The following is a 55,824-nucleotide window of genomic DNA, read 5'->3' as shown; positions in this document are numbered from 1 at the left end:
CGATATAAAGCACCTGTGAAAACAAACAATGTTGCTCCGCCTTTATACCAAAAATATTGATCTGTTTCCTTTTTCAATGTTTCTCCCAGTACGATTTGGCTAAAAAGACTTTTTTCTTCTGTTGTTAACAGCTCGTCATGAAGACGTTTCATAAAATATGTATATTCATTGGTTGTAGACTTTGTCATTTTTTGCGTCAGTAATGATTGTATACGCCACCCTAATAAGTTCTTTTTTTTCATTTTTTCTTCTAACGCCTTTTTATGCTCTGGGTCATTTTTCATGATATTAAAAATCTCATTCATTAGAGATTTGTATTGTTCTTCGGATACACCGCTCATTTTCTTGAATGCATCCCGCCGACGATTAGATACATAAGCGGACCACAAAATCATCGGCGTCAGCGGCATGAGTTCACCATGTTCTGTAAGACCTACTTGTTTCATCTGATCATTGATCTTTTCTAAGCCCAGCCGGTCAATCAAATAATCCGTACAAGCATTCGAACTGAATTGCATCATCCCTTTGGCAACATCTAATAAAGCCGCATGCTCAGAAAAATCATTGACCTCCAGCCAGTACGCGTGCGCACCACCGTCTGTTCTATCAATATAAAAACGCTCTATATCAGACAATGCCACTTTTTCCTCTAGCTTAATGGCGCCGCTCGATACAGCTTTAACAAAATGAAATAAAACAACTAATTTCACCGTACTTGCAAGCGGTGTTTTTTGATCAGCATTCCATTCTAACACCACATCATCATTTTCAATGATTGTCACTGAAACGTCCTTTTTGTTTTTTGCGACAAATGTCAAAAGATCTTCCTTCGTTTTCTTCATATCTCTTTTATACAACAAGACTTGAACCACCACGTAAAGTATAACCACACCTATGACAACTAGACCGACTTTGAGTAACATGTTTCTCCTTTCCAAATAACAGAGGATTTACATATTCAATATAACAAATATTTCAAATAAAGGCACAAAAAAGGCAGAGACTCGTGAATCCTCCGCTTCTTGATATCCTTATTCATGGGGCAGATGCAGCTTCATTCCTACATGCGTGGCTTCAAACCCTAATTTCTCATAAAAACGTCGTGCTTCTGGCCTCTGTTTATCTGTTGTCAGTTGAATCATTTGACAGCCGCGGTCGCTTGCGCGTTGAATGGCCCACTTGATAAGCAGTGAACCGACTCCTTTTCCTCTATGACTCGAAGCCGTACGAACTCCTTCAATGGATGCTCTCCATCCCCCTTGATGTGTAAGAAATGGCGTCATGGTTAACTGAAGAACACCAACTGCTTCTTCCTGATCACACGCAACAATGAGTTCAATATTTGGATCAGCATCGATTGAATGAAAGGCTTTGATATAGCTTTCTAATAATGGGTGAGTGTAACGCTCTCTCTTTTGACCTAACTTATCATCTGAAAGCATGAAGACGATTTTGTCGAGGTCTTCTTGCACGGCTTCTCTAAATGTCAATTGATTTAAATTCAATGAAAGCACCTCCTATGATGGATGGAAAATTGTTTTCACTTACCAAAATACCATTCTCATATAAGATTTGTTCAGCTGCTTTTTCATCAAAGTACTTCATATCATGAAAACTGATCAAGCCCTCTTCACGAACCATTCCTCTTGTAAGATGGCATAGTAAAACTCATCCCACCACTCATTTCCTTGTGGTATACATTTTTTAAAATCCCCCTCTCTCCTCATCCCCATTTTCTCCATCACTCTCCAAGATGGCACATTTTCAGGCTGACAAGTGGCAATGATTCGATGTAAATTCATTGTGTGAAAACCATGATGCAGAACGGCATAAGCCGCTTCTGATGCATAGCCTTTGTTTTGATAGGCAGGATTGAAGACCCAGCCAATTTCATATGTGTGCTCACCAAAGTATGGATGGAACACGATATGCCCGATGCATATCTGATCTACTTTTAATAGAACAGCAAAATTCTTAGCTGTTTTAAGACGATTATTTTTAACAAATTCCTGCGCATTTTCTTTAGAAAAAACACCTTCCGGAATATACTTCATTACCGCCGGATCAGATGTATATGCATAAACATCATGCCAATCATCCTCAGAAAATGATCGAATGATACACCTTTCTGTTGTTAGATTCATATGACACCCTCCATAGACTTCGTTTTTTAAACAGAAACCTTGCTATGATCCTATTTTATATGTTTCCAAACAGAAAAAAACACAAATAAAAAAGCACCAGCAGGATGCTGATGCTTTTTTTATAAGGGTTGTCTGTAACAAACCTTTGTAAAACGTCCATACAATATAAAATTGATTAACGTTTTGAGAACTGAGGTGCGCGACGTGCGCCTTTAAGACCGTATTTCTTACGCTCTTTCATACGTGGGTCACGAGTAAGAAGTCCAGCACGTTTAAGTGATGTACGGTACTCAGGATCTACTTCTAGAAGAGCACGAGAAATACCGTGACGAATTGCTCCAGCTTGACCAGAGAATCCACCACCGTGAACATTTACAAGAACATCGTAGCTGTTAGCTGTTTCTGTGATGTTCAAAGGCTGTTTCACGTCTTCGATTAAAGCAGCGAATGGAATGTATTCAGTAATTTCACGATTATTAACGACGATACGGCCTTCACCTGGAACTAAGCGAACGCGCGCTACAGAACTTTTACGACGACCTGTACCGTAATATTGAACCTGTGCCAAATTGTTAACCTCCCTTATAATTAACCGCGAAGTTCGTAAACTTCAGGTTGTTGTGCTTGATGTGGATGCTCAGAACCACGGTACACATTTAATTTTTTGAACATTTGACGACCTAGTGGACCCTTTGGAAGCATACCTTTGATAGCAAGCTCCAACATTTTTTCAGGGTAGTTTGTACGCATCTCAAGAGCAGTTCTTTGTTTCAAACCACCTGGGTGCATAGTGTGACGGTAGTAAATTTTGTCCGTCAATTTCTTACCAGTTAATTCGATTTTCTCAGCATTGATAATGATCACATGATCACCTGTATCAACGTGTGGTGTATAAGTTGGTTTGTGCTTACCGCGCAAAAGTGATGCTACTTCAGTAGAAAGACGACCTAGAGTCTTGCCTGCCGCATCAACAACTAGCCATTTGCGCTCAATTGTGCTTGCGTTCGCCATTGGTGTTGTACGCATGAGTTTCCCTCCTAAATAAATCAATGAATTTTCCTTGAATCAAATGCTACGTTCTATTTCAAAACACAGATAAGTCTTCCGGGGCTTATTTGTGGGGTTGAAATACATACCATATGATATCTTATAACTTTCTGCTTCCTGTGTCAAGAACATGTTACACCTGGTTTAGTTGTCATAGAAAACTTCCCATAAATACAGTCCGTGACTAGGCGCAGTCTTGCCTGCCGCTTCGCGATTTCGGGCGGCAAGCATGGCTTTTATCTCCTCAGGGTGAAATTTACCAGAACCGATTTCAAGCAATGTTCCAGCGATAATCCGCACCATGTTGTATAAAAAACCATTCCCTCTCACACGCATTTCAAGCCCGTCTGAGACGTTTTTCCACTCGAGGGCATAAATATCCCTCACCTTGTCCTGAACCTCTGTATTGGCCGCACAAAAGCTTGTAAAGTCATGTGTCCCAATCAAGTGCTCAGCGGCTTCTCTCATTTTATCGATATCCAGCCGGTAAGGATAGTGGCAGGCATACTGTCTCGTGAACACATTTTGGTGTGTTTCTGTTGAGACCTTATAACGGTACTCCTTCGAAACAACACCAAATCTGGCATGAAACGAATCATCGACCTCCTCAGCCTTTAGAACACGGATATCATCCGGCAGCAGGCTGTTGAGGGCAAAAGGCCATCTCTCCATCGGGATCGAGAGCGGGGTCTCAAAATGGATGACCTGTCCCTTTGCATGAACACCGCTGTCTGTTCGGCCGGAAGCTACAATCGGAATCAGTTCATCCTGTTTGTGCATTCTTGCAAGGGCAGACTCGATCTCCGTCTGTACGGTTCGCTGCCCTGGCTGCACCTGATAGCCTTTAAAATGTGTCCCATCGTAGGTTACAGTACATTTGACCTTCATCTAGGAATCACCTAATTTCTAAGCAGCACAAGGAGCGCTGTTAACAGGATGAATAGAAGCAGCGTGAACGTGTCCTTCATACCCCAGACAAGCTGACGGTATTTCGTCCGTCCTTCTCCCCCGCGGTAGCCTCTCGCTTCCATCGCGGTCGCCAGTTCTTCTGCACGCTTAAACGCACTGACGAAAAGAGGAACAAGCAAAGGAACGATGGCTTTCATGCGATCCTTTAGAGGTCCGCTTGTAAAATCAACGCCTCGTGCCATTTGAGCCTTCATGATTTTGTCCGTCTCTTCTAGTAAAGTCGGAATAAACCGAAGAGAGATGGACATCATGAGAGCAAGCTCATGAACGGGCAGTTTGATTTTACGGAATGGGTGCAGCAGCTTCTCCATTCCGTCTGTCACTTCTATAGGCGTTGTGGTTAACGTAAGAAGTGTCGTCATCATTATGAGATAGACAAAACGGAGTGAAATGAAGATCCCCTGCTTTAAACCTTCTTCATAAATATTCAGGAAACCAAAGTGGAATAGCAAGGCGCCATCCTTTGTCATGAAAATATGCAGAATAAAGGTAAACAGGACAATCCATAGGATCGGCTTCATTCCCTTGAGAATAAAGTATAGCGGCACCTGAGAAACCATCACCACAAGAATGGTAAAGACACCTAAAAGCCCGTAAGTGATGTAATTATTAGCAAAAAAGACAATAAAGACAAAAAAGAAAATTGATAACAGCTTTGTCCTTGGATCAAGACGATGGACAAAGGATGAACCTGGCACATATTTGCCGATAATCATACTATCCATCATGATGTCGTGTCCTCCTGATAAAGAGCTGTTAAGGCTTCTGCCATTTCATCCATGGTCAGAAGCGGCCTTGGAAACGTAATACCAAGCTTTTCTTCTACAGTCTGCTGGAATTTAATCGTTTCCGGGAGGTCGAGACCAAATGAAGACATATCTGTACGATTGGCAAACAACTCTCTCGGCGTGCCTGTCGCCTTCACTGTCCCTTTATGCATCACAATCATTTGATCCGCATAATGAGCGGCATCCTCCATACTGTGTGTGACCAGGATCGTGGTGAGGTTTGCCTTTTGATGAAGGTCATAGAACATGTCCATGATTTCCTTCCGCCCGCGTGGATCCAGCCCAGCAGTCGGCTCATCAAGCACAAGCACTTCTGGCTCCATCGCTAAAACGCCTGCAATCGCCACACGTCTCATTTGACCGCCGCTTAGTTCAAAGGGAGACCGAGATAATAGGGATTCAGGAAGACCCACCAGTTTCAGCATCTCCTTCGCCTTCGCTTCTGCCTTCTCTTGAGGAACACCGAAGTTCATCGGGCCAAAGCAGATATCCTTGAGGATGGTTTCCTCAAAGAGCTGATGCTCAGGAAACTGAAATACGATGCCTACCTTTTTCCGGAGGGGTTTCATATCCTTCTGCTTTTTATTGGCTTGTAAAACTGTCTCTCCAAGCGCAATGCTCCCCTTCGTTGGTTTGAGCAATCCATTTAAATGCTGCAGCAATGTAGACTTGCCAGAGCCCGTATGACCAATGACAGCGACATAGCTGCCCTCTTTGATGGAAGCATTGACATCATACAAAGCGAGACGCTCAAACGGCGTTTTCATTTGATAACGATGCTCTAATTCTTTGATCGTAATGTCCATAGCTCTTTCACCAATCCTTCTTGTGTCAAATGGGCATTTGCAAGCGGCACACCTTGCTGCTTCAGTTGCTTGCTCAAGCGATAGGAAAATGGCAGATCAAGTCCAATCTGAACCAGCTGTTCATCTAGTTCAAATACTTCCTCTGGCGTTCCCTCGGCAAATTTCTTCCCGCCATTCATCACAATGACGCGGTCTGCCTTGGCAGCCTCGTCTAAATCATGTGTGATGGAAATGACTGTGACTGTTCCTTGTTCCTTCAGTAGTCTAACAGTCTCTAACACTTCTTCACGGCCAATCGGATCAAGCATTGATGTTGCTTCATCCAAGATCATGATGTCAGGGCTTGCGGCAAGCACACCTGCAATAGCGACTCTCTGCTTCTGCCCGCCTGATAGATGGTGCGGCTCTTGATCAAGAAACTCCTGCATATTGACCTGTTTGACAGCCCAATCTACACGTTCTATCATCAATTCCCGCTCAACCCCGTTATTTTCTAAACCAAAAGCCACATCATCACGAACCGTTGAGCCCACAAATTGGTTATCTGGGTTTTGAAAGACCATTCCGACCTTTTTGCGAATATCCCAAACACTTTCTTCTTTGAGCTCAATCTCTCCAACCTTGACCGTACCAGCATCCGGTAAAATGAGCCCATTCAGCACACGGGCAAGTGTGGATTTACCTGAACCGTTATGACCAACAATGGCGAGCCATTCATTTTGATTCACATGCAGTGACACTTGATCTAAAGCGGGCTTGTCCGCATCCTTGTGATAACGAAATACAATGTCCTTTACGTCAATTAATGTCTTCCCCATCTCTACCGGACCTCCTCTCAGCTCAACCTCTTCTTTGCTTATTCCTAAAAAAAGCCGTAGTACCTAAAAAAGGGCATAGATCCAGTTATGAACTGTCCCGCCCTTTCTTAGATACACGATATGTGATTAAACTAATTCAATGACAGCCATTGGTGCGCCATCGCCGCGACGAGGTCCAAGCTTCATGATACGAGTGTATCCACCTTGGCGATCTTCGTAGCGAGTTGCAACGTCAGCGAATAATTTTTGAAGTGCATCTTGGTTTGTTTCAGCGTTAGCTACTTCATTACGAATGTAAGCTGCAGCTTGACGGCGAGCATGAAGATCTCCGCGTTTGCCAAGAGTGATCATTTTTTCAACTACAGAGCGAAGTTCTTTCGCACGTGTTTCAGTTGTTTCGATGCGTTCGTTGATGATCAAATCAGTCGTTAGGTCACGAAGCATTGCTTTACGTTGTGCACTAGTGCGTCCTAGCTTTCTGTATGCCATGTGATGTCCCCTCCTTAATTAGAGATGCTGTATGAATAAAAAACACACGAAAATCCTAGTTCACAATGAAACTAGTCAATCGTCTTTACGAAGACCCAGTCCAAGTTCTTCTAGTTTCGCTTTCACTTCTTCAAGAGATTTACGTCCAAGGTTACGAACTTTCATCATATCCTCTTCTGTCTTGTTAGCAAGCTCTTGAACAGTGTTAATACCCGCACGCTTCAAACAGTTGTAAGAACGAACAGAAAGATCAAGCTCTTCAATTGTCATTTCAAGCACTTTTTCTTTTTGGTCTTCTTCTTTCTCAACCATGATTTCAGCATGCTGAGCTTCGTCAGTTAACCCAACGAAAATATTCAGGTGTTCAGTTAAAATCTTAGAACCTAGAGCGATCGCTTCTTTCGGTCCTGTGCTTCCATCAGTCCATACATCTAGTGTTAATTTATCATAGTTTGTGATTTGCCCAACACGGGTGTTCTCCACTTGATAAGTCACACGAGATACAGGTGTATAGATTGAGTCGATCGGAATCACACCGATTGGCTGATCGTCTCTTTTGTTTGCATCAGCAGGATTATACCCGCGACCTCTTTGTGCAGTTAAGCGAACACGGAAGCTCGCATTCTTGCCAAGAGTTGCGATGTGAAGATCTGGATTTAAGATTTCAATATCGCTGTCGTGTGTAATATCAGCAGCTGTTACAGTACCTTCATCTTGTACATCAATTTCAAGCGTCTTCTCTTCTTCAGAGTAGATTTTGAGTGCAAGCTTTTTAATGTTTAAGATAATCGTTGTAACATCTTCAACCACGCCTTCGATCGTTGAGAATTCGTGTAAGACACCATCTATCTGGATCGATGTTACAGCTGCACCAGGAAGTGAGGATAAAAGGATACGACGAAGGGAGTTCCCTAAAGTGGTACCATATCCACGCTCAAGTGGCTCTACGACAAACTTGCCATACTTGGCATCGTCGCTGATTTCAACCGTTTCGATTTTTGGTTTTTCAATTTCGATCATCTAATAAAACCCTCCTTCAAAACGTCGAAACCTCGAATAGAATCATATGAGATTCCATCCGAAATTCCTCATTGTTTAGTCCCGTATGTGCTCAGGCAACGAGTCGTGTATTCGTCTCATAAATAACTGTATCATAACCCATTATTGACAGGGACACAAAATCTATACAAACAAATTACACGCGGCGACGTTTTGGTGGACGGCATCCGTTATGAGGAACTGGAGTTACGTCTCTAATTGCAGTAACTTCAAGACCAGCAGCTTGAAGCGCACGAATTGCAGCTTCACGACCAGAACCAGGACCTTTAACAGTTACTTCAAGTGTTTTAAGACCATGTTCGATAGAACCTTTAGCAGCAGTTTCAGCAGCCATTTGTGCAGCGAAAGGAGTAGATTTACGAGAACCTCTGAATCCTAATGCACCAGCACTTGACCAAGAAATTGCGTTTCCATGAACATCAGTAATCGTTACAATCGTGTTGTTGAAAGTGGAACGAATATGAGCGATTCCAGCTTCAATATTCTTTTTCACGCGACGTTTACGCGTATTTTGTTTACGAGCAGCAGCCATTCTTTAACTACCTCCTTTACTTATTTTTTCTTGTTAGCTACAGTACGACGCGGACCTTTACGAGTACGCGCGTTGTTTTTTGTGTTTTGTCCACGAACAGGAAGTCCTCTACGATGACGGATTCCGCGGTAGCTTCCGATTTCAATTAGACGCTTAATGTTAAGTGAAACTTCACGACGAAGGTCACCTTCTACTTTAAGTTTGTCAATGATATCACGGATTTTACCAAGTTCGTCTTCAGTTAGATCGCGAACGCGAGTGTCTTCAGAAACACCTGCTTCTTTAAGGACTTGTTGCGCAGTCGTACGACCAATTCCAAAAACATATGTTAAAGAAATGACAACACGCTTATCACGTGGAATATCTACACCAGCAATACGAGCCATGATTTGGGCACCTCCTTGTTATTAGCCTTGTTTTTGTTTATGTTTTGGGTTTTCACAGATCACCATTACTTTTCCTTTTCTGCGAATCACTTTACATTTTTCACAGATAGGTTTAACAGATGGTCTCACTTTCATGTGTTTCCAACCTCCTTCTTCCGGAGTTGCTTTATTTGTAACGGTACGTAATTCTACCACGAGTTAAGTCATATGGAGATAATTCTACCGTAACTTTGTCTCCAGGTAAAATGCGAATGAAGTGCATACGGATTTTTCCTGATACATGAGCCAAAACTGTATGACCATTCTCTAGTTCAACTTTGAACATTGCGTTTGGCAAAGTTTCTGCTACAGTACCTTCCACTTCAATTACATCGTCTTTCGCCATTCAAGTGTTCTCCCTTCTTCAAATCAGTAACTTGCTCTCTGACAAATGTACAAATGAGAATCTCTCAATTGTTCATCTATCACCCGACCTGTTTTGAATATACTGTTCTGAACTTCCGGAGATACGCAATCATAAAAGGTTATATGATTGATATTTTTTCTTAGGAGAATGAAATTTACGCTTTTCTCCGTCTGCGATTAGTACATGGCAGCCAACGAACATGCCGATGACACCTGTATACTGATCTTGTTCTTTCTTTGGACTATACAGACAACCTGCCCGATTTGGGCCTGAAAGGCTTCAGTGAAGACCTAAATCTTAGTCAGTATATCAAAACCTGTATCTGTAATCGCAATCGTATGCTCAAAATGAGCACACTTTTTCCCATCAACCGTTACAACCGTCCAGTTATCAGCCAATGTTTTCACATATCGGCTGCCTGCGTTCACCATCGGTTCGATGGCCAACACCATCCCAGGTTTTAGCCGCGGGCCTTTGTTGGGCGGACCATAATGAGGAATTTGAGGGTCCTCATGAAGATCCTGTCCGACCCCATGTCCAACATATTCTCTAACAACTGAAAAATTCTCATTTTCAACATACGTTTGTATGGCATGGGAAATGTTCGACAGACGTTCGCCTGGCTTTGCTTCCTGTAAGCCTTTATATAGAGATTCCTCTGTGACTTCCAGTAGTTTGCGGTCTTCATCACTGATTACCCCAACTGGATAAGTCCAAGCAGAGTCACCATGATAGCCATTTAACTTTGCGCCAATATCGATACTAATGATGTCACCATCACGTAAAACCCGTTTACCAGGAATACCGTGAACGAGTTCTTCATTCACCGAAACGCAAATGCTCCCGCGAAAACCATTATACCCTTTAAAAGATGGGATTGCACCCTGCTTTGTAATAAAACGTTCGGCAATTTGATCCAATTCTTTTGTCGAAATACCTGGTTTTATGTGTTTCTTCAGCTCTTCATGAGTCAGTGCGACAATACGTCCAGCTTCTCTCATAATCTCAAGCTCGCGAGGAGTTTTACAGATAATCATTTATTTAATCCTCCAAGCAGGTCCTTGATATCTGCATATACATCGTTAATGTGCTTCGCACCATCAATGTTTGCAAGATATCCTTTTTCTGAATAGAAGTTCAGTAAAGGTTCAGTCTGCTTTAAGTTCACTTCAAGTCTAGTCGAAACGGTTTCTGCATTATCATCTGCACGTTGATAAAGCTCGCCCCCACACTTGTCGCAAACATTTTCTTTCGCAGGTGGATTAAATACTAAATGATATGTTGCTCCGCAATTTTTGCAAATTCTTCGGCCAGTCAGACGCTCCATCAAAGCATCTTTATCGACTTTAATATTAATGACATAATCAATCGTTCTGCCAAGGTCCTTTAGAATTTCTTCTAAAGCTTCAGCCTGAGCGACTGTTCGCGGAAATCCGTCCAGAAGAAAACCTTGTTCACAATCATTTTTGCCAAGTCTTTCTCTAACAATACCGATTGTGACCTCATCAGGAACAAGCTCTCCTTTATCGATAAAGGATTTTGCTTCGAGCCCAAGTTGTGTCTCCTCTTTCATAGCAGCGCGGAACATATCTCCTGTTGAGATATGAGGGATCCCATAATCATCAACAATTCGTTCTGCCTGAGTGCCTTTACCAGCACCCGGAAGCCCCATTAAGACTAAGTTCATTTCGGATTTCCCCTTCCTTACTTAGAGAGGTTGGGCAGCTGCCCAGCCCTCTGTTTTATTTCATAAATCCACGGTAATTTCGTTTCACTAATTGGCTTTCAAGCTGTTTCATTGTTTCAAGTGCAACACCTACAACAATGAGAAGACTTGTGCCGCCAATTTGTGCAGCGGAAGGTAATCCAGCGAATTGAATGAAAAAGATAGGAAGTATTGAAATCACGGCTAAGAAAATGGCGCCCACAAACGTGAGTCGGTACAAAATGCTCGTAATTCTATCTTGAGTCATTTTCCCTGGACGAACTCCCGGGATATAGCCACCCTGCTTTTGCAGATTTTCAGCCATTTGTTCAGGATTGACTTGGACAAAGGCATAAAAATATGTGAAAGCAACAATCAGTGCTACATAAATCGTCATACCGATTGGCTTAGTATAGTCAAAGTTGTTGGTTATCCAAGTTGTCACATTATTGGTTCCGAAGAACGATGCGATCGTCTGCGGAGTAATAATGAAAGAAACGGCAAAGATGACTGGAATCACCCCTGCTGGATTCACTTTCAATGGAAGGTGCGTAGCTTGACTAGCAGACATTTGTGCACGACCAGTACCTTTTGAATATTGAATTGCAATCTTTCTCACTGCCATTTGAATGTAAATAACACCGATAACAATGACAAGAATGGCAATTACAATAAGGGCAATTTTAAGGATTTGCATGAACAGCTGTCCATCTCCACCTACAAATTGTTGAGCGTACACTTGTTTTAATGTTTGAGGGATACCAGCGATGATACCGGCAAAGATAATAATCGAAATACCGTTACCAACACCGTGAGCAGTAATCTGCTCGCCCAGCCACATTAAAAATGCTGTTCCCGCAGTGAGTACGACCGCAATTAAGAGATACGTTGATACACCAGGGTTTTCAATCAGCATGCCTCCTGCCATATTGTTGAATCCATATGACATTCCTAACGCCTGGATAAATCCTAGAACAATTGTAAAATACCTTGTGAATTGTGCTAATTTTCGGCGGCCAACCTCTCCTTGCTTTGACCACTCAGTAAACTTCGGAACAACATCCATCTGCAAGAGCTGAATGATGATCGAAGCAGTGATATACGGCATAATCCCCATTGCAAGAATGGAGAATTGGAAAAGTGCCCCGCCCCCAAACGTGTTGAGGATTCCGAAAACACTCATTTGATCCTGTGCCTGGAGAACTTCGGCGTTCACATTAGGCACAGGGATGAAAGCACCTATACGAAAGACGACTAACATTAAAAGTGTGAATATAATCTTATTCCGTATATCTTTCACGCGCATAAAATTGGAGATTGTCTTAAACAAGTTAGATCACCTCGGCTGTACCGCCAGCAGCTTCAATCGCTTCTTTCGCAGAAGCAGAGAATTTATTGGCTTTTACAGTTAATTTTTTTTCTAATTTACCGTTGCCAAGAATTTTTACTCCTGCTTTTAACTTGCTTATTGCACCAGTCTCTAGAAGAAGTTCAGGAGTTACTTCCGTTCCTTCGTCAAAACTGTTTAATCTGTCTAAGTTGATTACCGCGTAATCTTTACGGTTGATGTTTGTAAAACCACGTTTTGGAAGGCGTTGGAATAAAGGCATCTGACCACCTTCGAAACCAGGGCGTACACCGCCGCCAGAACGAGCGTTTTGACCTTTATGACCTTTACCAGAAGTTTTACCGTTACCTGATCCAATACCACGACCAACACGGTTGCGTACTTTACGTGAACCTTCTGAAGGCTTCAATTCATGAAGTTTCATTTGGGCACCTCCTTATCGATTAAAAATGTTTTATTGTTCTTTAACAGAAACTAAATGAGACACCTTGTTAATCATGCCGCGGATCGCTGCATTGTCTTCATGTACGACTGTTTGGTTTGTTTTCTTAAGACCAAGAGTACGAACAGTGACACGCTGATCTTCTGGGCGACCGATTACACTGCGTTTGAGGGTAATTTCTAATTTATTTGCCATTATTGTTCCCTCCTTATCCTAACAGGTCTTCTACAGATTTTCCACGAAGCTTCGCTACATCTTCAGCACGTTTAAGCTCACTTAAACCTTGAAGTGTTGCGCGGATCATGTTGATCGGTGTATTAGAACCTAGAGATTTAGAAAGGATATCAGCTAGACCAGCAAGCTCAAGTACCGCACGCACTGGGCCTCCAGCGATAACTCCTGTACCTTCTGAAGCAGGCTTCAATAGAACGTTTCCTGCACCGAATCGACCGATGATTTCATGTGGAATTGTAGTTCCAACCATTGGTACTTCAATTAAATTCTTTTTCGCATCTTCAACAGCTTTGCGGATCGCTTCTGGTACTTCTTGTGCTTTACCAGTTCCGAAACCTACATGACCGTTTTTGTCACCGACAACAACTAAAGCTGCAAAACGGAAACGACGTCCACCTTTAACAACTTTCGCTACGCGGTTAACCGTAACTAAGCGTTCTTCTAACTCTAATTTGCTTGGGTCAATACGACTCATTCGGATGTGTCCCTCCTTCTTTTATTAAAATTTAAGTCCAGCCTCACGAGCAGCTTCAGCTAGAGCTTTTACACGTCCATGATATAGGTATCCTCCGCGGTCAAATACCACGTTAGAGATTCCTTTTTCAACAGCACGTTTTGCAACAAGTTCGCCAACTTTCGTAGCAGCTGCAGTGTCAGAACTATTCTCGATCTTTAACTCTTTATCAAGAGTAGAAGCACTTACAAGTGTTACACCGTTAACATCATCAATTACTTGAGCGTAGATATTCTTGTTAGAACGGAAAACGTTAAGGCGAGGTCTTTCAGCAGTACCTGAAAGTTTCGCACGAACACGAGCATGTCTTTTAAGACGAGTAGCGTTTTTGCTAGTTTTCGTAATCATCCGAGTCACTCCTTTCTTCACTTTAAGCGATCTTACTTACCAGTTTTTCCTTCTTTACGGCGAACGAATTCACCTTCGTAACGAATTCCTTTACCTTTGTAAGGCTCTGGAGCACGGACAGCGCGGATGTTAGAAGCTAGAGCTCCTACACGCTCTTTATCGATACCTTTAACGATTACTTTCGTTTGAGATGGAACTTCTACTTCAACTCCAGCCTCAGGAACGATTTCAACTGGGTGAGAGTATCCAACGTTAAGAACAAGTTTGTTTCCAGATTTAGCTGCACGGTAACCGACACCGATAAGTTCTAAACCTCTTTCGAAACCTTTAGATACACCTTCAACCATGTTAGCAATCAAGCTACGTGTTGTACCATGTAATGCACGGTGTTCTTTATTTTCAGACGGACGGCTTACAGTTAAGACGTTGTCCTCAATTTTAATTTCCATATCAGGGTGAAATGCACGAGTTAGTTCACCTTTTGGTCCCTTTACTGTCACTGTGTTATCGTTGTTTGTCACAGTTACTCCTGAAGGGATCTCGATTAGTTTTTTACCTATACGAGACATACCAAGCACCTCCATTCATCTTAAACTTTTTTTACCATACGTAAGCAAGTACTTCTCCACCAGCTTGTTTAGCACGGGCTTCTTTGTCCGATAAAACACCTTGTGATGTTGAAATAATTGCGATTCCAAGTCCGTTAAGTACACGTGGTACTTCATTTGATTTCGCATATACGCGTAAACCAGGTTTACTGATTCTTTTAAGACCAGTGATAACACGTTCGTTGTTTTGGCCGTATTTAAGGAACAAACGGATAATTCCTTGTTTGCTGTCTTCGACGTACTCAACGTCACGGATAAAACCTTCACGCTTTAAGATTTCAGCAATTTCTCTTTTGATTTTTGAAGCCGGTACTTCTAGCTTCTCATGACGTACCATGTTCGCATTGCGAATACGAGTCAGCAAATCTGCAATCGGATCTGTCATAACCATTATTTAATAACCTCCTTCCCATTTATGGGGATTACCAGCTGGCTTTTTTAACGCCAGGAATTTGTCCTTTATATGCAAGTTCGCGGAAACAAATACGGCAAAGTTTAAACTTACGAATAACTGAATGTGGACGTCCACAACGTTCGCAGCGCGTATACTCTTGAACTTTAAACTTTTGTTTGCGTTGTTGTTTCGCAATCATAGACTTTTTAGCCACGATTTCGCCTCCCTTTCATTGATTATTTCTGGAACGGCATACCTACTTGAGTTAATAACTCACGTGCTTCTTCGTCCGTATTGGCAGTAGTAACGATAACGATATCCATACCGCGGACCTTTGTTACTTTATCGTAATCAATTTCTGGGAAGATTAACTGTTCTTTAATACCAAGCGTGTAGTTTCCACGACCGTCGAAAGATTTCTTAGAAATCCCGCGGAAGTCACGTACACGTGGTAAAGACACAGAAATAAGTTTATCAAGGAAATCATACATGCGCTCTCCGCGAAGTGTTACTTTCGCACCGATTGGCATTCCTTCACGTAGACGGAATCCAGCAATAGACTTCTTCGCACGAGTAACGACAGGTTTTTGACCAGCGATAAACGTTAATTCTTCAACAGCAGTATCGATTGCTTTAGCGTTTTGAACGGCGTCACCAACACCCATGTTGATCACGATTTTTTCGATTTTTGGCACTTGCATTACTGAAGTGTATTCAAACTTAGAAACTAATGCAGGTGTAATTTCTTTTACATACTTTTCTTTAAGGCGGTTCATGAGAAAGACCTCCCTTCCTTATTTACTATTTATCTAGAACTTGCCCAGATTTTTTCGCTACACGGACTTTCTTTCCGTCCTCAACTTTATACCCAACACGTGTCACTTCACCCGTTTTAGGATCAAGCGGCATTACGTTTGATACGTGGATCGGCGCTTCTTGTTCAGAAATCCCGCCTTGAGGGTTAGCTTGGGTTGGTTTAGAGTGTTTTTTCACAAGGTTAATACCTTCTACTAAAACACGTTCCTTTTTAGGGAAAGCAGCAAGGATGACACCTTGTTTACCTTTATCTTTACCAGAGATAACCACTACTTTATCGCCCTTTTTAACATGCATTTAATCGCACCTCCTTGAGTCGCGGATTGTATTCATTAAAGTACTTCTGGTGCTAGAGAAACAATTTTCATATAGTTGTTTTCACGAAGTTCACGTGCTACTGGTCCGAAGATACGAGTTCCACGTGGGCTCTTGTCGTCACGGATGATGACACAAGCATTTTCGTCGAAACTGATGTAAGATCCATCGTTTCTGCGAGCTCCGCTCTTAGTACGAACGATAACTGCTTTCACAACTTCACCTTTTTTGACAACGCCTCCAGGTGTTGCTTGTTTAACCGTACAAACAATGACATCACCGATGTTAGCCGTTTTACGTCCAGAGCCACCAAGAACTTTAATCGTTAGTACTTCGCGTGCGCCAGAGTTGTCAGCTACTTTTAAACGAGTCTCCTGTTGAATCATTAATGTTACCTCCTTTCGGAAAAAGAAATCCGAACTTTATTAGATAATAACGGCTTCTTCGACAACTTCAACTAGACGAAAGCGTTTAGTCGCAGATAAAGGACGAGTTTCCATGACCTTTACAATGTCTCCGATTTTTGCTTGGTTGTTTTCATCATGTGCTTTGAACTTTTTAGAGTATCTTACACGTTTGCCATAAAGTGAATGCTTTTTGTATGTTTCAACTACAACAGTGATGGTTTTATCCATTTTGTCAGAAACAACACGACCTTGATACACTTTACGTTGGTTACGTTCGCTCATGTTTGCGGGGCCTCCCCTCTAATTATTATTTATTAGCAGCGATTTCTCTTTGACGAATCACAGTTTTCATGCGTGCGATTGATTTACGCACTTCACGAATGCGAGCAGTATTTTCAAGCTGCCCAGTCGCTAATTGGAAACGAAGATTGAAAAGTTCTTCTTTAAGAGACTTTACTTTTTGTTCAATTTCAGCAGTGGTAAGGTCACGAATTTCATTAGCTTTCATTTGATTCACCACCAATTTCTTCACGTTTTACGAACTTCGTTTTAATTGGCAATTTGTGAGATGCAAGACGAAGAGCTTCACGAGCCACTTCTTCAGACACACCAGAAATTTCAAATAAAACTTTGCCCGGTTTTACTACAGCTACCCATCCTTCTGGAGCACCTTTACCGGAACCCATGCGGACCTCTAGAGGTTTAGCTGTGTATGGCTTAGAAGGGAAAATTTTAATCCAAACTTTACCGCCACGTTTCATGTAACGAGTCATAGCAATACGAGCAGCTTCGATTTGACGGTTTGTGATCCAAGAAGCTTCAAGAGCTTGGATACCGTACTCACCGAAATGTACTTCAGTACCGCCTTTTGCACGACCACGCATTTTTCCACGATGTTCTCTGCGATACTTCACGCGTTTTGGCAATAACATATTATTTTCCTCCTTCCGCAGTATTCTTCTTAGTTGGAAGGACTTCTCCACGATAGATCCATACTTTTACGCCAAGCTTACCATAAGTAGTATCAGCTTCAGCAGTAGCATAGTCGATGTCAGCACGAAGTGTGTGCAATGGAACAGTACCTTCACTGTAATATTCAGAACGAGCAATATCTGCACCGCCAAGACGACCAGAAACCATTGTTTTGATTCCTTGTGCTCCAGCACGCATTGTGCGTTGGATTGTTTGTTTTTGTGCACGACGGAATGAAATACGGTTTTCAAGTTGACGAGCGATGTTTTCAGCAACTAGCTGAGCATCAAGATCTGCTCTCTTGATTTCAAGAATGTTGATGTGTACACGTTTGCCAGTTAGGCTGTTAAGAGCTTTACGAAGTGCTTCAACTTCAGATCCGCCTTTACCAATTACCATACCTGGTTTAGCCGTGTGGATTGTGATATTTACGCGGTTTGCAGCACGTTCGATTTCTACTTTAGAAACAGACGCGTCAGACAAACGCTTGCTGATGAATTCACGGATTTTCAAGTCTTCATGTAAGAAGTCAGCGTAATCTTTTCCTGCGAACCATTTAGATTCCCAATCACGAATGACGCCAATACGAAGACCTACTGGATTTACCTTTTGACCCACGGATTATCCCTCCTTCTTTTCTGATACAACGATTGTAATGTGGCTAGTACGTTTGTTAATTGCGCTCGCACGACCCATAGCACGTGGACGGAATCTCTTAAGTGTTGGACCTTCGTCAACGAATGCTTGAGTAATCACTAGGCTGTTAGCGTCCAACTCGTAGTTGTGCTCAGCGTTTGCGATAGCAGATTTTAATACTTTTTCAATAATTGGTGAAGCAGCCTTAGGTGTAAGGTTTAAGATAGAAACTGCTTCTCCTACTTGCTTACCTCGGATCAGGTCCATTACTAGACGTGCTTTACGAGGAGCAATACGGACTGTTCTTGCGACAGCTTTAGCTTGCATTTAAAAGCCTCCTCTCATTAGCGTCTTGTTTTTTTATCGTCACTAGCATGACCTTTGTAAGTACGGCTTGGTGCGAATTCGCCCAATTTGTGACCTACCATATCTTCAGAAATGAAAACAGGTACATGTTTGCGTCCGTCATAGACAGCGATTGTGTGACCGATGAATTGTGGGAAAATTGTAGAACGACGAGACCAAGTTTTTACGACTTGCTTTTTGTCAGTTTCATTCAATTTCTCGACTTTAGCCATCAAATGATCATCAACAAATGGTCCTTTTTTTAAGCTGCGAGCCATTGTGGAACCTCCCTTCGTGATTGAACTACGGTCCTAAATGAACCGTAGACAACCCCGTTACTTGTTTTTACGACGACGTACAATGAATTTATCAGACTTGTTGGTTTTCTTACGAGTCTTGAATCCAAGAGTCGGTTTACCCCATGGAGACATTGGTGATTTACGTCCGATTGGAGCGCGTCCTTCACCACCACCGTGTGGGTGATCGTTAGGGTTCATTACAGAACCACGAACTGTTGGGCGTACGCCTTTCCAGCGAGAACGTCCAGCTTTACCGATGTTAATTAATTCGTGTTGCTCGTTTCCAACTTGACCGATAGTCGCACGGCAAGCAGAAAGAATCATGCGAACTTCTCCTGAGTTCAAACGTACAAGAACGTATTTACCTTCTTTACCTAGAACTTGAGCAGAAGTACCAGCAGAACGAACTAATTGTCCACCTTTACCTGGTTTTAATTCAATGTTATGCACAACTGTACCAACTGGGATGTTGATAAGTGGAAGAGCATTACCTGGTTTGATGTCAGCTTCTGGTCCAGAAGTAACTTCAGTACCAACTTGGATTCCTTTCGGAGCAAGAATGTAACGTTTCTCACCATCTGCATAGTTTACAAGAGCGATGTTCGCTGAACGGTTTGGATCATACTCGATTGTAGCAACGCGTCCAGGTATACCGTCTTTATCACGCTTAAAGTCGATGATACGGTATTGACGTTTGTGACCGCCACCTTGATGACGAACAGTCAATCTACCTTGGTTGTTACGTCCGCCTTTTTTGTGTAGCGGTGCAAGCAACGATTTTTCTGGTTTGTCAGTCGTGATTTCAGCAAAATCTGAAGTAGTCATGCCACGACGACCATTACTGGTTGGTTTATACTTTTTAATCGCCATTTTGAATTTCCCTCCTTCTTTTTAAGATTTACGCTTCAAAAATTTCGATTTCTTTGCTGTCAGCAGTTAATTTCACGATCGCTTTTCTGCGACGGCTAGTCATACCAGTGTAGCGTCCAACGCGTTTTGATTTTCCTTTGTAGTTTTGAACGTTGACTTTCTCAACTTTCACTCCAAAGATTTCTTCAACAGCGTCTTTCACTTCTGTTTTGTTAGCTCTGACATCAACTTCGAACGTGTACTTCTTCTCTGTCATTAGATCAGCAGAACGTTCAGTAATGATAGGGCGCTTTAGAACATCACGAGGATCTTTCATTATGCAAGTCCCTCCTCTACTTTTTCAACCGCTGCTTTAGTGATCAGAAGTTTGTCGTGGTTGACAACGTCAAGAACGTTGATACCGTTAGCTTCAACAACTGTTACTCCAGGGATGTTACGAGCAGATAAAGCAACTGTTTCGTTTGCATCCGCAGTGACGATCAACGCTTTCTTCTCAACAGATAATCCTTTAAGGATGCCTGCGAATTCTTTCGTTTTCACTGCATCAAGAGTCAGATCTTCAAGAACGATGATGTTGTTGTCGATTACTTTAGATGACAATACTGACTTGATAGCCAAGCGGCGAACTTTTTTAGGTAATTTATAAGAATAGCTGCGTGGTGTTGGACCGAATACGATACCGCCTCCGCGCCATTGTGGTGAACGGATAGAACCTTGACGAGCACGACCTGTACCCTTCTGTCTCCAAGGCTTACGACCTCCGCCACGTACTTCAGAACGAGTTTTTACTTTGTGAGTTCCTTGACGTAAGGAAGCTCTTTGCATAAGAATAGCATCGAATACTACGCTTTCGTTTGGCTCAATTCCAAACACAGAAGCGTTTAATTCGATTTCACCGTTAGTAGAACCGTTTTGGTTAAATAATGCTACTTTTGGCATGACTTGTTTCCTCCTTTCCTAAGAGAGTTATTTAGATTTAACTGCACTCTTTACAGTTACTAGAGATTTTTTAGCTCCTGGTACGTTTCCTTTGATCAATAGAAGATTGCGTTCTGCATCAACTTTAACGATCTCAAGGTTTTGGACAGTGATTTGCTCTCCGCCCATACGACCTGGAAGAAGTTTACCTTTGAATACACGGTTTGGATCAACAGGTCCCATTGAACCAGGACGACGGTGGTAACGTGAACCGTGAGTCATTGGTCCGCGTGATTGTCCGTGGCGTTTGATAGCCCCTTGGAATCCTTTACCTTTTGATGTTCCTGTTACATCTACGATATCTCCATTTGCGAAAATATCAACTTTGACTTCCTGACCAACTTCATACGCATCTAACTCCGCACCGCGTAATTCTTTTACGAAGCGCTTAGGAGCAGTTTCCGCTTTAGCAACGTGGCCTTTCTCTGGTTTGTTAGAAAGCTTTTCACGTTTGTCATCAAAACCGATTTGGATTGCTTCATAGCCATCCGTGTCAACAGTCTTCTTTTGAAGAACAACGTTAGCAGCAGCCTCAACAACAGTTACAGGGATAAGATCACCGTTTTCTGCGAATACTTGCGTCATACCAATTTTTCTACCTAAGATTCCTTTGGTCATTAGTCACACCTCCTATAATATGTGTTTTCTATTTGAATTAAAGTTTGATTTCGATATCTACACCAGATGGTAAATCTAAACGCATAAGTGCATCAACTGTTTGTGGAGTTGGATTCACGATGTCGATTAGACGTTTGTGAGTACGCATCTCGAATTGCTCACGAGAATCTTTGTACTTATGCACCGCACGAAGGATTGTGTAAACTGATTTTTCAGTTGGAAGCGGGATTGGACCAGATACACTAGCACCAGAACGCTTAGCCGTTTCAACAATCTTCTCAGCAGATTGATCAAGAATTCTATGATCATATGCTTTTAAACGAATACGAATTTTTTGTTTTGCCATTATTTTCCCTCCTTTTCGCCTACTTACGTTAGACAGTTCTCCGTGAGAAAAACCTGATCACCTCGCCATGGCAAAGCGGCCGGGTGTGTCAGCAACCTCTCACTTCATCGCAGTCAAAGACCAACATGCACTATTGTACCAAATTGGCCTGCGTGTTGCAATAATAAATCGGATAAATTTATGATTTGCACACTTTTCATATTATACAGGGATTCAGCCTATAAATCAAGCTTTCCCTGAAGATGATGTATAGCAGTCTTTCTGATGATACGTATAAATTCATCTGGCTCCTCGATATGCGGGGAATGGGCAGAGTCTTTAAAGGTAAACCATTCTTTGATGGGTGCTTTTAATTGATCAACATATGGTTTTGATACAGCAGCTGGAGTAATCATGTCGTGATCACCAATGAGAAAGTAGCACGGTATTAATATAGTAGAAACTCGGTATTGAATACTCTCATTCATTAACTGATCCCATAGCTTGTCTTGACTAAATTTCTGCCCTTTCACGAACTTCCATTTATCTTTCAGCCGATATTGCTTACTAAAAAGAAACCCTTTTAGCATTTGAAAAACCGGCTTCCATCTATGTGTGAGACCTACGCTTGCAAACTCTTTATATAGAGAGAACAAGGCATGAGCTGATGTCCGTTTCCAAGGAGGCGGCGTCAGTAATCGCAGACACCCAGTAAACAGCCGATTGCGATGGTATTTCTTCATAAGAAGCTCGTACGATACGATATCTTCCTTTAACACATCTACTACCTGACTAATCCCGTAATAAGCATGATAAAGATCTGGACGCTTATGTACTGCTTGTATGGCAATTAATGATCCCCACGAGTATCCTGCAATATACAATTTTGAGTGACCTAGATGTGATAGGAGCTTCTCAGTCAGTTCAATCGTGTCTTCTATAAATTGCTGAATGGTCATCGATGCATGGGGAAGATTCTCTTGATAGGATAGTCCTGCGCCACGCTGATCCCAATGGACAACTGTAAAGTCCTGATCAAGTTCCTCGTGAAAGGAATCAATATAACTGATTTGAGCTGAGCCGGGCCCGCCGTGTAAAAATAAGAGTACAGGCTTTGTTTCACTCGTCTCATCTTCTTTCATCATAATCCATTGGTCAATCCCGCCGATCAACCATTTTTTCAAATATGTCTTTGCCATTCCAGCGATCCTCTCGGTTCCATTTAGATTCTATAGCTTATAGTAGCCGTTCTGATCTGGAAAAGCAAAAAAAGAGACCCTTTTGCAAGGAGTCTCTTTTGTATGTTTAATTACTTAATGATAGTAGAAACGACGCCAGAACCTACAGTACGTCCACCCTCACGGATAGAGAAACGAGTTCCTTCTTCGATAGCGATAGTAGAGATAAGTTCAACTTCCATCTCAGTGTTATCGCCAGGCATTACCATTTCAGTACCTTCTGGAAGATGTACGATACCAGTTACGTCAGTTGTACGGAAGTAGAACTGCGGACGGTAGTTAGCGAAGAATGGAGTATGACGTCCACCCTCTTCTTTAGAAAGTACATAAACTTCAGCTTTGAAACGGCTGTGTGGAGTGATTGTACCTGGTTTAGCAAGTACTTGACCACGTTGGATATCTTCACGAGATACACCACGAAGTAGTGCACCGATGTTGTCACCAGCTTCAGCATAGTCAAGAAGTTTACGGAACATTTCAACACCTGTAACAGTTGTTTTACCGTTTTCTTCTTGAAGACCGATGATTTCAACTTCGTCACCGACTTTAACTTGTCCACGCTCAACACGACCAGTAGCAACTGTTCCACGACCAGTGATTGAGAATACGTCCTCAACTGGCATCATGAATGGCTTCTCAGTGTCACGCTCTGGAGTTGGGATGTACTCATCAACCGCATCCATAAGTTCAAAGATTTTTGCTTCGTAATCAGCATCTCCTTCAAGAGCTTTAAGAGCAGAACCTTTGATAACTGGTACATCGTCACCAGGGAAGTCATAGTCAGAAAGAAGGTCACGAACTTCCATTTCAACAAGTTCAAGTAACTCTTCATCGTCAACCATGTCACATTTGTTAAGGAATACTACGATGTAAGGTACACCTACGTTACGAGAAAGTAGGATGTGCTCACGTGTTTGTGGCATTGGACCGTCAGCAGCAGATACTACTAAGATCGCGCCGTCCATTTGAGCAGCACCAGTGATCATGTTTTTAACATAGTCAGCGTGTCCTGGGCAGTCTACGTGTGCATAGTGACGAGTTTCAGTTTCATACTCAACGTGTGCAGTTGAGATTGTGATTCCACGCTCGCGCTCTTCTGGAGCACCATCGATTTGGTCATAAGCCATAGCTGTACCTTTACCAGATTTCTTATGAAGAACTGTTGAGATAGCAGCAGTTAGAGTTGTTTTACCATGGTCAACGTGTCCAATTGTACCAATGTTAGCATGCGATTTGGAACGGTCGAATTTTTCTTTAGCCATTCTAAAAATCCTCCTTAAAGGTTCATTGTATTTGGTATAGAGTGATAGAAAGTGAAGAGTTACCTCTCACTTTCTGATCTTCAATAGTAGTTATACTTTAGTTTAAAGGCAAAATCAATTATTCACCTTTATTTTTTTTGATGATTTCTTCACTGATGCTCTTAGGCACTTCTTCGTAGTGATCCATGTGCATAGTGAAAGTACCGCGTCCTTGTGTGTTAGAACGGAGTGCAGTTGCATATCCGAACATTTCAGAAAGTGGAACCATAGCGCGAACAACTTGAGCGTTACCGCGAGCTTCCATACCTTCTACACGTCCACGACGAGATGTGATATCACCCATGATGTCTCCCATGTATTCTTCAGGGATAACAACTTCCACTTTCATCATTGGCTCAAGTAGAACTGGGTTACATTTGCTGACAGCATTTTTCAATGCCATAGATGCAGCAATTTTGAACGCCATTTCGTTCGAGTCAACATCGTGGTAAGATCCATCAAATAATTTTGCTTTGATGTCGATTAATGGGAATCCAGCTAATACACCATTTTCAAGTGAGTCTTCAAGACCTGCTTGAATTGCTGGGATGTATTCACGTGGAACAACCCCACCGACGATTGCATTTTCAAATTCAAAGCCTGCGCCTTCTTCGTTTGGTTCGAATTCGATCCAAACGTGTCCGAACTGACCGCGTCCACCAGACTGACGTACGAATTTACCTTCAACTTTTGCACCAGAACGGAATGTTTCACGGTACGCAACTTGAGGAGCACCTACGTTAGCTTCTACCTTGAACTCACGCTTCATACGGTCAACAATGATATCAAGGTGAAGCTCACCCATACCAGAGATGATCGTTTGACCAGTTTCAGGGTTTGTTTGTGTACGGAATGTTGGATCCTCTTCAGCTAGTTTAGCTAAAGCGATACCCATTTTATCTTGGTCAGCCTTTGATTTAGGCTCGATAGCTACATCGATAACTGGCTCTGGGAATTCCATAGACTCAAGGATAACAAGATCTTTCTCGTCACAAAGAGTGTCACCAGTAGATGTATCTTTAAGACCTACAGCTGCTGCGATATCCCCTGCGTATACAGTAGAGATTTCTTCACGGCTGTTTGCGTGCATTTGAAGGATACGTCCAACACGTTCACGCTTGTTCTTAGAAGAGTTCTTCACGTATGAACCAGAATCAAGTGTTCCAGAGTATACGCGGAAGAAAGTTAGTTTCCCAACATAAGGGTCAGTCATAACTTTAAATGCAAGAGCTGCGAATGGTGCGTCATCAGTAGACTCACGAACAACCTCTTCATTTGAATCTGGCAAGATACCTTTGATTGCAGCAACATCAGTTGGTGCAGGAAGGTAGTCAAGCACAGCGTCAAGTACAAGCTGAACACCTTTGTTTTTGAAAGCAGATCCAACAAGAACTGGGTAGAATTCAACATTCAACGTTCCTTTACGGATTGCAGCTTTCAATTCAGGAATTGTAATTTCTTCACCCTCAAGGTATTTTTCCATAAGCTCTTCATCAAGCTCAGCGACAGCTTCAATTAGGCTGCTGCGAAGCTCTTCAGCTTTGTCTTTATACTCAGCAGGGATTTCTTTAGCATCAGAGCGAGTTCCAAGGTCATCTTCGTAGAAGTATGCTACGTTTTCTACAAGGTCGATGATTCCTTCGAATTGATCTTCAGCGCCGATCGGCAATTGAATTGCATGAGCGTTCGCTTGAAGACGATCTCTTAATGTGCTTACAGAGTATAGGAAGTCCGCACCGGTTTTATCCATTTTGTTAACGAATACGATACGAGGTACTCCGTAAGTTGTTGCTTGGCGCCAAACTGTTTCAGTTTGTGGCTCTACACCTGATTGTGCATCAAGGACAGCAACCGCACCATCAAGTACACGTAAAGAACGTTCAACTTCAACAGTGAAGTCTACGTGTCCTGGTGTATCGATGATGTTTACACGGTAACCTTTCCATTGTGCTGTAGTAGCAGCAGAAGTGATTGTAATACCACGTTCTTGCTCCTGCTCCATCCAGTCCATTTGTGAAGCTCCTTCGTGAGTTTCACCAATTTTATGGATACGACCAGTGTAGTACAAGATACGCTCAGTCGTTGTCGTTTTACCGGCATCGATGTGAGCCATGATACCAATATTACGAGTTTTGTCTAAGGAGAACTCTCTTGCCATTGGGTAATTTCTCCTTCCTCATTAGGGAATAGTTTTTTTAGTTTGGTATAAATCCTACCAGCGGTAGTGAGCGAATGCTTTGTTCGCTTCTGCCATTTTGTGTGTGTCTTCACGTTTCTTAACAGCAGCACCAGTGTTATTAGCTGCGTCAAGGATTTCGTTAGCAAGACGCTCTTCCATCGTTTTTTCTCCACGAAGACGAGCATAGTTTACTAACCAGCGAAGACCTAAAGTAGTACGACGGTCTGGGCGAACTTCTACAGGAACTTGGTAGTTAGCTCCACCTACACGACGTGCTTTAACTTCAAGAACCGGCATGATGTTTTTCAAGGCTTGTTCGAAAACCTCCATCGCTTCATTACCAGTACGTTCTTTGATGATATCAAATGACTTGTAGAGGATTGTTTGTGACTTTCCTCTTTTACCGTCGATCATCATTTTGTTGATCAAACGAGATACAAGTTTAGAATTGTAAATTGGATCTGGCAATACGTCTCTTTTTGCTACAGGACCTTTACGTGGCATCTGAATAGCCTCCCTTCTCTTTTAAAAGGATTTCTATCTGTCTCTCATCTCAATATCATTGTCAGTTACCTGACTCCACTGATCTGATATCAACTTCTAAAAACCCTTATGTTTGTTTGTATTATTTGCTTTGTTTAGGGCGTTTTGTTCCGTATTTAGAACGTCCTTGCATACGACCGTCAACTCCGGCAGTATCAAGCGCACCACGAACGATGTGGTAACGTACACCCGGTAAGTCTTTTACACGTCCGCCACGGATAAGTACTACACTGTGCTCTTGTAGGTTATGTCCGATACCAGGAATGTAAGCTGTTACCTCAATCAGGTTAGACAAACGTACACGAGCATATTTACGTAGTGCTGAGTTTGGTTTTTTCGGTGTCATTGTACCGACACGAGTACAAACCCCGCGCTTCTGTGGAGATGTTACGTTAGTGTGCTCTTTTTTGAAACTGTTGTATCCTTTGTTAAGTGCAGGAGACTTTGAGTTTTCAACTTTACTCACGCGTCCTTTGCGTATTAGCTGATTAATTGTAGGCATGTTGTTATTCCTCCCTTCATTACTTTTTTTATAACCCACATACCCAGGTGGTTCATCAAAAGGCAAAAAACAATGCTTTTGCATTTTAAGCATGCAAAAACAAAACAAGTACGCTATAACATAATGGCAACAGCTGCTGCCCCAACTTCAATTCCGCAGGCCTTGCCGAGCTTTTTCATGGAATCTACCACTAAAATGTCTACACCCTTCTCTTGCGCTAGTTTCAATACACTAGCAGTTAAAGCAGGATCAGCATCTTTCGCTACGACGACTTCCTTTACTGAATCTCGTTTCAGAGCTTTTACTGTTTGCTTCGTACCAATAATAATGGATTGAGCCTGTGATACTTTATCATAAGACATCGAATATCCTCCAAAGTAACAGGTTTTATTTTGAGCACCTTGGTTATATTATCATCATGGCAGAAGGATGTCAATATGATATGACAGATTATCTTGACATCCTTCACCATTTTTTGATGATTTTATAGGAATCTCACGAGAAAGATTACTCTACAGGAACCATGTCGTCAGACGGCTGCACTTGCGAAACCGGCTTAACTTTACGGTAGTTCGGCATTCCCGTTCCAGCAGGAACAAGTTTACCAATGATAACATTCTCTTTCAAGCCAAGCAGTTCATCACGTTTTCCTTTGATCGCTGCATCTGTTAGGACACGAGTCGTTTCTTGGAAGGATGCCGCAGACAAGAATGAGTCTGTTTCAAGCGAAGCTTTTGTAATACCAAGAAGAACTGGACGGCCTGTTGCAGGACGTTTGCCTTCGAATAGTACTTTTTTGTTTGCTTCAGTGAATTGATGTACATCAAGAAGTGTGCCTGGTAATACGTCTGTATCCCCTGCATCAGCGACACGCACTTTACGAAGCATTTGGCGAACCATTACCTCTACGTGCTTATCTCCGATTTCTACCCCTTGCATACGGTATACTTTTTGTACTTCATGAAGCAGATATTCTTGAACAGCTGTCATGTCAGTCACTTTAAGAAGTTCTTTCGGATCGATTGAACCTTCTGTAAGCACTTGACCACGAGTGACTTTGTCACCTTCAACAACTTTTAGACGTGCATTGTAAGGAGCTGTGTAAGAGCGAGTTTCAACTTCGCCTTGAACCACAATTTCCTGCTGCTTGTCACGAACATCGTTAATTTCAGCAACGACACCGTCAATTTCAGAAATTGTCGCTTGCCCTTTCGGATTACGCGCTTCAAACAGCTCTTGGATACGAGGTAGACCTTGAGTGATATCGTCTCCTGCTACCCCACCGGTGTGGAACGTACGCATTGTAAGCTGAGTTCCTGGCTCACCGATTGATTGTGCAGCGATGATTCCAACTGCTTCACCGACTTCAACGTCAGTACCAGTTGCAAGGTTACGGCCGTAGCATCGTTTACATACACCATGAGGCGTGTTACATGTAAATGCAGAACGGATCCATACTTCCTCAATTCCTGCTTCAACTACTTCAAGTGCCTTATCTTCATCAATTAGTTCGTTTTCGGCTACAATGACTTCGCCTGTTTCAGGATGAACAATTGGTTTTCTTGCAAAACGTCCGATTAGACGTTCTTCAAGTTTCTCAATAATTTCATTTCCTTCTTTAATGGACTTCGCCAAGATTCCACGGTCTGTACCGCAATCTGTTTCACGGATGATGACATCCTGTGCAACGTCAACGAGACGACGCGTGAGGTAACCTGAGTCAGCTGTTTTAAGGGCTGTATCGGCAAGACCTTTACGCGCACCGTGAGTGGAAATAAAGTATTCCAATACGGTTAAACCTTCACGGAAACTAGATTTAATCGGAAGTTCAATGATACGTCCAGCCGGGTTGGCCATTAGACCACGCATACCAGCCAGCTGAGTGAAGTTAGATGCGTTACCACGCGCTCCAGAGTCACTCATCATGTAGATTGGGTTGACTTCATCAAGGGACTTCATCAGTTTACCTTGGATGACATCTTTAGAAGAACTCCAGATTGAAATAACTCTCTCATAACGCTCTTCTTCAGTAATCAAACCACGTCTGAATTGTTTCATGACGTTATCTACTTTTGCTTGTGCTTCTTCAAGAATTTGCTGCTTATCATCTAATACGACGATATCAGACACACCAACCGTAATACCGGCTTTAGTAGAGTATCTGAAACCAAGATTTTTCATGCGGTCAAGCATTTTAGATGTCTCAGTGATATGGAATCTCTTAAAGATTTCTGCAATGATTTTACCTAAAATACCTTTTTTGAACGGCGCATTGATTTCTTGTTTCTCGATCGCAGCTTTTACATCCTCACCTTTTTCAAGGAAGAAACGATCAGGCGTTTTTTCTTCAATATTGCTCTTTGTCGGCTCATTCATGTATGGGAATGATTCCGGTAAGATTTCGTTAAAGATCAGTTTTCCAACTGTTGTAATCAACAATTTAGAACGCTGTTCATCAGTGAATGTCACATTCTTCAACGAGCTAGCTGCAACAGCTACACGTGTATGAAGATGCACATAACCATTTTGATAAGCAAGAAGGGCTTCGTCAGTATCTTTGAAGACCATACCTTCTCCGATAGCACCTTTGCGCTCAAGTGTAAGGTAATAGTTACCAAGCACCATATCCTGAGATGGCGTAACAACTGGTTTTCCATCTTTCGGGTTCAAAATGTTTTGAGCAGCAAGCATTAAGATACGAGCTTCAGCTTGAGCTTCAGCAGATAATGGTACGTGAACCGCCATTTGGTCACCGTCAAAGTCAGCGTTGTAGGCTGTACATACAAGTGGATGCAGACGAATTGCGCGTCCTTCCACAAGTGTAGGTTCAAACGCTTGAATACCAAGTCTGTGAAGAGTCGGTGCGCGGTTTAGTAAGACTGGATGCTCACGAATAACTGATTCTAAAACATCCCATACTTCTGGCTGCACGCGCTCAATTTTACGCTTCGCACTCTTGATGTTGTGAGCTAATCCTTTTTCAACAAGCTCCTTCATCACGAATGGTTTGAATAATTCAAGAGCCATTTCTTTCGGAAGTCCACACTGATACATTTTCAAATGTGGTCCTACGACGATAACGGAACGTCCAGAATAGTCAACACGTTTACCAAGCAAGTTTTGACGGAAACGTCCTTGTTTCCCTTTCAGCATGTGAGAAAGAGATTTCAATGGTCTATTTCCTGGTCCTGTTACTGGTCGGCCTCTACGTCCATTATCAATCAAGGCATCGACAGCTTCTTGAAGCATACGCTTCTCGTTCTGAACGATGATGCTTGGTGCGCCAAGATCTAATAAACGCTTCAGACGATTGTTACGGTTGATGACACGACGATAAAGGTCGTTCAAGTCAGAAGTAGCAAAACGTCCACCATCAAGCTGAACCATTGGACGTAATTCTGGCGGAATCACCGGAAGTACATCAAGAATCATCCAAGATGGTTTGTTTCCTGAGTTACGGAAGGCTTCTAATACTTCAAGGCGTTTGATCGCACGTGTACGACGCTGTCCTTGAGCAGTTTTCAGTTCTTCTTTCAGTGTATCTACTTCTTTTACAAGATCGATATCTTGAAGAAGTTTGTTGATTGCTTCTGCACCCATAGCTGCTTGGAATGTATTACCGTATTTATCTAAATAAGCACGGAATTCTTTCTCAGAAAGAAGTTGTTTCTTCTCAAGCGGTGTGTTGCCCGGATCTGTCACGACGTAAGAAGCGAAGTAGATCACTTCTTCTAACGCACGTGGTGACATATCAAGAACAAGACCCATACGGCTTGGGATACCTTTGAAATACCAAATGTGGGAAACTGGGGCAGCCAGTTCGATATGCCCCATTCTCTCACGACGGACTTTTGCCCGTGTTACTTCTACACCACAACGGTCACATACAACACCCTTATACCGAACGCGTTTATACTTCCCACAATGACATTCCCAGTCTTTTTGTGGTCCGAAGATACGTTCACAAAAGAGACCATCTTTTTCAGGTTTCAGTGTACGATAGTTAATCGTTTCAGGCTTTTTCACTTCACCAAAAGACCAAGAACGGATTTTATCAGGTGATGCGAGACCGATGTTCATATACTCAAAATTGTTCACATCTAGCAAGGGGCCTACCTCCCTTTTAATCTTCGGGTTATACCCTAGTCACTTGCTCTAATCGTTTCTGCTATTCTTTTGTGACTGCGTCACGTTCAAGATCGACAGGTGCGAGGTCTGCAGCATCTTCGTCATTAGATAACGCTAATCCGTCTGCTTTCTTCGTTTCCTCATCGTCTTCTAAATCTCTCATTTCTATCTCTTCTTCATCGCCAGATAGGATTTTCACATCCATACCTAAACTTTGAAGTTCTTTGATTAACACTTTGAATGATTCAGGAACACCTGGTTCAGGTACGTTATCCCCTTTGACGATGGCTTCGTATGTTTTCACACGACCCACAACGTCATCTGATTTAACTGTTAAGATCTCTTGAAGTGTATATGCTGCACCGTAAGCTTCAAGTGCCCATACTTCCATCTCTCCGAAACGCTGACCACCAAACTGTGCTTTACCGCCAAGTGGCTGCTGCGTAACAAGTGAGTATGGTCCAGTTGAACGAGCGTGAAGTTTATCGTCAACCATGTGAGCCAGTTTGATCATGTACATGATTCCGACAGATACACGGTTGTCGAATGGTTCACCAGTTCGACCGTCATAAAGGACTGTTTTCGCATCACGGGACATACCTGCTTCTTCAAGCGTTTCCCAAACATCTTCCTCGCGCGCACCATCAAATACTGGTGATGCAATGTGGATGCCAAGGTAACGTGCAGCCATACCCATATGAAGCTCAAGTACCTGACCGATGTTCATACGAGATGGTACCCCTAGTGGGTTCAACATGATATCGATCGGTGTTCCGTCTGGAAGATACGGCATATCTTCTTCTGGAAGGATTTTAGAGATAACCCCTTTGTTACCATGTCGTCCGGCCATTTTGTCACCTTCAGAAATCTTACGCTTCTGAACGATGTATACGCGGACTAACTGGTTTACACCTGGAGGCAATTCATCTCCATCTTCACGGTTAAAGACTTTTACATCGTGGATAATTCCGCCGCCGCCGTGTGGAACACGTAGAGACGTATCACGCACTTCACGAGCCTTTTCACCGAAGATTGCATGTAATAGACGTTCTTCAGCTGTTAGTTCTGTTACACCTTTAGGCGTTACTTTCCCTACAAGAAGATCTCCGTCTTTTACTTCTGCACCAATACGGATGATTCCGCGCTCGTCAAGGTTGCGTAAAGCATCTTCCCCAACGTTTGGAATATCACGAGTGATTTCTTCTGGTCCAAGCTTTGTATCACGAGCTTCTGATTCATATTCTTCAATATGAATAGACGTGTAGACGTCATCTTTCACAAGGCGCTCACTCATGATGATCGCATCCTCGTAGTTGTAACCGTCCCAAGTCATGAATCCGACCATAACGTTACGTCCTAGAGCCAATTCACCTTTTTCCATAGAAGGTCCGTCTGCAAGGATTTCTCCTTTAACGACTTCATCTCCAACACTTACGATAGGACGCTGGTTGTAGCAAGTCCCTTGGTTAGAGCGGACAAATTTCAGCAAGCTGTATTTGTCTAGGTTTCCTTTGACTTGTTGTCCGTCAACGTCTTCATAACGGCGAACCCAAATATTTTTTGCTTCTACGCGTTCTACAACACCTGGGTAGCGGCAGATGACAGCAGCACCAGAGTCTTTACCTGATACGTACTCCATACCTGTACCAACAATCGGTGATTCTGGCTGCATCAAAGGCACAGCCTGACGCTGCATGTTCGCTCCCATTAGAGCACGGTTAGAGTCATCGTTTTCTAAGAATGGGATACATGCTGTCGCTGCAGAAACAACCTGCTTTGGCGAAACGTCCATGTAGTCAACGCGGTTTCGAGGAACAACTGTGTTTTCCCCTCTGAAACGAGCAATGATATTATCATCAATAAACGAACCATCTTCACCTAATATAGCGTTCGCTTGTGCTACTACGTAGTTATCCTCTTCATCAGCAGTTAAGTAATCGATTCTCGGTGTCACTTTACCAGTTTCAGGATCAACCCGGCGGTAAGGTGTTTCGATAAATCCGAAGCGATTCACTTTTGCGAATGAAGATAGAGAGTTGATCAAACCAATGTTTGGACCCTCTGGTGTTTCAATCGGACACATACGTCCATAGTGAGAGTAGTGAACGTCACGAACTTCCATTCCTGCACGCTCACGTGTCAAACCACCCGGTCCAAGCGCTGACAGACGACGTTTGTGCGTCAATTCAGCAAGCGGGTTTGTTTGATCCATGAACTGAGATAGCTGAGAACTACCAAAGAACTCTTTGATAGAAGCGATCACAGGACGAATGTTGATCAGCTGCTGAGGTGTGATTGTGTTTGTGTCTTGAATTGACATTCTTTCACGAACAACACGCTCCATTCTGCTTAAACCAATACGGAATTGGTTTTGCAGAAGTTCACCTACGGAACGCAGACGACGGTTACCAAGGTGGTCGATATCATCTGTGTCACCTACACCATGAAGAAGGTTGAAGAAGTAACTGATTGATGCAATGATGTCAGAAGGCGTGATGTTTTTCACAGCTTCCTCTACATATGCATTTCCAATCACGTTAATCACTTGCTCGCCTTCTTGATCAGACGGTGCATAAATCTTAATAGATTGAAGTTCTACTTCATCTTCTACTACGCCACCATTAGGATAAAGCTTTCTAAATCCGATGCCGTTTTCTAAGTATGGAAGAACTTTATCAAGAACTCTTCTGTCTAAAATTTGACCTTTTTCTGCTAGAATTTCACCTGTTTCAGGGTCAACTAACGTTTCAGCCAATTTTTGATTGAACAGTCTATTTTTAATATGAAGCTTCTTATTAATCTTGTAGCGTCCAACATTTGCTAGGTCATATCTCTTCGGATCGAAGAAGCGAGAGTCTAGCAAGCTTTTCGCATTTTCAACAGTTGGCGGCTCTCCAGGGCGGAGGCGCTCGTAGATTTCGAGAAGTGCTTTATCGGCATTCTCTGTATTGTCTTTTTCCAGCGTGTTGCGTAAGTATTCATTCTCGCCAATGAGGTCAAGAATCTCTTGATCAGAGCTGAAGCCGAGAGCACGCAAAAGAACCGTAACCGGCAACTTACGTGTGCGATCGATGCGTACATAGACTACATCCTTCGCATCAGTTTCGTATTCTAACCATGCGCCACGGTTTGGAATGACAGTCGCAGTAAAACCTTTTTTACCGTTTTTGTCTACTTTACCACTGAAATATACACTTGGAGAACGCACTAACTGAGAAACGATTACACGTTCCGCACCATTAATGATAAAAGTACCTGTGTCTGTCATGATTGGGAAATCACCCATGAACACGTCTTGGTCTTTTACTTCTCCAGTTTCTTTGTTAATTAAACGAACTTTTACTCTTAGTGGAGCAGAGTAAGTTACATCACGTTCTTTTGATTCTGCTACAGGATACTTAGGATCCCCTAGGCTGTAATCAATGAATTCAAGAGAAAGGTTACCAGTAAAATCCTCAATTGGGGATATATCTTGAAACATCTCTCTAAGACCCTCATCAAGAAACCACTGATAAGAAGAGGTTTGAATTTCAATGAGATTTGGTAATTCTAACACTTCGCTTATGCGTGCGTAGCTTCTGCGCTGGCGGTGTCGTCCATACTGAACTAGTTGACCTGTCAACTGATTCACCCCTCAAATCATGCGTATTATATGTGTAAAAAGTATTTCTGTCTTTCAAATGTCAGTAAAGAAATACTTTTACAAGACAAAAGAAAAAAGGGTTTCTAAAATAAGAAAACCACATCCAAAAACAAATACCGATTTTATTAGTTTTCCCAAGTATGCATAATTTATACAAAATAGTTGTTTTTTAAGCCTATCAAGCAAAATATACACATTGGCATTTTATAATGTTAACACAGCTAGGAAACTGCGTCAAACTTTTTTAGCTTTGATTATATAGTAGCCCTTTTTTTTCAATACAACCTCGACTTCTCCAAAGAGCTGCTCTAATTTTTCAATCGCAGATGGTCCACCTTGCTTTTTCTGAATAACCACCCACAACTCACCTTCCGGCAATAAATGATCAGCACTTTTTTCAAAGATCGCATGTACAACTTTCTTCCCTGCCCGTATTGGGGGATTGGTCAGTATAGAGGCAAAAGCAGCTGAGGAATGAACATTCGAGAACAAATCACTTTGATAGATGTGAACATTATCAATGCGATTATGTTTAGCGTTTTCCTTTGAAAGTTCGACTGCTCTTTCGTTCACATCAATCATATGAATGGTACGGCTAGTCATTTCGTTTGCTAACGATAAGCCGATCGGTCCATAACCGCAACCGACATCTAAGACATCGCCATCCAAGTCAGGTTCTTCGAAAGCTTCAATTAAAAGCCTTGAACCAAAGTCGACTTCTTTCTTAGAAAACACTCCACTGTCACTTGTAAAAGTAAAGGTACGGTTTCTCAAGGTGAAGTCCCATGTCTGTTTATTGCTTTTCACTGATGGCTTTTCCGTATAATAGTGGTCACTCATGGTGAATGGACCTCCTCTGGATTCAATCGTTTCAGGAGATTAGAAAAGAAAAAGCCCGCCAGTAAAAGCGAGCTTTCCCAAAAGATTAGGCGAAGATTACTTAACTTCTACAGAAGCGCCAACTTCTTCAAGCTTAGCTTTAAGTTCTTCAGCTTCTTCTTTAGCAATACCTTCTTTAAGTGGTTTTGGAGTGTTGTCAACAAGTTCTTTAGCTTCTTTCAAGCCAAGACCAGTGATTTCACGAACCACTTTGATAACTTTGATTTTTTGGTCTCCAGCACCAGCAAGCACTAGATCAAAATCAGTTTTTTCTTCAGCAGCAGCACCGCCACCAGCAGCTACAGCTACAGGAGCAGCAGCAGTTACGCCAAATTCTTCTTCGATTGCTTTTACTAAGTCGTTTAACTCAAGTACAGTTGCTTCTTTAACTGAAGCAATGATTTCTTCGATATTTAAAGCCATTTGTAATTCCTCCATTTTAAGTTTTTTTACGTAAACGTAAAGTACGCATTAAGCGCCTTGTTCTTCTTTTTGATCTGCAACTGCTTTAGTAGCAAGAGCAAGATTACGAACTGGAGCTTGAAGAACGCTAAGCAACATAGAAAGTAAGCCTTCGCGAGACGGAAGTTCCGCAAGAGCCTTCACTTCTTCTACAGTCGCTACGTTTCCTTCGATGACACCAGCTTTGATTTCTAAAGCTTCGTGGCTTTTCGCAAATTCGTTGATGATTTTCGCAGGTGCGATAACATCTTCGTTACTGAATGCGATAGCGTTTGGACCTGTTAAGAAATCGTTTAAACCCGTTAGTTCAACTTGTTCAACTGCACGGCGAGTCAAAGTGTTTTTGTAAACTTTGAATTCTACGCCAGCTTCACGAAGCTGTTTACGAAGTTCAGTCACTTCAGAAACTGAAAGACCGCGGTAATCTACAATGACAGTAGACATACTATCTTTAAATTTAGAAGTAATTTCATCAACGACAACTTTTTTAGTATCGATTGCATTGCTCATGGTTACACCTCCTGTACATTCTTTGTGTAACACTTATACCGATCAGGCCATCACGTTCCTAACGAACGGTTCTCCATATAAAAAGCCTCCATTAAGACATGGAGGCTGTATATACAAGCATACGTTAACGTAAGACTGTGACATATACACCTCGGCGGGTTAATTAAGCCATAAGGCCCCTGCTGTCTACGGTATAAATGGACATTATTCTATTTTACAACATTTTGATATTATCAAAATGGTTGTCATAAGTCAAGAATTATTTTGCAGAGAAAGAAGATGGATCCACTTTCACGCCAGGGCCCATAGTAGATGTAACAGAAACGTTTTTCACGTATACACCTTTAGCCGCTGCAGGTTTTGCTTTAAGGATTGTGTCATAGATTGTTGCAAAGTTCTCAACAAGCTTTTCGTCCTCGAAAGAAACCTTTCCGATTGGCGCGTGGATGTTACCAGCTTTATCAACGCGGTATTCTACTTTACCAGCTTTGATTTCATTGATTGCTTTTTCAACTTCGAACGTTACAGTTCCTGTTTTAGGGTTTGGCATAAGACCTTTTGGTCCAAGTACACGACCGATCTTACCAACTTCACCCATCATGTCAGGTGTCGCAACGATTACATCGAATTCGAACCAACCTTGTTGGATTTTAGTGATGTAATCAGAATCTCCAACGTAGTCTGCTCCAGCAGCTTCTGCTTCTTTTGCTTTTTCGCCTTTAGCGAACACAAGAACGCGTTGAGTTTTACCAGTTCCGTTAGGAAGTACAACTGCACCGCGGATTTGTTGATCGTTTTTACGAGGGTCTACGCCCAAACGAAAAGCAACTTCTACAGTCGCATCAAATTTCGCTGTATTTGCTTTTTTTGTAAGAGAAACAGCTTCAGCTACATCATACGCTTTAGTACGTTCGATCAGCTTAGCAGCTTCTACATACTTTTTACCTTTTTTAGCCATTATAAAAATCCTCCTTATGTGGTTTTAGCGGAATAACCTCCCACGAATAAGGGTTGCGAACTTGTCAAAACCAAACTCGCAACCCAACAAGACAAAAAATTAATCTTCGATGACAATACCCATACTGCGTGCAGTACCTTCAACCATGCGCATAGCTGATTCAACGCTAGCAGCGTTTAAGTCAGGCATTTTTGTTTCCGCGATTTCGCGTACTTTATCACGCTTAACAGTTGCCACTTTATTACGGTTAGGTTCACCAGAACCAGACTCAATACCAGCTGCTTTTTTAAGTAAAACTGCAGCAGGTGGAGTTTTAGTAATAAATGTAAATGAACGGTCTTCAAAAACCGAAATTTCAACAGGAATGATAAGACCAGCTTGGTCAGCTGTACGAGCGTTAAACTCCTTACAGAATCCCATGATATTAACACCGGCTTGACCTAGTGCAGGTCCAACTGGTGGAGCTGGGTTAGCTTTTCCAGCAGGAATTTGCAATTTAACAACTTTAACTACTTTTTTAGCCACGAGACACACCTCCTTAAAGTCCGTGATGTGGTAATAGGGGAATCCCCCTCCCACTCAACAACTTCATTCTTTATATGAATGACGAAATAACTAGCTAGCGATCTTGAGTGAACTCAAGACGTACCTTTGCTATATTACCACTTCTATACACTCATTTCAAGCTCTTTTGAATTACAATTTATCGATCTGCGTGAACTCAAGTTCAACAGGTGTTTCTCTACCAAACATATTAACGAATACTTTGACTTTGCTTTTATCGTAATCAATTTCTTCAATAGAGCCAGTGAAGTTAGCAAACGGCCCATCGATAACCTTAACTGTTTCTTTGAGCTCAAAGTCGATTTCTGTTTTGCGTTCTTCAAGACCCATTCTCTTCAGAATGGTTTCAGCTTCGCCTGGCAGCAGCGCAGTTGGCTTTGAGCCTGATCCAGCTGATCCAACGAATCCAGTGACACCCGGTGTATTACGAACAACATACCAAGAATCGTCAGTCATCACGATTTCCACTAGGACATAGCCAGGGAATACTTTCTTTTTGACGACTTTTTTCTTACCATTTTTAATATCTGTTTCTTCTTCTTCTGGTACGACGACGCGGAAGATTTTATCCTGCATGCCCATTGATTCAACACGCTTTTCCAAGTTCGCTTTTACTTTGTTTTCATAGCCAGAGTACGTATGCACAACATACCAATTCTTTTCCATTTTCGTTCAGGACTATTTAGTCCTTCCCTCCCCACATTTCATAATGTCTATTTGACGAATCTCGAGTACCGGTAAATATTTTCAAGCAATTGAAAAAACCCGTAAAACGGGTTTTTTGGCAAGTCATATTATGATCTATTATAGCACGTTCAGCAGACCATTATTCAAGTATTAATGAATTAATTCGATTAATTGTGAGATTCCTATATCAAGAAAAGAGAAAAAGATTGCAAAGAATACGACTGTTAAAATAACAGTGATTGTGTAGCGGACCATTTCGTTCTTCTTTGGCCAGCTGACCTTTTTCATTTCTTTTCCGACACTTTTTAAGAAACTGATAATACGCATGTAAAAGACCTCCACAGAATAAAGAACGCAAATCTTACTTCGTTTCTAAATGTGTTTTATGTGAATTACAAGTCTTGCAATATTTCTTAACTTCTAATCTTTCAGCTGCTGAAGCAACACTTTTCATTGTCGTATAATTGCGGCTTCCGCAGTCTTTACAGGCTAGAGTAATCTTTTTCCTCATATTTACACCTATTTTCTCGACATCATTTCATTAGTACCTTATCACAGTGTCGAAAAAGCTGTCAATATAGGTTTGATTAGAGACTAATCTCGCGAAGCTCTAAATATTTCTCTAATTTTCTCTTTACTCTTTGGAGTGCGTTATCAATTGATTTCACATGACGGTTTAAATCTTCAGAAATCTCTTGATAGGATCTACCATCAAGATAAAGCACAAGTACCTTTCTTTCCAGCTCGCTAAGCAGTTCACCCATCTTCATTTCGATATCATCAAATTCTTCTTTGCTAATGATTAAGTCTTCTGGGTTAAGCGCTTTAGCACCGGAAATGACATCCAATAATGTTCTGTCCGATTCTTCATCGTAGATCGGCTTGTCTAATGATACATAGGAATTTAACGGGATATCTTTTTGGCGAGTAGCTGTTTTAATTGCGGTGATAATTTGGCGGGTAATACATAATTCTGCAAAAGCCTTAAATGAAGTAAGCTTGTCCTCTCTGAAATCGCGGATAGACTTATAAAGTCCGATCATTCCCTCTTGGACAATGTCCTCTCGATCCGCTCCTATCAAGAAATAAGATCTTGCTTTCGCACGTACAAAATTGCGGTATTTCGTTATTAAATAATCTAGCGCATCACTATCTCCGACATGAACCCTTTCAATGACTTGTTCATCTTCCAACTGGCAAAATTGCTCTCTGATGGACTTACCCTTGCTGTTGTTTAGATTCACTTCGATCCCCCCGACCGCACCTAGATAGAAATATTATACATTAATGGTTGAAATATCGTCAAGCTATTCCAGATTCCCGCGCCGCCATTTTTCAAACGTTTTCAATACATCTTCTGACAATTCAATCTTAGATGCTGGTTTATCAGAAGTAATCTTTTTGACTCTCGTTTCAATCTTTCGTTCTATCACTTCAATCTCTCTTAAAAGCTCACGAGCCGACTTCCGAAGAGCTCCTTGTCCAAAAATAGCCCATTGTTCTGTAAAATCTGAGGTTGCCACATGAATTTGCGTCCGAATATTATTCAAATCCTGCGCCAGCTTTTCAATCCGCTCATCCGCCGTTTCATTCTCTCTCGTAAAGATGACCTCTACTCGGTGATTGGTCCGCTTCTTTTCAATTCCTTTGACCATATGGGCATCGAATACGACAATGACTCGATACCCTGTGTATGCTTGATATTCTGCTAAATGTTGAATCAGCACGTCTCTGGCTTCTTCAAAGCTGTTTTCCTTTAAGTGCTGCAGCTGAGGCCATGCACCTATCATGTTGTATCCATCGACTAAGAGGATATCCATCTCTATTCTCCTAACGGATAACGTTTTCGATACACTTCATACATCAATAGACCAGCAGCAACTGATGCATTTAAAGAAGTAACCTTCCCGGCCATAGGCAGTTTAATCAGAAAATCACACTTTTCCTTAATCAATCGGCCAATTCCTTTACCTTCACTGCCAATCACAAGAGCCAGCGGCATTGTACCATCAAATTGTCTGTAATCCTGTTTAGCAGACGCATCTGTTCCCGCAACCCAGATTCCTCTTTCTTTCATTTCATCAAGGGCTCTTGAAAGATTGGTCACTTTTGCAACAGGAATATGCTCAATTGCTCCAGTGGATGCCTTAGCAACTGTTGTTGTTAGACCGACCGCTCTCCTTTTTGGAATGACAATCCCGTGTGCCCCTACAGCATCTGCCGTACGCATAATCGATCCTAAATTATGCGGATCTTCAATTTCATCTAAGATCAGAAGGAATGGCTGCTCATTCCGCTTTTCAGCGATTTGATACAGATCGTCCAATTCTGCATATTCATATGCTGCTACTTGTGCAACGATTCCCTGGTGCTGACCTGTCACCATTTGATCAAGCTTTTTCCTCGGAACATACTGAATGGTGATATTTTGCTTTTTAGCGAGTTCAATGACCTGCTGGGCTTGTCCTTTTACAGTGTTTTCTGCCATCCAGAGCTTGTATAACTCCCGATCTGACTTCAGTGTCTCAATCACTGCATTTTTCCCAATGACATAATCATGTTGCTGACTCATTTGTCTTCCTCCCTGACGTTCCGATTTCAATCGCCTGACCAATCAGCTCTTCTAAGCGTTCGTCCTGCTTTTCGATAAATAAATAACCCATGAGCGCTTCAAACGCTGTACTATAACGATACGTTTGAACGTCCGTGTTTTTAGGCACTGTGCCTGATTTTGAGTTTCTTCCTCTTTTCAGCACCGCTTCTTCTGCTTCAGTGAAAAAGCCTTGCTGCTGAAGCGTAAATAAAATAGCAGCCTGTGATTTAGCTGAAACAATTTTGCTTGCTCGTTTGTGCAGCTCATTTGGTTTTGTCGCCCCCGTTTGGAGGAGGTGATGCCTCACATATACTTCAAAAATGGCATCACCCATATAAGCTAGCGCAAGTCCGTTCAGCTGTTTACCGTCTTTCAGCTTTTCAAAATTCAACATTGCCTATTCTCCTCTTTTCCAGCGAGTACCTTGAGGAGTGTCCTCCAACACAATATTCATGTTCTTTAATTGGTCACGAATTTGATCAGATAGGGCAAAGTCACGATTTCTTCTAGCTTCATTACGTTTTTCAATTAACGCTTCTACCTCTTCGTCAAGCGTGTGCTTTTCTTCTAATGAGAAGCCAAGAACAGACGTAATTTCTTGGAACAAGCCGATAAATGCCTTGATCACTTCCTCCGAAGTATGATCATTTTCCATATAATAATTCGCCTGTTTCGCTAATTCGAATAAAACAGAGATCGCATTTGCTGTATTGAAGTCATCATTCATTTCAGAAATAAATGTCGCACGCTGTTCTTCAATTTTTGCCAGCCATTCAGCATTGTCTTCCGTGATATTCGTGCTGCTCTCGAGACGGTGATGTAAATTCGCATACGATGTTTTGAGTCGGTTAAACGCACTCTTTGTACTTTCTAATAAATCCATTGAGTAGTTAATTGGGTGACGATAGTGAACCGACAACATAAAGAAGCGGAGCACATCAGGATCTTGTTCTTTCACAATGTCATGCACCAGCACAAAGTTGCCAAGTGATTTTGACATTTTTTCATTATCAATATTAATATACCCGTTATGCATCCAATATTTCGCAAAAGGCTTCCCTGTCAAAGCCTCAGATTGGGCAATTTCATTCTCATGGTGTGGGAATGTTAGATCCTGTCCGCCAGCATGAATGTCGATCGTATCACCTAAATATTTTTTGACCATTGCCGAGCATTCGATGTGCCAGCCTGGGCGTCCTTCGCCCCATGGGCTATCCCAAGAGATTTCCTGATCCTTTGCAGCCTTCCACAGGGCAAAGTCCAGTGCATCTCGTTTCTTTTCACCTACACGAATACGGGCGCCTGTCTTCAGCTCATCAATCGATTGGTGAGAAAGCTTTCCATAGCCTTCAAATGAGCGTGTGCTGTAATACACGTCGCCATCGGCTTCATAGGCGTAGCCTTTTTCAATCAATGTCGCAATAAACGCAATGATATCATCCATGTTTTCCGTTACTCGCGGGTGAAGGTCTGCTTTTTTGCAGCCTAGTGCACTGACGTCTTCGAAGTAGGCTTGGATAAACCGGTCAGCAATTGTCGGCACATCTTCTCCAAGTTCATTGGCTGCTTTGATGAGTTTATCATCCACATCTGTAAAGTTTGATACAAAGTTCACATCGTAACCGCTGTATTCTAAATACTTACGTACAGTGTCATAAACAATAGCAGGTCTAGCATTCCCGATATGAATGTAGTTATAAACGGTTGGTCCGCACACATACATTTTGACCTTTCCTGGCTCAAGCGGGACAAATTCTTCCTTCTTACGTGTCAATGTATTATAAATATTGATTGTCATGATTGTTCTTCCTTTCTGCTCAATGAAGCCAGCTCACCTTTTAGCTTTTCCATTTCTCGTTCCAATTCTTTAAAACGATCGGAAATTGGATCTGGCAAATCTTGATGATTGAGATCACGATTGATTTTCTTTCCATTTTGAACGACGACTCGCCCAGGTATACCAACAACGGTGGAATGGTCGGGTACGTCCTTTAACACGACCGACCCCGCTCCAATCTTGGCTCCTTTTCCAACTGTAATGGAACCAAGCACCTTGGCACCTGTCGCAATAAGGGCATCGTCTAAAATGGTCGGATGCCGCTTTCCCTTTTCTTTCCCTGTTCCCCCTAATGTCACGCCTTGGAAAACAGTGACGTTGTCTCCAATTTCACATGTTTCCCCGATCACAACGCCCATGCCGTGATCAATGAAGAACCGCCTGCCAATGGTTGCCGCCGGGTGAATTTCCACCCCTGTGAAAAAACGGCTGACCTGAGAAATGATCCGCGCAATAAAATACAGCTTCCGCTTATAAAATGCGTGCGCAATACGGTGAGCCCAAATCGCATGAAGCCCTGAATAGGTTAGCACTACTTCAATATAGCTTCTAGCAGCAGGATCTTGATCAAACACAGTATCAATATCTTCTTTCAGCATTTTGAAAAACACATGCTCCCCCCGTTCTTCCCCATCAATCTCTCTTAGGACTTGCTCTCTTTTTTTGGACAAATAAAAAACGCCTCTGCCAAATGACAGAGACGTTTTGAAAACGCGGTTCCACTCTGTTTAGAAAGCCACTTATCTTTCAGCCTTCTCAACTTAATCCCATAACGGAGGATACCGCCCTTGCATACTAACGTACGTGTTCCTCAAGGGTCTTGAGGGTGCATTTCCAACGTCTGCCCATAAGTCTCTTTCAGCCGGTGGAGACTCTTTCTGTGATGGACGAGTACATTGTACTTCTCCCTCGCAACGATTTCCTTATATTTGTTTAATGCGGTTTAATACCGTTTCTTTACCTAGTAATTCAATACTTTGCGGAAGTTCTGGGCCATGCGTTTGTCCTGTGACAGCCACACGAATCGGCATGAATAGTTTCTTGCCTTTATGCCCTGTTTCTTTTTGTACCGCTTTAATGGCAGCCTTGATTTCATCAGGTGTAAAAGACTCAAGCTGTTCAAGCTGACCTGCAAAAGATGCCATGACTTCTGGTACTTGCTCCTCTGCTAGAACTTCCTTTGCCTCTTGATTATACTCAATTTGCTCCTTAAAGAACAACTCTGTTAACTCAACAATTTCTGCTCCGTAGCTTAATTGTTCGTGATACAGAGAAATAAGCTTGCGTACCCACGTGTTTTCTTCTTCTGTCAGCTGCTCACTTACCTTGCCTGCTTTTTGAAGATGCGGAAGTGTTAGTGCCACAACCTGATCAAGATCAAGTGCTTTCACGTATTGGTTGTTCACCCATTTTAGTTTATGCATATCAAATAGAGCTGGTGACTTAGAAAGTCGATTCACATCGAAAATGTCGATGAATTGCTCTTTTGTAAACAGTTCTTCTTCGCCTACTGGAGACCATCCAAGTAATGCAATGAAGTTAAACAGAGCTTCAGGTAAATATCCTAAATTCTTATATTGCTCGATGAATTGAATAATTGATTCATCACGTTTACTTAATTTCTTGCGGTTTTCGTTCACAATCAACGTCATATGTCCAAATAGCGGAACATCCCAGCCAAATGCATTAAAAACCATAATTTGTTTAGGCGTATTTGAAATATGATCCTCTCCGCGAAGAACGTGAGTCATTTTCATCAAATGATCATCCACGGCTACGGCAAAGTTATAAGTTGGCGTGCCATCTTTCTTCACAATAACAAAATCACCGATGCCATCTGTTTCAAACGAAATATCGCCTTTAACCATGTCGTCAAATTTGATGATTTCTCCTTTTGGCACTCGGAAGCGGATGCTTGGCTCTCTTCCTTCAGCAATTAGCTTGTCCTCTTCTTCTTTTGATAAATGACTGCATTTACCAGAATATCGAGGCATTTCACTGCGGGCGATTTGTGCTTCACGCTCTGCCTCTAGCTCTTCAGCCGTACAATAGCACTTATACGCCAAGTCCTTCTCTAAGAGCTCGTCATAATATTTTTTGTAAATATCATTTCGCTCTGATTGTCTGTAAGGACCGTAACCGCCATCTTTATCAATGCTCTCATCCCAATCAATACCGAGCCATTGCAGGTGGCGAAGCTGGCTTTCCTCCCCGCCTTCTACATTACGCTTTTGATCCGTATCCTCGATTCGAATAATAAATTTGCCGCCTTGGCTGCGTGCGAACAAATAGTTGAAAAGAGCCGTTCTAGCATTCCCAATATGTAAATGACCAGTTGGACTCGGTGCATAACGAACACGCACTTCATTTCCCATGAGTTTAACTTCCTTTCATCTGCATCATGTTGTCTGACACCAATTTTTTATAAACGTATTTTATCATCAAAACCCATTCTCATCAAAATGGATTTTACTTTTTCTGAAGAAGCACTGTTGCCTGAGAAGCAATTCCTTCGCCTCTTCCTGTAAATCCGAGTTTCTCTGTCGTTGTTGCTTTGACGTTCACCTGTGTGACATCTGCCTCAAGCGCTTCTGCAATTTTCTCACACATAGGTTGAATGTAAGGTGCCATTTTGGGCTTTTGCGCCATGATGGTGCAGTCAATATTCACAAGTGTGTAACCTTTTTCTTTCACAAGTGCCCACACATGCTGCAATAATTTAAAAGAATCTGCATCCTTAAACTCAGGATCTGTGTCTGGGAAATGTCTGCCGATATCTCCTTCAGCAATCGCACCCAGGCAGGCATCTGCCACTGTGTGAAGCAGTACGTCAGCGTCTGAATGCCCTAGCAGTCCCTTTTCATAAGGGATGGTGACCCCCCCGATAATCAGAGGTCTCCCCTCTGTTAATTGATGTACATCAAAGCCTTGTCCTATTCTCAACATGATCTAGTACCCTCTTTCCGCATCCATAATTGCCTTGGCAACCAATAAATCATCCGGTGTTGTCAGCTTAATATTGGTATAGTCTCCTTGGACAATATACACATTCTCGCCATGTAATTGTTCAACAAGACTGGCGTCATCTGTTCCAAGGAAGCCTGTCCGCTCCGCATGTTCATGCGCCTCTTTTAAAATAGAATGACGAAAAGCTTGTGGGGTCTGGACCGCCCACAAGCTCTGACGTTCAATGGTTTGTTCCACTTTGCCTTCTTGAACGCGTTTGATTGTGTCTTTCACTGGTACCGCTACAACTGCGGAGCCTTTTTCAATCGCTGCTTTAACGAGCAAGTCAATCTGTGTATGCTTAATAAAAGGCCTTGCCCCATCATGAACAAGCACGATGTCCGCATCTTTCACAGCCTTTAATCCTTCGTATACACTTTGCTGACGTTCTTCACCGCCAGTGACAAGTGAAACAGGCGTTTGAAAAGCGTGTACCTTGAGTAGCCTTTCAAAGTCTTGACGCTCCTCCTCATTGATCGCTAGGATCATGCGTTTGCATTGTGAATGAGCGTCAAACACCTTTAATGTATGAATGATGACCGGCATTCTTTTCAGCTCGATAAAAAGCTTATTGCGGCCGGCCTTCATTCGTTTCCCCTGCCCCGCAGCCGGAATAACTACTTCATAATACATGTTCGTTCTCCCTTTAGAGCGCCTTCTCCAGAAGTTTTGGCTTCGCAAAAATCATTCTTCCAGCAGCAGTCTGCAGCACACTAGTGACGAGTACATCGATGTCTTTTCCAATGTAATTGCGTCCTTCTTCGACCACAATCATCGTACCGTCATCTAAGTAAGCAACACCTTGGTTATGCTCTTTCCCATCTTTGATGACCTGTACCTTCATTTCTTCCCCAGGCAGTACAACCGGTTTAACCGCATTGGCTAGATCATTGATGTTTAACACTGCTACTTTTTGAAGTTCGCATACTTTATTTAAATTAAAATCATTGGTCACAACAACACCTGAAGTTAATTTCGCGAGCTTCACAAGCTTGCTATCAACCTCTTGAATGTCTTCGAAGTCACCTTCGTAAATTTCAACTTTAATATCCAACTCTTTTTGAATACGATTTAAAATATCAAGACCTCTTCGGCCTCTATTTCTCTTTAATACATCTGAGGAGTCTGCAATATGCTGTAATTCCTCGAGTACAAATTGAGGAATAACCATGACGCCTTCTAAGAATCCAGTTTGGCAAATATCTGCGATTCTTCCATCAATGATAACACTTGTGTCTAAAATTTTCAGCTTTTTATCTTCTATTTCAGGTTCATCATCAGTTGCTCCTTTTTTCTTGCTGACCTTTGCAGACCGGGAGAACAGCCCCATCATTTCATCCTTCTTCTTAAAGCCTACCTGAAACCCAAGGTATCCTAAAAAGAAAGCCAGGAAAATCGGAATAATGGTACCAAAAATATGATATGGGATATTGTTTAGCGGGATCACGTTTACAATAAGATATGCTAGAATAAGTCCAAATACTAATCCGAAACTTCCAGATATAAGATCAGGAAGAGGCGCCTTCAATAGAGAATCCTCGATCCATTTCACCCAATTTACCACATAACCTGTGCACCATTTGCCGATGATCAAGAATACAGCGGCTCCTATTAGTGCTGAAGAGTAAGCATTTGTTATGAAAGGTATGTCCTTTACATTTAAAAGCAGAAATAACTCTGGAATGATAAAAATCCCCACAACTGCACCAAAAATGATAAAAAACGCCTGAACGATTCTTTTTAACATACCTTCACCTCCTTTATTTTTCATCTGTCAATCCACCTTCATCTGACATTGATATATGTTTAAGTTTCCTATCATGAGCAACAGAAAACAAAACCATCATTAATATACCCATATTCATCCATTTTTAACCGTAATAGAGAAAAATTTCTCTTCTTAAAGCTGACGGTCGATATAATGTTTTTCTTGTAACCTTTTTAATCCTTTTTTTATCTTTTTCGCTCTTACTTCTCCAATTCCTTCTACTTCATCCAATTCTTGTACATCCGCTTCCATAATTCGATCTAGCACACCGAATGCTTCAACCACATTTTCAACGATCGGCATTGGCAGTCTAGGGATTTTATGGAGCAACCTGTATCCTCTTGTGTACACATATTCGTCAATATTTGTAGAAGCTGGATATCCAAGTAACTTGTACAGAATGGAATCATCTAAAAGCTCAAAGCTCGACATATCTTGAAGTTGTTTAAGCAGCACATACGGATCTTTAATCTTTTCTTTCACGTAATCTTTAATAAATAAAGCCGCTTCCTGCTCCATATCTGTAATCAGCTCATTGACCTGTAGACGGATCAAGTGTCCTTCTGTTCCAAGCTCTTTGATATACATATTGATTTCATTTTTGATTCTAAGAACCATTTCGTAGCGGTGCAGCACGGATAATACATCACCAAAGGTCACAAGCTCTTCAAATTCTAGGGCGCTTAACGCAGAAATGGCGTGATCTAAAATGGTTTTATATTTCTCAAGTGTTTGAATGGCTTGATTCGCCTTTGTTAAAATAAAACCAATATCTTTCAGCGTATAACGACGATTCCCTTGGTATAAGGTAATGACGTTCCTCCGTTCAGAAATGGCAATGATTAAGCAGCCTGTCTGCTTCGCTACACGTTCAGCCGTCCGGTGCCTCATGCCTGTTTCCGATGAATGGATGGTGGCATCTGGCATCAGCTGTGTATTCGCATACAAGATTTTTTGACCAGAATCGCTAAGAATAATAGCCCCGTCCATCTTCGCCAATTCATATAAATGTGCTGGAGAGAAGGCAGAATTAATGTGAAATCCTCCATCTACCACACTCTTTACTTTGTCATTATAACCAACAACAATGAGCCCGCCAGTATTGGCTCGCAAGACGTTTTCAATCCCTGCCCGCAGAGGTGTTCCTGGTGCCACAAACTGTACAATATCTAAGAGATCGAGTTCTCTCGCTCCTTTTTTCTCTTTTTCCATTTCTATGATCCCCCTAGTGAAATTCGAAGTGCCTCCGCTACATTTTCTACACCAACTAACTCAATCCCTCTCGGCTTTTTCCATCCGTCTATATTCGCCTGAGGAATAAACATTCGCTTAAATCCTAGTTTCGCAGCTTCCTGCACTCGCTGTTCAATTCTTGATACTCTTCTGACTTCTCCCGTCAGACCGACCTCTCCTATAAAGCAATCCGCTTGATGCGGCGCTGCGTCTTTAAAGCTTGATGCAATACTGACGGCAATAGCTAAGTCAATCGCCGGTTCGTCAAGCTTCACACCGCCTGCGACCTTTAAATACGCATCTTGGTTTTGCAGCAGCAGCCCCACGCGTTTTTCTAAAACTGCCATGAGCAGCGATACTCGATTATGATCAAGGCCAGTGGCCATTCTTCGCGGATTCCCAAAGCTTGTCGGGGAAATTAATGCCTGTATCTCGACAAGTACGGGTCTTGTTCCTTCCATTGAGGCAACAACACACGAACCAGATACACCTGCCGACCGCTCTTCTAAAAAGATTTCTGATGGGTTTAATACTTCCGTGAGTCCTTCCTCTCTCATTTCAAAGATCCCCAATTCATTCGTTGAACCAAATCGGTTTTTAACCGCCCGTAAGATACGAAACGTATGATGACGCTCGCCTTCAAAATAAAGAACTGTATCCACCATATGCTCTAAAAGGCGTGGACCTGCGATCGAGCCTTCTTTGGTCACGTGACCAACGATAAAAATAGGAATCCCATTTGTCTTGGCAATTTTCATCAGCTGTGCTGTACATTCTCTTACTTGAGATACAGAGCCGGGAGCTGACGTGATATCGCTTTGATAAACGGTTTGAATCGAATCCACCACAACAAAAGCAGGTTTCATCTCCTGTATAGCAGACGTTATATACTCCATATCGGTTTCAGCCAAAACATGTAAAGAGGCGCTTTCAATACCAAGGCGGTCCGCTCTTAGCTTCGTTTGTTTAATGGACTCCTCACCAGATATGTACAACACATTCTGATTTTTATCTGAGAGCTGTGCTGATACTTGTAATAATAAAGTGGACTTCCCAATCCCAGGGTCTCCGCCAATGAGAACAAGAGAGCCTTTGACAATTCCACTTCCTAATACTCGGTTAAATTCTTCTAAATTCGTTTTAATTCGGGGTTCTTCGGATGTTTCAATTGCAGATATAGGTGAAGGTTTTTGAATGGTTTGAACAGAATGATTAAAAGCACTACGACGGTTTGCCGGCTCTTTGCGAACGACCTCTTCTGTCATACTGTTCCACGTGCCGCAGCCTGGACATTTCCCCATCCATTTGGCTGACTCATAACCGCACGATTGGCATATAAATTTTGATTTTGTCTTAGCCATAGATTGAAGAATACAACTCCTTATACTGGTCAGAAAATAAGTAAAGGGAGGCATACACCTTGCTGGTATGCCTCACACTTTTTTCTTACTATATTAGTTCGTAGCAGCCGTCGCTTTTACGACAATTTCTCCATCTTCCACATCTAATACGATATGTTGACCTTTTTCAATATTGCCCTTCAGAAGCTCCTCAGAAAGTCGATCTTCTACATGCTTTTGAATCGCTCTTCTTAACGGACGCGCACCGTACTCAAGATCTACTCCTTCGTCGGCAATCTTCGCTTTTGCTGCTTCCGTCAATTCAATTGATAGGTCTTGTTCTTTTAATCGTTTTGTCAATTGATCAGACATGAGAGACACGATCTCTTTGAGATGTTTCTTCTCAAGCGAGTGGAAGACAATGATTTCATCAATACGGTTGATAAACTCAGGTCTAAACGCACGTTTCAACTCGCCCATCACTTTGCCTTTCATATCCTTGTAATTTTGACTTTCGTCCTGCACGTTAAAGCCAACGTATTTATTGCGCTTCAGCTCACTAGCTCCAACGTTTGATGTCATAATCAAAATCGTATTTCTAAAGTCAACGGTACGCCCTTTAGAATCCGTCAGACGACCATCTTCTAATACTTGCAGTAAGATATTAAATACATCTGGATGAGCCTTTTCAATCTCGTCTAAAAGAACGACAGAATAAGGTTTTCTTCTGACTTTTTCAGTCAGCTGTCCACCTTCATCATAACCGACATATCCTGGAGGTGACCCAACAAGTCTGGATGTAGAGTGTTTCTCCATGTATTCAGACATATCAATACGGATCATTGCTTCTTCATCACCGAAAATAGACTCGGCGAGTGCTCTTGCAAGCTCTGTTTTACCAACCCCTGTTGGTCCTAAGAAGATAAAGGAACCGATTGGACGTTTTGGATCTTTTAGGCCTGCACGCGCACGTCTCACAGCTTTCGCTACAGCAACAACTGCTTCATCCTGCCCGATCACACGAGAGTGGAGTAATTGTTCCATATTCAGAAGCTTATCTGTCTCCGTTTGAGCAATTTTTGAAACAGGCACTCCCGTCCAGCTGGAAACGACCATTGCGATATCATCTACAGATACCTCTGAATTCTCTTGTCCCTGCTTTTCTTTCCATGATTTCTTTGTCACTTCTACTTTTTCACGCAAACGCTGCTCTGTATCGCGAAGAGAAGCTGCTTTTTCAAATTCTTGACTTTGAACTGCCGCATCCTTTTCCTTGCGTACTTCATCCAGCTTTTGCTCTAGTTCTTTTAGGTTAGGCGGTGTTGTGAACGAACGCAAACGGACTTTCGAACCTGCCTCATCAATTAAATCAATCGCCTTATCTGGAAGGAATCTGTCAGAGATATAACGGTCAGACAGCTTCACTGCCGCCTCAATCGCTTCATCTGTAATAGACACACGGTGATGTGCTTCATACCGGTCTCTAAGTCCTCTTAAGATTTGAATACTCTCATCAACAGAAGGCTGATCTACTTGAATTGGCTGGAAACGTCGTTCAAGCGCAGCATCCTTTTCAATGTATTTACGGTACTCATCTAATGTTGTCGCTCCAATACATTGAAGCTCACCACGTGCTAAAGATGGTTTTAGAATATTAGACGCATCAATTGCACCCTCTGCTCCACCAGCACCAATGAGTGTATGAAGCTCATCGATAAAGAGAATGATATTTCCTGCCTGACGAATTTCGTCCATGACTTTTTTCAAACGATCCTCGAATTCACCACGATATTTCGTTCCAGCTACAACGGTTCCCATATCCAGTGTCATCACTCGTTTATCACGCAGGATTTCAGGCACTTCGTTATGAATAATTTGCTGTGCAAGACCTTCTGCGATGGCTGTTTTACCAACACCAGGCTCACCAATCAGCACAGGGTTATTTTTTGTTCTTCTACTTAGAACCTCAATGACACGTTGAATTTCTTTGCTTCGGCCAATGACTGGGTCCAAGCTGTCCTCTTTTGCAATAGCAGTCAAATCTCTTGCCAAGCTATCAAGTGTTGGTGTATTTGCATTGCTATTAGAGCCTGCCGCAGATGCACCTGTTTCATTGCTTCCAAGCAGCTGCAGGACTTGCTGACGTGCTTTATTTAAGCTCACTCCGAGGTTATTTAAGACACGGGCAGCGACACCCTCTCCCTCACGAATAAGACCTAATAGAATATGTTCTGTCCCTACATAGGAATGACCTAGCTTTCTTGCTTCATCCATTGAAAGCTCAGTGACCTTCTTCGCTCTAGGCGTATAATGAGGAATAGCTTGAGACACCTCTTGCCCTCTTCCAATCAAGCTTTCGACTTCTTTTTGGATTTTATCTGAAACAAGGCCCAGTGCTTCTAACGCTTTGGCAGCGATGCCCTCCCCTTCACGTACAAGGCCAAGTAAAATGTGCTCAGTACCAATATTCTTATGGCCTAGGCGAATGGCTTCTTCTTGTGCAAGTGCTAATACCTTTTGAGCTCTTTCAGTGAATCTTCCAAACATCATATCGTTTCATCCTCCTGTCCATTCCTATGCATTTCTAAGCGCAGCCTTTCTCTAATAATCGCTGCTCGTTTTATATCTCGTTCATTTGGCTCCAAGGCTCCTCCTGAATATTGTTGAAGGAAACCAGGCTGGGTCAAAATCATGAGTTCATTCAGTATATTACTTGAAAGCCCCTTAATGATACCTAAATCAATTCCAAGCCGCACATCTGACAAACACTTTGCTGTTTCTTTTGATTCAATCATACGACAATTAGCCAAAATCCCTAAGGACCGGTACACTCTGTCCTCAAGTTCAATTTTAGATGTTTGATATAATGCTTTTCGTGCAGATCGCTCTTGTTCAATGAGCTGAGCGGTCACACTATTCAAGTCATCTACAATGTCTTCTTCTGATTGACCAAGTGTCATTTGATTTGAAATTTGAAAGATGTTCCCTATTGCTTCGCTGCCCTCACCATAAATTCCTCTGACCACAAGTCCTAATTGATTAATGGCGGGAATAATACGATTCATTTGTCTCGTGAGCGCTAATGCCGGTAAATGCATCATGACCGAAGCCCTAATACCTGTACCTACATTAGTCGGACAGCTTGTTAAGTATCCTCGCTTTTCAGAAAATGCATAATCCACTTGCTCTTCAATCCAGTCATCTACCTGATTAGCCGCTTTTAGTGCATTGGCTAGCTGAAAACCTGGGAATAAGCATTGGATTCGAATATGGTCTTCTTCATTCAACATCACACTAATTTCTTCATTCTCAGAAAGCAAACAGCCGCCAAATCTTGATTCAGCTAAATTTGGGCTAATCAAGTGCTTTTCAACAAGTACCCTCTTTGCTAAAGGCTGCGTTTCATTCATTCGAATCAGAACAAAGTTTCCAATGTCCTTCACTTCCTGGCTAGCAAACTTTTGCTCGAATTGCTGGAGAACAGCTTCAGCTTCTTCTTGAGAAAACTGAGTTGGGAAACGAACATGCTCTAGATTGCGCGCTAGCCGGATTCGACTGCTTAGAACAATGTCACTTTCTGGTCCTTTTTGTTTCATCCACTGACTTAGAGCGTCTTGAATAAAATGCTGGAGCGACATGTCGTTAATCTCCCTCCCTCTGCTGAGATTGCTCATGCTCTAATGCACGAATTTGATCTCGAACTTCTGCTGCTTTTTCGAACTCTTCCTGTTCAATCAGCTGCTTCAGCTCTTGCTGCATTAACTCAAGTTTCCGGCGGACATGCAGGCTGCCGGCAATTCGTTTTGGGATTTTCCCATTATGGACTGTATTTCCACTATGGACTTTCCGTAAAACAGGGTTCAGATACTGATCAAATGTACGATAGCATTCTGCACAGCCAAATCGGCCTGTTTTTCTGAACTGCTGAAAGGTTAAGCCACACTTAGGACATTGATCCACTTCTTTCGCTTCTTGAAAAATAGATGAGCCCTTGTTAGCACTTGTGGTGAAGCTAGGATCAATATTTAATAAGCCTGATAATAAGTTGTGAATCGAGAAACCTTGGTTTCCACTCATAGCATATGAGTCACTGTTTTCTTTTGCACATTGTTCACATATGTGCATTTCTTGTTTTTCTCCATTTATAACTTTCGTAAAGTGAAAAGTGGCTGGTCTCTCATTACATTCTTGACAAATCAATCTTTTCACCCGCTTTACTTTAATTTCAAAGCATTTAACATCGCTTTCATCATCCGAGCCCGCAGTTCATCACGTTCAGGTAAATCAATATGCAATACAGAACGGTCCATGACACTAATCATCATCTTAGCTTCTCTTTCAGATAAAATGTTATTTTCAACAAGACGCATGATGATATGATCAGATGCAGCCTGTGATAAACGATGATATATTTGGGAAATAATGTTGTTTAATAAGTCGACTTCATCATTCATTTTGACTTTAATGATGCGGATATAGCCACCGCCGCCACGCTTACTTTCAACGATATAGCCTCTCTCGCTCGTAAAGCGTGTATTGATAACATAGTTAATTTGTGAAGGTACGCATTGAAATTTATCTGCAATTTCATTGCGCTTAATTTCTAATATTTCTCGACCGTTCTGATCCAAGACTTCCTTCAAATACTGCTCGATGATATCAGAAATATTTTGTGCCACTCCGCCTCCTCCTCCATTGACTTTGACTATATTTGACTTTAATCTTACTATAAATTTTTTCGGTCGATTTTTCAAGATAATCGCTCAACTAACAATATTATTTCCACATTTATATGGTGCCAAACCTCCAAAAAACACAAAAAAGACCAGTTCCAA

71 protein-coding genes, 1 pseudogene and 2 other annotated features (1 of these 74 only partly in view) are annotated in these 55,824 nt (G+C 42.1%); all 72 genes and pseudogenes read right to left on the bottom strand.

All coding sequences use genetic code 11. The features are described 5' to 3' along the window. On the bottom strand, window positions 1–923 hold the 5' portion of the coding sequence (locus AMR95_RS10555) for a serine hydrolase (protein ID WP_231746881.1). Its footprint begins 157 nt before the window's first position; only the first 923 of its 1,080 coding nucleotides appear in the window; the start codon lies at window positions 921–923; the stop codon falls past the left edge of the window. 108 nt (window positions 924–1,031) lie between these two features. Beyond that, entirely contained in the window at window positions 1,032–1,505 is a 474-nt protein-coding gene (locus tag AMR95_RS10550) for a GNAT family N-acetyltransferase (protein ID WP_156414540.1), read from the bottom strand. A 114-nt stretch (window positions 1,506–1,619) separates the two neighbouring features. Continuing rightward, complete coding sequence (locus AMR95_RS10545) at window positions 1,620–2,144, bottom strand: GNAT family N-acetyltransferase (protein WP_058838243.1); 525 nt, start codon at window positions 2,142–2,144, stop codon at window positions 1,620–1,622. A 175-nt stretch (window positions 2,145–2,319) separates the two neighbouring features. Further along, entirely contained in the window at window positions 2,320–2,712 is a 393-nt protein-coding gene (rpsI, locus tag AMR95_RS10540; protein ID WP_039175996.1) for a 30S ribosomal protein S9, read from the bottom strand. A 20-nt stretch (window positions 2,713–2,732) separates the two neighbouring features. Beyond that, window positions 2,733–3,170, bottom strand: coding sequence for a 50S ribosomal protein L13 (gene rplM / locus AMR95_RS10535; RefSeq protein ID WP_003217042.1), 438 nt, complete (start codon window positions 3,168–3,170; stop codon window positions 2,733–2,735). 165 nt (window positions 3,171–3,335) lie between these two features. Further along, window positions 3,336–4,079, bottom strand: coding sequence for a tRNA pseudouridine(38-40) synthase TruA (gene truA, locus AMR95_RS10530; protein WP_058838242.1), 744 nt, complete (start codon window positions 4,077–4,079; stop codon window positions 3,336–3,338). 11 nt (window positions 4,080–4,090) lie between these two features. After that, the gene (locus AMR95_RS10525) at window positions 4,091–4,888 is read right to left on the bottom strand and encodes an energy-coupling factor transporter transmembrane component T family protein (RefSeq protein ID WP_034283880.1); all 798 of its coding nucleotides are present in this window, start codon (window positions 4,886–4,888) and stop codon (window positions 4,091–4,093) included. Beyond that, complete coding sequence (locus AMR95_RS10520) at window positions 4,885–5,754, bottom strand: energy-coupling factor ABC transporter ATP-binding protein (RefSeq protein ID WP_039175989.1); 870 nt, start codon at window positions 5,752–5,754, stop codon at window positions 4,885–4,887. Before AMR95_RS10520 ends, AMR95_RS10525 begins: the two co-directional genes overlap by 4 nt. Further along, window positions 5,730–6,572: an energy-coupling factor ABC transporter ATP-binding protein gene (locus AMR95_RS10515; RefSeq protein ID WP_008356549.1), complete on the bottom strand. Its 843-nt coding sequence runs from the start codon at window positions 6,570–6,572 to the stop codon at window positions 5,730–5,732. The genes AMR95_RS10520 and AMR95_RS10515 overlap by 25 nt, the downstream gene beginning before the upstream one ends. Window positions 6,573–6,698: 126 nt before the next feature. Then, entirely contained in the window at window positions 6,699–7,061 is a 363-nt protein-coding gene (gene rplQ / locus AMR95_RS10510) for a 50S ribosomal protein L17 (RefSeq protein WP_003216944.1), read from the bottom strand. Between the two features lie 75 nt (window positions 7,062–7,136). Further along, the gene (locus AMR95_RS10505) at window positions 7,137–8,081 is read right to left on the bottom strand and encodes a DNA-directed RNA polymerase subunit alpha (protein ID WP_003217009.1); all 945 of its coding nucleotides are present in this window, start codon (window positions 8,079–8,081) and stop codon (window positions 7,137–7,139) included. A 175-nt stretch (window positions 8,082–8,256) separates the two neighbouring features. Next, complete coding sequence (gene rpsK, locus AMR95_RS10500) at window positions 8,257–8,652, bottom strand: 30S ribosomal protein S11 (RefSeq protein WP_003217231.1); 396 nt, start codon at window positions 8,650–8,652, stop codon at window positions 8,257–8,259. 20 nt (window positions 8,653–8,672) lie between these two features. Then, window positions 8,673–9,038: a 30S ribosomal protein S13 gene (gene rpsM / locus AMR95_RS10495; RefSeq protein WP_003217023.1), complete on the bottom strand. Its 366-nt coding sequence runs from the start codon at window positions 9,036–9,038 to the stop codon at window positions 8,673–8,675. A gap of 21 nt (window positions 9,039–9,059) precedes the next feature. After that, window positions 9,060–9,173 carry a 50S ribosomal protein L36 gene (rpmJ, locus tag AMR95_RS10490; RefSeq protein WP_003156543.1) on the bottom strand — a complete coding sequence of 38 codons (114 nt, stop codon included), beginning with the start codon at window positions 9,171–9,173 and terminating at the stop codon, window positions 9,060–9,062. 31 nt (window positions 9,174–9,204) lie between these two features. Continuing rightward, a complete protein-coding gene (infA, locus tag AMR95_RS10485) occupies window positions 9,205–9,423 on the bottom strand; it encodes a translation initiation factor IF-1 (protein ID WP_003217190.1) in 219 nt (72 codons plus the stop codon). Next, window positions 9,401–9,707, bottom strand: a pseudogene (locus AMR95_RS19385) (KOW domain-containing RNA-binding protein). The gene infA and the pseudogene AMR95_RS19385 overlap by 23 nt, the downstream one beginning before the upstream one ends. A 27-nt stretch (window positions 9,708–9,734) precedes the next feature. Beyond that, window positions 9,735–10,481, bottom strand: a complete 747-nt coding sequence (map, locus tag AMR95_RS10480) for a type I methionyl aminopeptidase (protein WP_003217210.1) — start codon at window positions 10,479–10,481, stop codon at window positions 9,735–9,737. Continuing rightward, window positions 10,478–11,131 carry an adenylate kinase gene (locus AMR95_RS10475; RefSeq protein WP_024425604.1) on the bottom strand — a complete coding sequence of 218 codons (654 nt, stop codon included), beginning with the start codon at window positions 11,129–11,131 and terminating at the stop codon, window positions 10,478–10,480. The genes map and AMR95_RS10475 overlap by 4 nt, the downstream gene beginning before the upstream one ends. Window positions 11,132–11,186: 55 nt before the next feature. After that, on the bottom strand, window positions 11,187–12,479 hold the full coding sequence (gene secY, locus AMR95_RS10470) for a preprotein translocase subunit SecY (RefSeq protein ID WP_007496334.1): 1,293 nt from the start codon (window positions 12,477–12,479) through the stop codon (window positions 11,187–11,189). Between the two features lies 1 nt (window position 12,480). Continuing rightward, entirely contained in the window at window positions 12,481–12,921 is a 441-nt protein-coding gene (gene rplO / locus AMR95_RS10465) for a 50S ribosomal protein L15 (protein WP_003216888.1), read from the bottom strand. 30 nt (window positions 12,922–12,951) lie between these two features. Continuing rightward, window positions 12,952–13,134, bottom strand: coding sequence for a 50S ribosomal protein L30 (rpmD, locus tag AMR95_RS10460; protein WP_003217067.1), 183 nt, complete (start codon window positions 13,132–13,134; stop codon window positions 12,952–12,954). A 13-nt stretch (window positions 13,135–13,147) separates the two neighbouring features. Next, window positions 13,148–13,648: a 30S ribosomal protein S5 gene (gene rpsE, locus AMR95_RS10455; protein WP_007496332.1), complete on the bottom strand. Its 501-nt coding sequence runs from the start codon at window positions 13,646–13,648 to the stop codon at window positions 13,148–13,150. Window positions 13,649–13,672: 24 nt separating this feature from the next. Then, window positions 13,673–14,035, bottom strand: a complete 363-nt coding sequence (gene rplR, locus AMR95_RS10450) for a 50S ribosomal protein L18 (RefSeq protein ID WP_008356544.1) — start codon at window positions 14,033–14,035, stop codon at window positions 13,673–13,675. A 32-nt stretch (window positions 14,036–14,067) separates the two neighbouring features. Then, window positions 14,068–14,604: a 50S ribosomal protein L6 gene (gene rplF, locus AMR95_RS10445; protein WP_008345395.1), complete on the bottom strand. Its 537-nt coding sequence runs from the start codon at window positions 14,602–14,604 to the stop codon at window positions 14,068–14,070. Window positions 14,605–14,635: 31 nt separating this feature from the next. Then, window positions 14,636–15,034 (bottom strand): 30S ribosomal protein S8, encoded by a 399-nt coding sequence (gene rpsH / locus AMR95_RS10440; protein ID WP_007496327.1) that lies wholly within the window; start codon window positions 15,032–15,034, stop codon window positions 14,636–14,638. Between the two features lie 31 nt (window positions 15,035–15,065). Continuing rightward, entirely contained in the window at window positions 15,066–15,251 is a 186-nt protein-coding gene (gene rpsN, locus AMR95_RS10435; protein ID WP_008356542.1) for a 30S ribosomal protein S14, read from the bottom strand. A gap of 22 nt (window positions 15,252–15,273) precedes the next feature. Continuing rightward, window positions 15,274–15,813, bottom strand: a complete 540-nt coding sequence (gene rplE / locus AMR95_RS10430; protein WP_024425600.1) for a 50S ribosomal protein L5 — start codon at window positions 15,811–15,813, stop codon at window positions 15,274–15,276. Window positions 15,814–15,838: 25 nt separating this feature from the next. After that, window positions 15,839–16,150, bottom strand: a complete 312-nt coding sequence (rplX, locus tag AMR95_RS10425) for a 50S ribosomal protein L24 (RefSeq protein WP_008356538.1) — start codon at window positions 16,148–16,150, stop codon at window positions 15,839–15,841. Window positions 16,151–16,185: 35 nt separating this feature from the next. Beyond that, window positions 16,186–16,554 (bottom strand): 50S ribosomal protein L14, encoded by a 369-nt coding sequence (gene rplN, locus AMR95_RS10420; protein WP_003216882.1) that lies wholly within the window; start codon window positions 16,552–16,554, stop codon window positions 16,186–16,188. Between the two features lie 39 nt (window positions 16,555–16,593). Next, window positions 16,594–16,857, bottom strand: coding sequence for a 30S ribosomal protein S17 (gene rpsQ / locus AMR95_RS10415; protein ID WP_003216906.1), 264 nt, complete (start codon window positions 16,855–16,857; stop codon window positions 16,594–16,596). 25 nt (window positions 16,858–16,882) lie between these two features. Next, complete coding sequence (gene rpmC / locus AMR95_RS10410; RefSeq protein ID WP_003217155.1) at window positions 16,883–17,083, bottom strand: 50S ribosomal protein L29; 201 nt, start codon at window positions 17,081–17,083, stop codon at window positions 16,883–16,885. Continuing rightward, the gene (gene rplP / locus AMR95_RS10405) at window positions 17,073–17,507 is read right to left on the bottom strand and encodes a 50S ribosomal protein L16 (RefSeq protein ID WP_003156478.1); all 435 of its coding nucleotides are present in this window, start codon (window positions 17,505–17,507) and stop codon (window positions 17,073–17,075) included. The genes rpmC and rplP overlap by 11 nt, the downstream gene beginning before the upstream one ends. Before the next feature lies 1 nt (window position 17,508). After that, window positions 17,509–18,165: a 30S ribosomal protein S3 gene (gene rpsC, locus AMR95_RS10400; RefSeq protein ID WP_003217241.1), complete on the bottom strand. Its 657-nt coding sequence runs from the start codon at window positions 18,163–18,165 to the stop codon at window positions 17,509–17,511. Between the two features lie 3 nt (window positions 18,166–18,168). After that, window positions 18,169–18,510, bottom strand: coding sequence for a 50S ribosomal protein L22 (gene rplV, locus AMR95_RS10395; protein WP_007496316.1), 342 nt, complete (start codon window positions 18,508–18,510; stop codon window positions 18,169–18,171). Between the two features lie 17 nt (window positions 18,511–18,527). After that, a complete protein-coding gene (gene rpsS, locus AMR95_RS10390) occupies window positions 18,528–18,806 on the bottom strand; it encodes a 30S ribosomal protein S19 (protein ID WP_003216920.1) in 279 nt (92 codons plus the stop codon). Window positions 18,807–18,863: 57 nt separating this feature from the next. Continuing rightward, on the bottom strand, window positions 18,864–19,697 hold the full coding sequence (gene rplB / locus AMR95_RS10385) for a 50S ribosomal protein L2 (RefSeq protein WP_024425599.1): 834 nt from the start codon (window positions 19,695–19,697) through the stop codon (window positions 18,864–18,866). Window positions 19,698–19,725: 28 nt separating this feature from the next. Further along, entirely contained in the window at window positions 19,726–20,013 is a 288-nt protein-coding gene (gene rplW / locus AMR95_RS10380; RefSeq protein ID WP_003217016.1) for a 50S ribosomal protein L23, read from the bottom strand. After that, window positions 20,013–20,636, bottom strand: a complete 624-nt coding sequence (rplD, locus tag AMR95_RS10375) for a 50S ribosomal protein L4 (protein WP_007496312.1) — start codon at window positions 20,634–20,636, stop codon at window positions 20,013–20,015. The genes rplW and rplD overlap by 1 nt, the downstream gene beginning before the upstream one ends. Before the next feature lie 27 nt (window positions 20,637–20,663). Further along, window positions 20,664–21,293, bottom strand: coding sequence for a 50S ribosomal protein L3 (gene rplC / locus AMR95_RS10370; RefSeq protein ID WP_024425597.1), 630 nt, complete (start codon window positions 21,291–21,293; stop codon window positions 20,664–20,666). A gap of 37 nt (window positions 21,294–21,330) precedes the next feature. After that, on the bottom strand, window positions 21,331–21,639 hold the full coding sequence (rpsJ, locus tag AMR95_RS10365; RefSeq protein ID WP_003156464.1) for a 30S ribosomal protein S10: 309 nt from the start codon (window positions 21,637–21,639) through the stop codon (window positions 21,331–21,333). Window positions 21,640–21,857: 218 nt separating this feature from the next. Further along, window positions 21,858–22,817 (bottom strand): alpha/beta fold hydrolase, encoded by a 960-nt coding sequence (locus tag AMR95_RS10360; RefSeq protein ID WP_058838241.1) that lies wholly within the window; start codon window positions 22,815–22,817, stop codon window positions 21,858–21,860. Between the two features lie 110 nt (window positions 22,818–22,927). Further along, entirely contained in the window at window positions 22,928–24,118 is a 1,191-nt protein-coding gene (gene tuf, locus AMR95_RS10355) for an elongation factor Tu (RefSeq protein WP_034283892.1), read from the bottom strand. 118 nt (window positions 24,119–24,236) lie between these two features. Continuing rightward, window positions 24,237–26,315 (bottom strand): elongation factor G, encoded by a 2,079-nt coding sequence (gene fusA / locus AMR95_RS10350; RefSeq protein ID WP_039175978.1) that lies wholly within the window; start codon window positions 26,313–26,315, stop codon window positions 24,237–24,239. A gap of 54 nt (window positions 26,316–26,369) precedes the next feature. Continuing rightward, entirely contained in the window at window positions 26,370–26,840 is a 471-nt protein-coding gene (rpsG, locus tag AMR95_RS10345) for a 30S ribosomal protein S7 (protein ID WP_003216884.1), read from the bottom strand. A gap of 121 nt (window positions 26,841–26,961) precedes the next feature. Continuing rightward, window positions 26,962–27,381, bottom strand: coding sequence for a 30S ribosomal protein S12 (rpsL, locus tag AMR95_RS10340; RefSeq protein ID WP_003216962.1), 420 nt, complete (start codon window positions 27,379–27,381; stop codon window positions 26,962–26,964). A 113-nt stretch (window positions 27,382–27,494) separates the two neighbouring features. After that, the gene (locus AMR95_RS10335; RefSeq protein WP_024425593.1) at window positions 27,495–27,743 is read right to left on the bottom strand and encodes a 50S ribosomal protein L7ae-like protein; all 249 of its coding nucleotides are present in this window, start codon (window positions 27,741–27,743) and stop codon (window positions 27,495–27,497) included. A gap of 145 nt (window positions 27,744–27,888) precedes the next feature. Further along, window positions 27,889–31,488 carry a DNA-directed RNA polymerase subunit beta' gene (gene rpoC, locus AMR95_RS10330; RefSeq protein ID WP_039175975.1) on the bottom strand — a complete coding sequence of 1,200 codons (3,600 nt, stop codon included), beginning with the start codon at window positions 31,486–31,488 and terminating at the stop codon, window positions 27,889–27,891. Window positions 31,489–31,549: 61 nt separating this feature from the next. After that, on the bottom strand, window positions 31,550–35,131 hold the full coding sequence (gene rpoB / locus AMR95_RS10325; protein ID WP_003217223.1) for a DNA-directed RNA polymerase subunit beta: 3,582 nt from the start codon (window positions 35,129–35,131) through the stop codon (window positions 31,550–31,552). Between the two features lie 255 nt (window positions 35,132–35,386). Beyond that, on the bottom strand, window positions 35,387–35,992 hold the full coding sequence (locus AMR95_RS10320) for a class I SAM-dependent methyltransferase (RefSeq protein WP_039175972.1): 606 nt from the start codon (window positions 35,990–35,992) through the stop codon (window positions 35,387–35,389). Between the two features lie 96 nt (window positions 35,993–36,088). After that, entirely contained in the window at window positions 36,089–36,454 is a 366-nt protein-coding gene (gene rplL, locus AMR95_RS10315) for a 50S ribosomal protein L7/L12 (RefSeq protein WP_008345418.1), read from the bottom strand. 48 nt (window positions 36,455–36,502) lie between these two features. Next, window positions 36,503–37,003 (bottom strand): 50S ribosomal protein L10, encoded by a 501-nt coding sequence (gene rplJ, locus AMR95_RS10310; RefSeq protein WP_024425590.1) that lies wholly within the window; start codon window positions 37,001–37,003, stop codon window positions 36,503–36,505. Window positions 37,004–37,072: 69 nt separating this feature from the next. Then, window positions 37,073–37,213 (bottom strand) — a sequence feature (ribosomal protein L10 leader region). A gap of 49 nt (window positions 37,214–37,262) precedes the next feature. Continuing rightward, window positions 37,263–37,961, bottom strand: a complete 699-nt coding sequence (gene rplA / locus AMR95_RS10305; RefSeq protein ID WP_007496292.1) for a 50S ribosomal protein L1 — start codon at window positions 37,959–37,961, stop codon at window positions 37,263–37,265. Between the two features lie 99 nt (window positions 37,962–38,060). Then, complete coding sequence (gene rplK / locus AMR95_RS10300) at window positions 38,061–38,486, bottom strand: 50S ribosomal protein L11 (protein WP_003216956.1); 426 nt, start codon at window positions 38,484–38,486, stop codon at window positions 38,061–38,063. A gap of 171 nt (window positions 38,487–38,657) precedes the next feature. Next, on the bottom strand, window positions 38,658–39,191 hold the full coding sequence (gene nusG, locus AMR95_RS10295) for a transcription termination/antitermination protein NusG (protein ID WP_003217197.1): 534 nt from the start codon (window positions 39,189–39,191) through the stop codon (window positions 38,658–38,660). Window positions 39,192–39,362: 171 nt separating this feature from the next. After that, the gene (secE, locus tag AMR95_RS10290; RefSeq protein ID WP_008345422.1) at window positions 39,363–39,539 is read right to left on the bottom strand and encodes a preprotein translocase subunit SecE; all 177 of its coding nucleotides are present in this window, start codon (window positions 39,537–39,539) and stop codon (window positions 39,363–39,365) included. 34 nt (window positions 39,540–39,573) lie between these two features. Beyond that, window positions 39,574–39,723 carry a 50S ribosomal protein L33 gene (rpmG, locus tag AMR95_RS18860; RefSeq protein WP_008356502.1) on the bottom strand — a complete coding sequence of 50 codons (150 nt, stop codon included), beginning with the start codon at window positions 39,721–39,723 and terminating at the stop codon, window positions 39,574–39,576. A 76-nt stretch (window positions 39,724–39,799) separates the two neighbouring features. Further along, window positions 39,800–40,456: an RNA polymerase sporulation sigma factor SigH gene (gene sigH / locus AMR95_RS10285; RefSeq protein ID WP_058838240.1), complete on the bottom strand. Its 657-nt coding sequence runs from the start codon at window positions 40,454–40,456 to the stop codon at window positions 39,800–39,802. A gap of 63 nt (window positions 40,457–40,519) precedes the next feature. After that, the gene (gene rae1 / locus AMR95_RS10280; protein ID WP_024425589.1) at window positions 40,520–41,032 is read right to left on the bottom strand and encodes a ribosome-dependent mRNA decay endonuclease Rae1/YacP; all 513 of its coding nucleotides are present in this window, start codon (window positions 41,030–41,032) and stop codon (window positions 40,520–40,522) included. Window positions 41,033–41,034: 2 nt separating this feature from the next. After that, window positions 41,035–41,784: a 23S rRNA (guanosine(2251)-2'-O)-methyltransferase RlmB gene (gene rlmB, locus AMR95_RS10275; RefSeq protein ID WP_058838239.1), complete on the bottom strand. Its 750-nt coding sequence runs from the start codon at window positions 41,782–41,784 to the stop codon at window positions 41,035–41,037. Further along, window positions 41,768–42,199, bottom strand: a complete 432-nt coding sequence (locus tag AMR95_RS10270) for a Mini-ribonuclease 3 (RefSeq protein ID WP_058838238.1) — start codon at window positions 42,197–42,199, stop codon at window positions 41,768–41,770. The genes rlmB and AMR95_RS10270 overlap by 17 nt, the downstream gene beginning before the upstream one ends. 3 nt (window positions 42,200–42,202) lie before the next feature. Continuing rightward, window positions 42,203–43,603, bottom strand: a complete 1,401-nt coding sequence (cysS, locus tag AMR95_RS10265; RefSeq protein ID WP_034283904.1) for a cysteine--tRNA ligase — start codon at window positions 43,601–43,603, stop codon at window positions 42,203–42,205. Further along, window positions 43,600–44,253, bottom strand: coding sequence for a serine O-acetyltransferase (gene cysE, locus AMR95_RS10260; RefSeq protein WP_034283914.1), 654 nt, complete (start codon window positions 44,251–44,253; stop codon window positions 43,600–43,602). The genes cysS and cysE overlap by 4 nt, the downstream gene beginning before the upstream one ends. Before the next feature lie 82 nt (window positions 44,254–44,335). Then, window positions 44,336–44,566 (bottom strand) — a binding site (T-box leader). Further along, window positions 44,566–46,017: a glutamate--tRNA ligase gene (gene gltX, locus AMR95_RS10255; RefSeq protein WP_039175968.1), complete on the bottom strand. Its 1,452-nt coding sequence runs from the start codon at window positions 46,015–46,017 to the stop codon at window positions 44,566–44,568. Its footprint overlaps the feature before it by 1 nt. A gap of 94 nt (window positions 46,018–46,111) precedes the next feature. Continuing rightward, window positions 46,112–46,588, bottom strand: a complete 477-nt coding sequence (gene ispF, locus AMR95_RS10250; RefSeq protein WP_003216928.1) for a 2-C-methyl-D-erythritol 2,4-cyclodiphosphate synthase — start codon at window positions 46,586–46,588, stop codon at window positions 46,112–46,114. 3 nt (window positions 46,589–46,591) lie between these two features. Further along, complete coding sequence (ispD, locus tag AMR95_RS10245) at window positions 46,592–47,281, bottom strand: 2-C-methyl-D-erythritol 4-phosphate cytidylyltransferase (RefSeq protein ID WP_039175965.1); 690 nt, start codon at window positions 47,279–47,281, stop codon at window positions 46,592–46,594. 13 nt (window positions 47,282–47,294) lie between these two features. Beyond that, window positions 47,295–48,395, bottom strand: coding sequence for a PIN/TRAM domain-containing protein (locus tag AMR95_RS10240; RefSeq protein ID WP_058838248.1), 1,101 nt, complete (start codon window positions 48,393–48,395; stop codon window positions 47,295–47,297). Window positions 48,396–48,548: 153 nt separating this feature from the next. Then, the gene (gene disA / locus AMR95_RS10235) at window positions 48,549–49,628 is read right to left on the bottom strand and encodes a DNA integrity scanning diadenylate cyclase DisA (RefSeq protein WP_024425581.1); all 1,080 of its coding nucleotides are present in this window, start codon (window positions 49,626–49,628) and stop codon (window positions 48,549–48,551) included. 2 nt (window positions 49,629–49,630) lie between these two features. Beyond that, window positions 49,631–51,010 carry a DNA repair protein RadA gene (gene radA / locus AMR95_RS10230; protein ID WP_025092231.1) on the bottom strand — a complete coding sequence of 460 codons (1,380 nt, stop codon included), beginning with the start codon at window positions 51,008–51,010 and terminating at the stop codon, window positions 49,631–49,633. A 93-nt stretch (window positions 51,011–51,103) separates the two neighbouring features. Continuing rightward, window positions 51,104–53,539: an ATP-dependent protease ATP-binding subunit ClpC gene (gene clpC / locus AMR95_RS10225; RefSeq protein ID WP_007496263.1), complete on the bottom strand. Its 2,436-nt coding sequence runs from the start codon at window positions 53,537–53,539 to the stop codon at window positions 51,104–51,106. Further along, window positions 53,536–54,627, bottom strand: coding sequence for a protein arginine kinase (locus AMR95_RS10220; RefSeq protein WP_058838237.1), 1,092 nt, complete (start codon window positions 54,625–54,627; stop codon window positions 53,536–53,538). The genes clpC and AMR95_RS10220 overlap by 4 nt, the downstream gene beginning before the upstream one ends. A 4-nt stretch (window positions 54,628–54,631) precedes the next feature. After that, window positions 54,632–55,189, bottom strand: a complete 558-nt coding sequence (locus AMR95_RS10215) for a UvrB/UvrC motif-containing protein (RefSeq protein ID WP_058838236.1) — start codon at window positions 55,187–55,189, stop codon at window positions 54,632–54,634. A gap of 14 nt (window positions 55,190–55,203) precedes the next feature. Beyond that, entirely contained in the window at window positions 55,204–55,668 is a 465-nt protein-coding gene (locus AMR95_RS10210) for a CtsR family transcriptional regulator (protein WP_003217184.1), read from the bottom strand. Window positions 55,669–55,824 lie beyond the last annotated feature (156 nt).

It is taken from the genome of Bacillus sp. G1(2015b) (genome assembly GCF_001482475.1).
GTDB classification, from domain to species: domain Bacteria; phylum Bacillota; class Bacilli; order Bacillales; family Bacillaceae; genus Bacillus; species Bacillus safensis.
Note: the sequence above shows the minus strand (reverse complement) of the source record. Positions and strands in the feature narration are given on the sequence as shown.

Excerpts from the sequence above, each read along its gene's own strand:
- rplX (WP_008356538.1), bottom strand. The coding sequence starts at position 16,150 with ATGCATGTTAAAAAGGGCGATAAAGTAGTGGTTATCTCTGGTAAAGAT.
- rpmD (WP_003217067.1), bottom strand. The coding sequence starts at position 13,134 with ATGGCAAATAAATTAGAAATTACCCTCAAACGCAGTGTAATCGGTCGC.
- rpsL (WP_003216962.1), bottom strand. The coding sequence starts at position 27,381 with ATGCCTACAATTAATCAGCTAATACGCAAAGGACGCGTGAGTAAAGTT.
- AMR95_RS10545 (WP_058838243.1), bottom strand. The coding sequence starts at position 2,144 with ATGAATCTAACAACAGAAAGGTGTATCATTCGATCATTTTCTGAGGAT.
- AMR95_RS10525 (WP_034283880.1), bottom strand. The coding sequence starts at position 4,888 with ATGATGGATAGTATGATTATCGGCAAATATGTGCCAGGTTCATCCTTT.
- gltX (WP_039175968.1), bottom strand. The coding sequence starts at position 46,017 with ATGGGAAATGAAGTGCGTGTTCGTTATGCACCGAGTCCAACTGGTCAT.
- ispD (WP_039175965.1), bottom strand. The coding sequence starts at position 47,281 with ATGTATTATGAAGTAGTTATTCCGGCTGCGGGGCAGGGGAAACGAATG.
- rplQ (WP_003216944.1), bottom strand. The coding sequence starts at position 7,061 with ATGGCATACAGAAAGCTAGGACGCACTAGTGCACAACGTAAAGCAATG.
- truA (WP_058838242.1), bottom strand. The coding sequence starts at position 4,079 with ATGAAGGTCAAATGTACTGTAACCTACGATGGGACACATTTTAAAGGC.
- rpsK (WP_003217231.1), bottom strand. The coding sequence starts at position 8,652 with ATGGCTGCTGCTCGTAAACAAAATACGCGTAAACGTCGCGTGAAAAAG.
- ispF (WP_003216928.1), bottom strand. The coding sequence starts at position 46,588 with ATGTTGAGAATAGGACAAGGCTTTGATGTACATCAATTAACAGAGGGG.
- rplO (WP_003216888.1), bottom strand. The coding sequence starts at position 12,921 with ATGAAACTTCATGAATTGAAGCCTTCAGAAGGTTCACGTAAAGTACGC.
- rpsS (WP_003216920.1), bottom strand. The coding sequence starts at position 18,806 with ATGGCTCGCAGCTTAAAAAAAGGACCATTTGTTGATGATCATTTGATG.
- map (WP_003217210.1), bottom strand. The coding sequence starts at position 10,481 with ATGATTATCTGTAAAACTCCTCGCGAGCTTGAGATTATGAGAGAAGCT.
- rplJ (WP_024425590.1), bottom strand. The coding sequence starts at position 37,003 with ATGAGCAATGCAATCGATACTAAAAAAGTTGTCGTTGATGAAATTACT.
- rpmC (WP_003217155.1), bottom strand. The coding sequence starts at position 17,083 with ATGAAAGCTAATGAAATTCGTGACCTTACCACTGCTGAAATTGAACAA.
- AMR95_RS10270 (WP_058838238.1), bottom strand. The coding sequence starts at position 42,199 with ATGTTGAATTTTGAAAAGCTGAAAGACGGTAAACAGCTGAACGGACTT.
- AMR95_RS10515 (WP_008356549.1), bottom strand. The coding sequence starts at position 6,572 with ATGGGGAAGACATTAATTGACGTAAAGGACATTGTATTTCGTTATCAC.
- rplA (WP_007496292.1), bottom strand. The coding sequence starts at position 37,961 with ATGGCTAAAAAAGGTAAAAAGTATGTAGAAGCTGCTAAGCTGATCGAA.
- rpsM (WP_003217023.1), bottom strand. The coding sequence starts at position 9,038 with ATGGCTCGTATTGCTGGTGTAGATATTCCACGTGATAAGCGTGTTGTC.
- rplB (WP_024425599.1), bottom strand. The coding sequence starts at position 19,697 with ATGGCGATTAAAAAGTATAAACCAACCAGTAATGGTCGTCGTGGCATG.
- AMR95_RS10220 (WP_058838237.1), bottom strand. The coding sequence starts at position 54,627 with ATGTCGCTCCAGCATTTTATTCAAGACGCTCTAAGTCAGTGGATGAAA.
- rplD (WP_007496312.1), bottom strand. The coding sequence starts at position 20,636 with ATGCCAAAAGTAGCATTATTTAACCAAAACGGTTCTACTAACGGTGAA.
- rpsH (WP_007496327.1), bottom strand. The coding sequence starts at position 15,034 with ATGGTTATGACAGATCCGATTGCAGATTTGCTGACTCGTATTCGCAAT.
- infA (WP_003217190.1), bottom strand. The coding sequence starts at position 9,423 with ATGGCGAAAGACGATGTAATTGAAGTGGAAGGTACTGTAGCAGAAACT.
- rpsQ (WP_003216906.1), bottom strand. The coding sequence starts at position 16,857 with ATGAGCGAACGTAACCAACGTAAAGTGTATCAAGGTCGTGTTGTTTCT.
- rplF (WP_008345395.1), bottom strand. The coding sequence starts at position 14,604 with ATGTCTCGTATAGGTAAAAAACTAATCGAGATCCCTTCAGGAGTAACT.
- rplM (WP_003217042.1), bottom strand. The coding sequence starts at position 3,170 with ATGCGTACAACACCAATGGCGAACGCAAGCACAATTGAGCGCAAATGG.
- rplL (WP_008345418.1), bottom strand. The coding sequence starts at position 36,454 with ATGGCTTTAAATATCGAAGAAATCATTGCTTCAGTTAAAGAAGCAACT.
- rplN (WP_003216882.1), bottom strand. The coding sequence starts at position 16,554 with ATGATTCAACAGGAGACTCGTTTAAAAGTAGCTGACAACTCTGGCGCA.
- rpmJ (WP_003156543.1), bottom strand. The coding sequence starts at position 9,173 with ATGAAAGTGAGACCATCTGTTAAACCTATCTGTGAAAAATGTAAAGTG.
- AMR95_RS10505 (WP_003217009.1), bottom strand. The coding sequence starts at position 8,081 with ATGATCGAAATTGAAAAACCAAAAATCGAAACGGTTGAAATCAGCGAC.
- secE (WP_008345422.1), bottom strand. The coding sequence starts at position 39,539 with ATGCGTATTATCAGTTTCTTAAAAAGTGTCGGAAAAGAAATGAAAAAG.
- disA (WP_024425581.1), bottom strand. The coding sequence starts at position 49,628 with ATGGAAAAAGAGAAAAAAGGAGCGAGAGAACTCGATCTCTTAGATATT.
- cysS (WP_034283904.1), bottom strand. The coding sequence starts at position 43,603 with ATGACAATCAATATTTATAATACATTGACACGTAAGAAGGAAGAATTT.
- tuf (WP_034283892.1), bottom strand. The coding sequence starts at position 24,118 with ATGGCTAAAGAAAAATTCGACCGTTCCAAATCGCATGCTAACATTGGT.
- rpsE (WP_007496332.1), bottom strand. The coding sequence starts at position 13,648 with ATGAGTCGTATTGACCCAAGCAAATTAGAGTTAGAAGAACGCTTAGTT.
- rplW (WP_003217016.1), bottom strand. The coding sequence starts at position 20,013 with ATGAAAGATCCTCGTGATGTTCTAAAGCGCCCTATCATTACTGAACGT.
- AMR95_RS10240 (WP_058838248.1), bottom strand. The coding sequence starts at position 48,395 with ATGTTAAAAAGAATCGTTCAGGCGTTTTTTATCATTTTTGGTGCAGTT.
- rplC (WP_024425597.1), bottom strand. The coding sequence starts at position 21,293 with ATGACCAAAGGAATCTTAGGTAGAAAAATTGGTATGACGCAAGTATTC.
- fusA (WP_039175978.1), bottom strand. The coding sequence starts at position 26,315 with ATGGCAAGAGAGTTCTCCTTAGACAAAACTCGTAATATTGGTATCATG.
- AMR95_RS10360 (WP_058838241.1), bottom strand. The coding sequence starts at position 22,817 with ATGGCAAAGACATATTTGAAAAAATGGTTGATCGGCGGGATTGACCAA.
- rplR (WP_008356544.1), bottom strand. The coding sequence starts at position 14,035 with ATGATTACGAAAACTAGCAAAAACGCTACTCGTCTTAAAAGACATGCT.
- AMR95_RS10475 (WP_024425604.1), bottom strand. The coding sequence starts at position 11,131 with ATGAACTTAGTCTTAATGGGGCTTCCGGGTGCTGGTAAAGGCACTCAG.
- AMR95_RS10320 (WP_039175972.1), bottom strand. The coding sequence starts at position 35,992 with ATGAGTGACCACTATTATACGGAAAAGCCATCAGTGAAAAGCAATAAA.
- radA (WP_025092231.1), bottom strand. The coding sequence starts at position 51,010 with ATGGCTAAGACAAAATCAAAATTTATATGCCAATCGTGCGGTTATGAG.
- nusG (WP_003217197.1), bottom strand. The coding sequence starts at position 39,191 with ATGGAAAAGAATTGGTATGTTGTGCATACGTACTCTGGCTATGAAAAC.
- rplV (WP_007496316.1), bottom strand. The coding sequence starts at position 18,510 with ATGCAAGCTAAAGCTGTCGCAAGAACAGTCCGTATTGCTCCTCGTAAA.
- rlmB (WP_058838239.1), bottom strand. The coding sequence starts at position 41,784 with ATGAGTCAGCAACATGATTATGTCATTGGGAAAAATGCAGTGATTGAG.
- rpsG (WP_003216884.1), bottom strand. The coding sequence starts at position 26,840 with ATGCCACGTAAAGGTCCTGTAGCAAAAAGAGACGTATTGCCAGATCCA.
- AMR95_RS10520 (WP_039175989.1), bottom strand. The coding sequence starts at position 5,754 with ATGGACATTACGATCAAAGAATTAGAGCATCGTTATCAAATGAAAACG.
- rpmG (WP_008356502.1), bottom strand. The coding sequence starts at position 39,723 with ATGAGGAAAAAGATTACTCTAGCCTGTAAAGACTGCGGAAGCCGCAAT.
- AMR95_RS10335 (WP_024425593.1), bottom strand. The coding sequence starts at position 27,743 with ATGTCTTATGATAAAGTATCACAGGCTCAATCCATTATTATTGGTACG.
- rplE (WP_024425600.1), bottom strand. The coding sequence starts at position 15,813 with ATGAACCGCCTTAAAGAAAAGTATGTAAAAGAAATTACACCTGCATTA.
- rplP (WP_003156478.1), bottom strand. The coding sequence starts at position 17,507 with ATGTTATTGCCAAAACGCGTGAAGTATCGCAGAGAACATCGTGGAAAA.
- clpC (WP_007496263.1), bottom strand. The coding sequence starts at position 53,539 with ATGATGTTTGGAAGATTCACTGAAAGAGCTCAAAAGGTATTAGCACTT.
- rae1 (WP_024425589.1), bottom strand. The coding sequence starts at position 41,032 with ATGGATATCCTCTTAGTCGATGGATACAACATGATAGGTGCATGGCCT.
- rpsJ (WP_003156464.1), bottom strand. The coding sequence starts at position 21,639 with ATGGCAAAACAAAAAATTCGTATTCGTTTAAAAGCATATGATCATAGA.